Here is a 56,512-nt window from a genome sequence, read left to right as displayed (position 1 = left end):
GCTGGACGTATGTCGGAAATCGACGCCGTCAACATCGCGGACGAGTTGGGCGACGTGGGCAAGACAGAATACGACAGGCTGCAAAGCGCCATTCGAATTGTCCTACTTCATCTTTTGAAGTGGGACCATCAATCAGAGCGGCGATCTCGCAGCTGGGTGCTGTCAATTCGTGAGCATCGAAGGCGGATTGCTCGAGTGCTGCGGGATAACCCCAGTCTGCAACCGCGCATCTCTCAGGGTGTCGTTGAAGGTTATGAGGACGCCGTGGACGATGCCGTGAAGGAGACTGGACTGGCCGAAACGGACTTTCCCGCGACTTGTCCTTACGATTGGCAGGCAATCGTAGAACGCGTGATTGAGTACGACGAATTGCAGTCACCACGCCGGCGTTGATCAGCATGACCACATCCAACACCAAATTCCGCACCGGATCGAAGGAAGCGCCGACCGAGCCGTTCAAGCGGGCGGTGACGTCGTGCCTGCGCGCCATCGCCAAGACGCCGGAGCTGGAGGTCAGCTTCGCGGCCGAGCGTCCCGGCCTGTCGCCCGGCAAGGCGCGGCTGCCGGAGCCGGCGCGAAAAATGAGCAAGCGCGACGCCGCGATCGTGCGCGGCCACGCCGATTCGATCGCGCTGAAGCTCGCCTGCCATGATCCGAAAGTGCATCGCAAGCTGATGCCGGGCAATCCGCAAGCGCGCGGCGTGTTCGAGGCGGTCGAGCAGGCCCGCGTCGAGGCGCTCGGCGCGCGGCGGATGGCGGGCGTCGCCAGGAATCTCACCGCGATGCTCGACGATCACTTCCACCGCGGCAAGTTCGACGAGATCACCGACCGTGCCGACGCGCCGTTGTCGGACGCGCTGGCGATGCTGGTGCGCGAGCGCCTCACCGGCCTCGCGCCGCCGGCGGCGGCGAAGAAGCTGGTCGACCTGTGGCGTCCGGTGCTGGAGGACAAGATCGGGCCGAAGCTCGACGAGCTCGAACGCTTCGCCGAGAACCAGGCGAAGTTCGGCGACGCCATCCACGACCTGCTCGACGTGCTCGAACTCGGCGACGATCGCGACACCGATTCGGACGAGGAAGAGAACCAGGACGACAAGCAGGAAGGCGAGAACGATCAGTCCGGCGCCGAAGGCACGCCGGAGAGCGAAGCCGCCCAGGAGATGAGCGCCGACCAGGCCGAGGCGACCAGCGACGACGTCAGCGACAGCGCGATGGAGAGCGCGCAGGCGTCCGCCTCGGATGCGTTCGACGATTCCGAAACCGGCGAGGACGACACGCCGGGCGAGGCGACGCGGCCGAACAATCGCGGCGCCAACGAGCCGCGCGGGCCGGAATATCACGCCTTCGCGCCGAAATTCGACGAAGTCGTCGCCGCCGAGGATTTGTGCGATCACGACGAGCTGGAGCGGCTGCGCAGCTATCTCGACAAGCAGCTCGCGCATCTGCAGGGCATCGTCGCGCGCCTCGCCAACCGGCTGCAGCGGCGCCTGATGGCGCAGCAGAACCGCGCCTGGGATTTCGACCTCGAGGAAGGCATCCTCGATCCGGCCCGGCTGTCGCGCGTCGTCACCGACCCGTTCCATCCGCTGTCGTTCATGAGCGAGAAGGAAGCCACCTTCCGCGACACCGTGGTGACGCTGTTGCTGGACAATTCCGGCTCGATGCGCGGCCGCCCGATCACCGTGGCGGCGACCTGCGCGGACATTCTGGCGCGGACGCTGGAGCGCTGCGGCGTCAAGGTCGAGATTCTCGGCTTCACCACGCGGGCCTGGAAGGGCGGGCAGTCGCGCGAGGCGTGGCTCGCGGCCGGCAAGCCGGCGTCGCCCGGCCGGCTCAACGATCTGCGCCACATCATCTACAAATCCGCCGACGCGCCGTGGCGTCGGGCCCGCAAGAATCTCGGGCTGATGATGCGCGAGGGGCTGCTGAAGGAGAACATCGACGGCGAGGCGCTGGACTGGGCGCACAAGCGGCTGCTCGGCAGAAGCGAACAGCGCAAGATCCTGATGATGATTTCGGACGGCGCGCCGGTCGACGATTCGACGCTCTCGGTCAATCCCGGCAACTATCTCGAGCGGCACCTGCGCCATATCATCGAGGAGATCGAGACCCGCTCGCCGGTCGAACTGATCGCGATCGGCATCGGCCATGACGTCACGCGCTATTATCGCCGCGCGGTGACGATCGTCGACGCCGAAGAGCTCGGCGGCGCGATCACCGAGAAGCTCGCCGAACTGTTCAGCGAAACCGCGGACGCTCCCGCGCCGGGCCGCCGTCGCCGGCTGCATTCGTGACTGCGCGCGAAGCGCGATGAGGCGATCGAACGCTCGCTCGGCTGAGCCGGAAGAGCACAGCGCGAGCAACGCAGCCCCCACCCCTGCCCCCGGATCAAGTCCGGGGCAGGCTCCCTCCCCGCAAGCGGGAGGGGAGACGACACGTCGAGGTTTCATCGCTGGAAGCCTTGCCCTCGGCGGTTTGGCGTCGGTGCAGGTTTTCTCCCAGCGTCCCGCGCTGGCGCAGGCCGCCAGGGCTGAGCGCGACGCCGATGCCGTCCCCGCGCCGGAGCGCATCCAGGTGCGGGCGCGGCCGATCGAATCCTTCGACCTGCGCGACCGCGCCGGCCGGCGATTCGGCGCGCTGCAATTTCGCAGCGGGCTGATGCTGACCTCGCCGTTCCGCGGCTTCGGCGGCCTGTCGGCGCTGCGGCTCGATCCGCAGGGCGAGCGCTTCGTGGCGATCAGCGATCGCGGCGTCTGGTTCACGGGGCGCATCGTCTATAACGGCGCCGAGATGACCGGCGTCGCCGACGTCGAGGCGGCGCCGCTGCTCGGGCCCGACGGCCAGCCGCTGACGAAGCGCAAATGGTACGACAGTGAAGCGCTGGCTTTCGACGGGGCCACCGCCTATGTCGGCTACGAGCGCGTCAACCAGATCGTGAAATTCGATTTCGGCCGCGACGGCGTGCGCGCCATGGGGCAGCCGGTCGCGGTGCCGCCGGGCCTGCGCAAACTGCCGAACAACAAGGGAATCGAATCGCTGGTGGTGGTGCCGAAGGGCCTGCCGCTCGCCGGCACGCTGATCGCGATCTCAGAGCGCGGCCTCGACGCCGATCGCAACATCATCGGCTTTCTGATCGGCGGCAAGACGCCGGGGCAATTTGCAGTCCGCCGCACCGATGATTTCGACGTCAGTGACGCGGTGCTGCTGCCGTCCGGTCAATTGCTGATCCTCGAGCGCAAATTCTCCTGGATTCAGGGCGGGCACATCCGGATCCGGCGGATCGCGCTGTCGACGCTGACGCCGGGCGCGGTCGTCGACGGCCCCGTGCTGTTCAACGCCGATCTCGGCCAGGAGATCGACAATATGGAAGGCATCGACGCCCATCTCGACGCCGCAGGCGACACCGTGCTGACGATGGTGTCGGACGACAATTTCTCGATGCTGCAGCGGACGCTGCTGCTGCAGTTCACCCTCGTCGACGATTGATTTGCCGCGCCGGTCAGACCGTCGCCCGAACAACGTCGCCGGAGTCCGTCCCGGTCTCCGCGGCGGCCTTGCCGCCGGAGTCGGATTCGCCGGTCGAACTCAGCGCGAGGCGGATCATGCGCGCCAGATCGGCCCGCCGATACGGCTTCGACAGCAGCAGGATGTCGGAATCGATCCGGTCGTTGTGGATCAGCGCGTTCTCCGAATAGCCGGAGGTGAACAGCACTTTCAGCCCGGGCCGCCGCCGCGCCATTTCGGCGGCCAGCTGCACGCCGTTATAGGGGCCCGGCATCACCACGTCGGTGAACAGCAAATCGAATCGCGTGCCGCTGTCGCCGATCGACAGCGCCGCCGTGGCGTTGCCGACCGACAGGGTGGTGTAGCCGAGGCTCTTGAGCTGGGCGTTGACATAGCTGCGCACCATGGCGTCGTCCTCGACCACCAGGATGGTTTCGGTGCCGCCGATCGCGCCCTGCTCCGCGGCCGCCGGCGCCTCGCGTTCGACGTCGGCGGTGGCGCGCGGCAGGTACAGCCGGAACGTGGTGCCGAGGCCTTCCTCGCTGTACAGCGTGATGTGGCCGCCGGACTGCTTGATGAAGCCGTACACCATGCTCAGCCCGAGCCCGGTGCCCTTGCCGATGTCCTTGGTGGTGAAGAACGGATCGAACACCTTGCCGCGGATCGCCTCGGGAATGCCGCAGCCTGAATCGGTGATCGCGATCATCACATAGGAGCCGATCTCGACATTGCCGAGCCGCCTGGCGAACTCCTGGTCGACGACGATGTTGCAGGTCTCCAGCGTCAGCTTGCCGCCGTTCGGCATCGCGTCGCGGGCGTTGACGGCGAGATTGACCAGCGCGGATTCGAGCTGGCCGCGATCGACGTAGATCGGCCAGACGTTGTCGGCGAGCGCGGTCTCGACTTCGATCTGTTCGCCGAGCGTCGGCCGCAGCAGGCTCTGCAGCCCGGCGACCAGCGCGTTGACGTCGGTGTCGTCCGGCCGCAGCGGCTGCTTGCGGGCGAAAGCCAACAACAGCCGCGTCAGCTCCGCGCCGCGATCAGCCGCCTCGCTGATCAGCTTGGCGATGTTCGCCAGACGCGGTTGTCCGGCGACGCCGTCGCTGATGATGTCGATGGTGCCGGTGATCACCGTCAGCATGTTGTTGAAGTCGTGCGCGATGCCGCCGGTGAGCTGGCCGATCGACTCCATCTTCTGCGACTGCCGGAGCTGCTCCTCGAACGCGATCTTGGCGGTGAGGTCGCGCAGGAAGGCGTTGATGACGAAACTGCCGTCGCGATACAAAGCGGTCATCGCGACTTCGACCGGGATCGGCGTGCCGTCGTTGCGGATCGCCTCGATCGCGACGCGGAAGCCGGAACTGTCGCGCCCGAGCGTCGATGCGAACTGCCTGAACTCATTGGTCCGCTGCTCGAACTGGTCGGGCGGAATGATCAGTTCGAAGACGTCGCGGCCGATCGCCTCGCTGCGACGCCAGCCGAACATCTCCTCGGCGTGCGGGCTCCACTCGGTGATCGTGGCGAACGCGTCGATCTGCACGAAGGCGTCGAGCGCGGTGTCGATGATCGCCCGCGCCATCTGTTCGCTGCGACGCAGCGCCTCCTCGGCCTTCTTGGTCTGGGTGATGTCGTGATACACCATCACCGCGCCCTGGATGTCGCCGGTCTCGCTGCGCAAGGGCCGGCCGTTCGCGATCAGATGGTATCGGCGATCCGATCCGATCGGCTCCACGACGAACTCGAAATCGACGATGATATCGCCGCGATAGGCCCGCAGCAGCGGCGACTGATCCAGCGGCAGCGGCTTGCCGTCGGGGAAATAGCGTTCGAACGAGCGGGTGGTGTTGAGCAGCCCGACGCCGGACAGCGTCCCGAACATTTCGCGCGCCGCCGGATTGGTGAGGATCACCATGCCGCGCGCGTCCGCGACCAGCACCGGATCGACCATGTTGTCGATGGTGTTCTGCAGCACCCCGGCGAGGCGGCTGCGCTCTTCCGCCTCCTCCGCGAAGGCGATCGCCTTGCGCTTGGCTTCGTTGGTCATCTGGTCGAAGGCTTCGGCCAGCAGCTTGATTTCCAGGCCGCCGCCGGGCGCGAGTTCGAATTTCTCGCCGCGCGCGAACGCCTGAACCGAGCGGGTGATCCGGACCAGCGGCCGGGTCAGCGATCGCGCCAGTGGCACCGCCATCAGCATCGCCACCAGCACCGCGACCGCACCGCCCGCCAGCGTCGCATTGCGCACGGCGGAGCGCACCGCGGTCAGAGATTGATGCGGCCGCATCTCGATCACGCCGATCTTCGGACCGTCGGCGAGACGTACCCAGCCCCAGCCGGCACCGAAACGCTGCCCGGTGCGATCCTCGACCACGCGCGGGGTCGTATCCTGGCCGTCGAGCAATGCCGCGAACGCCGGGAAATCGTCCTGCACGCGGTTGGGCTTGCCGAGATCGAATCCGAATTCGCGCGACTGGTCGGGATGCAGCAGATAATCGCCGGCGTCGTTGACGATGTAGATCAGGTTGCCGTTGGTGACGCTGTTCCGGACCCGCTCGAACAGCGCGGTCAGATTGGTGTTGATCACCAGCACGCCGAGCCGCGTGCCGTCGGCCGCGTCGATCGGCGCCATCGTGCGCACGGTAGGAACATAGGGGATTTCCAGCCCCGTCGCCGTCCGGTTCAGTTCGATTCGGGAGATCGCCACCTCGCGCGGCGGCAGCGCCATGCCTTCCTTGAAATAGTGGCGGTCGCCGCGTCGGGTCAGCTGCGCAGCAGGCACCGCGCGAATCGCGCCGTTCGGTCCCAGCCGGTCGACCCGCACCAGCTCACGGCCGCCGTCATCGGTCCCGAGGATGCGCAGGATGTCGCAATTCGGCTTTCCGACCAGTTCTGCCGCGAAGCGATCCTCGATCCGTCGGCGCCAGTCCGATGGCGCCTCGCCGGAGCCGTCGCTGGTGCGGCCGCGATTGGCGAGCAAGTCGCGGAGGGCGGCAGAGGCCTGCGCACTGACGGCGTCCGCGCGCGTGCCGCGCAGATACGCATCCATCAGCAGCGCATGGAGCTGCGAGCGCGTCTGCAACTGCAGCAATGCGCGCGGCATGACCATCTCGACGATGCTGCGGTAGTTCAAGAAGCCCAGAACCGCCGTGGTCACCAGGACCAGCGCCACCATCGCCAGCGTCAAGCGGGTCGAGAGCTTCATCGCGACCTCTGCGATGCGGGGTCATCGCCGGCGCCGTCAAACCAGATCGGGCGCGGCCTCTGGGACATGATACGCGGTCTGACCGCTGGCGTAACAGCTTGTGCGGGTGTGCGGCTGATACGTCACCTCGGTAAACTACGTGATTCGTCGAAGGATCGACCCCGGGCGATTCACGGCGAAGCCGGACCAAGACGGAATAAGCAGATGGGTCGGCGGCCATCAGCCCGCCGCGCCCCCCGCCGCGACGACATGCGGACGTGCACGCATGCGAAAACAGCCGGGTCTTTTGAACCCGGCCGTCCGGAGATTTCGGAATGCTGAAACAGCGGCCGATCAGCTCGCGGCTGCAGCCGGCTCGCTCTGCTTCTTCTTGGCGATCGCGCGCTTCAGCTCGGCCGCCTTCGGCGAGAGCTCGGCGATGCTGGCCTTGAGCAGGAAGGCATCGAGGCCGCCGCGATGGTCGACGCTCTTCAGCGCATTGGTCGACACCCGCAGCCGCACCGGACGGCCGAGCGCATCCGACAGGAAGGTGACGTTGACCAGATTGGGCAGAAAGCGCCGCTTGGTCTTGATATTCGAGTGGCTGACCTTGTGGCCGGTCTGGACACCCTTGGCGGTCAGTTCGCAGCGCCGGGACATGGCGAAAATCCTCTGTCATCCCCGCCAGCCCACGGGCAGGCGCGGGGGGTCTATCGACGTCCATTTCAGGAACCGCGGACGTATAGGCGGACGCGGCTCCAGCGTCAAGCAGGCGGCAGCGCTGCGGCCCATTTTGGCGGTCGGATGGAACCGCCAAACGCTCTTCCCGGCATTGATTTGCCAAGCCTGGTAACGATCTACAACCATATAAACGACGCATTCGGTTCCGAAACGTTTGGTTCGGATCGGTCGCGGATTTATCAGATCGGTTGAACGGCGCGCGCCGCAGGCAGGACCACCCTTCGTGAACATTCGCGTCAGCTTCGCAGCCCGTCGGACCGCCATCACTTCGCTGCTGCGGTCCGGCCCGCTTGCTGGTCTGCTGGCGGTCGGGCTGGGCGTGATCGCGCAGCCGGCCCCCGCCGTGGCGCAGGGCAAACTCGACGCCCGTTATGAAGCCACGCTCGCCGGCATCGAGGTCGGCAAGGGCGCCTGGGTCATCGAGATCACCGACGATGGCTATGCCGCCGCCGCCAATGGCGCGACGTCGGGCGTGATGCAGGCGTTTTCGCGCGGCAACGGCAGTGGCGAAGCGCAGGGGCGCATCGTCAACGGCCAGTTCGTGCCGATGAATTACAAGGCGACCACCACCAGCGCCAAGAAGACCGAGACCATCCGGATCACGCTGGCAAACGGCAACGTCAAGGACTCCTCGATCGAGCCGGAGCAGCCCCCGGATGCCGATCGCATTCCGGTCACCGACGCGCATCGCCGCGGCGTGGTCGATCCGATGACCGGCTCCTTTCTCCGCGTGCCCGGCACGGGCGATCTGATGAGTCCGGATTCGTGCCGGCTCTCGACGCCGATCTTCGACGGCCGGATGCGCTACGATCTGCGGCTGGAATACAAGCGCACCGAAATGGTGAAGGCCGAGAAGGGCTATCAGGGGGCCGTGCTGGTCTGCGGGATCTACTTCACGCCCGTGTCCGGCTACATCCCGGATCGCGCAGCGATCAAATATCTGACCGGGCAGCGCAACATGGAAGTCTGGCTGGCGCCGATCGCGGGGACGCGGGTGCTGGTGCCGTTCCGCCTGAAGATTCCGACCCCGCTCGGCAATGCGGTGCTGCAGGCGACCCAGTTCGTCACCACCGCGACCCCGCCGAAATCCGCCTCGCGGACCCAATAGTGCCTCCGGCGGCTGTGGCGCGGTCGAGCGACTCCCGAGTCGAATCCTGTTGACTCGCCGCGGAATCACGGAACGCATGACAGCGGGGAATATGACCCTCGATCGGTACGTTGATCTTCCGGATTGCCCCTGATCTTGTGGCGGAGGTCCAGCCCAACGCGAGATGTTGCGACAGAACGTTGTCCAACCCGGCGAGTCTGCGATTCGGCCGCGTTTCGTTCCGGACTCGTTCCACACCTTAACCAGCGTGCGCCGCGGCGTCGCAATGTGACACACAACTGACCGCGGCGACGCAGAAATCCAGCCAATATGCCTCATTCGTTCTCCGCGCCGTTTACCAATGCGCCGTCTACCAATGATCGCGCGCCCGGCGCCGGCGTCACCGCGGTGCTCGGCCCGACCAATACCGGCAAGACGCATCTGGCGATCGAGCGGATGGTGGCGCATCCGTCGGGGTTGATCGGTCTGCCGCTGCGGCTGCTGGCGCGCGAGGTCTACAACAAGATCGTCGACCGGGTCGGCGCCGACGCGGTGGCGCTGGTCACCGGCGAGGAGAAGATCAAGCCGCCGAAGGCGCGGTTCTGGGTGTCGACCGTCGAGGCGATGCCGCGCGATCTCGACGTCTCGTTTCTCGCGGTGGACGAGGTGCAGATCGCCGCCGATCTGGAGCGCGGCCACGTCTTCACCGACCGCCTGCTGCGCCGGCGCGGCCGCGACGAGACGCTGCTGCTCGGCGCCGCGACGATGCGGCCGATCATCGAGCGGCTGCTGCCGGGCGCCAGCATCGTCACGCGGCCGCGGCTGTCGCAGCTCGAATTCGCCGGCGACCGCAAGCTGACGCGGCAGCCGCGGCGCACCGCGATCGTGGCGTTCTCGGCCGACGAGGTCTACGCCATCGCCGAGCTGATCAAGCGCCAGCACGGCGGCGCCGCGGTGGTGCTGGGGTCGCTGTCGCCGCGCACCCGCAACGCCCAGGTGGCGATGTTTCAGTCCGGCGACGTCGATTATCTGGTCGCCACCGACGCGATCGGGATGGGGCTCAATCTCGACGTCGACCACGTCGCCTTCGCGTCCGACCGCAAGTTCGACGGCTATCAGTTTCGCCGGCTCAACCCGTCGGAATTCGCCCAGATCGCCGGCCGCGCCGGCCGTGCCACCCGCGACGGCACCTTCGGCACCACCGGGCGCTGCGCGCCGTTCGAGCCCGAACTCGTCAACGCCTTGCAGAATCATGCCTTTGATCCGGTGAAGACGCTGCAATGGCGGAATTCGGCGCTGGATTTCGCCTCGGTCGCGGCGCTGCAGGTGTCGCTGGCCGAGACGCCGCGGCACGATGCGCTGACGCGCGCGCCGGTCGCCGAGGACGTCCGGGTGCTCGACCACGCCGCCCGGGACGCCGAGGTGCGCGAGATGGCGCATGGCGCGGCCGCCGTGGAGCGGCTATGGGACGTCTGTCAGGTCCCGGACTATCGCAAGATCGCACCGGCGGCCCATGCCGAACTGGTGACGACGCTGTATCGGTTCTTGATGCAGAAGGGCCGGATTCCGGATGACTGGTTCGCCGCGCAGGTCGAGCAGGCCGACCGGATCGACGGCGGCATCGACACATTGTCGGCACGGATCGCGCAGATCCGGACATGGACTTTCGTCGCCAACCGTGCCGACTGGCTGGCTGATCCTGAACACTGGCAAGGCATTTCGCGCGACATCGAAAATAAATTGTCGGATGCGTTGCACGAACGCCTCACGGAGCGTTTCGTAGATCGTCGGACCAGTGTATTGATGCGCCGCCTGCGGGAAAACACGATGTTGAATACGGAAATTGGGAAGACCGGCGAGGTGATCGTCGAAGGGCATGTGATCGGCCGTCTCGACGGCTTCACATTCGCGCCCGACGCCGCCGAAGCTGGATCCGACGCGAAGGCCTTGCAGGCGACAGCGCAGAAGGCTCTGGCCGGCGAGATCGAACAGCGCGCCGAGAAGCTCGCCGGCGCGCCCGACGAGCAGTTCGTGCTGACCTCGGACGGCACCATTCGCTGGACCGGCGACGCGGTGGCGCGGCTGGTCGGCGCCGACGACGTGCTGCGGCCGCGGCTGCGCATCATCGCCGACGACCGTCTGGCGGGTGCGCCGCGCGACGCGGTCCAGACCCGGCTCGACCTCTGGCTCAAGACCCACATCGAGAAGATCCTCGGACCGCTGTTCGAACTCGGCAAGGCCGAGGACATCACCGGCATCGGCCGCGGCATCGCCTTCCAGCTGATCGAGTCGCTGGGCGTGATCGAGCGCGCCAAGATCGCCGCCGAAATGAAGGATCTCGACCAGCCGTCGCGCGCCACGCTGCGCAAATACGGCGTGCGGTTCGGCGCCTATCACATTTACGTCCCGTCGCTGCTGAAGCCGGCGGCGCGCTCGCTCGCCTCGCTGCTGTGGGCGCAGAAGCTCGACAATGTCGACATGTCGGCGCTGTCAGGCGCGCAGCATCTCGCCAGCAGCGGCCGCACGTCCTTCCCGGTCGACAAGGCGCTCGATCGTGACGCCTATCGTGTGCTGGGCTACCGGCTGTGCGGCGAACGCGCGGTGCGGGTCGATATCCTCGAGCGTCTCGCCGATCTGATCCGCCCGGCGCTGGCCTGGCGCGAAGGCACCTCGGGCGAAAAGCCGGCGGGCGCGTTCGACGGCCGCAGCTTCGTGGTGACGCAGGCGATGACCTCGCTCACCGGCTCGGCCGGCGAAGATTTCGCCTCGATCCTGCGCGCGCTCGGCTACCGGATGGAGAAGCGGCCGGCCCCGCCGCCTCAGCCCAAGTCTGAAATGACGGCTGAAAAGACGGCTGCGGCGACGGCGCCCGAGGTTGCTGCGGCCGAAGGGGCCGCCGCGGCCAGCGACACCGGCCTGTCGGCCGAGGACCACGCCATTCTGGCCGGCGCGATTGCGTTCGAGCCGGCGGCGACGGCCGAGGCCGGCGACGTCGCCGAGGTCGCGGATCAGACCTCCGACCAGGAAGCAGCCAGCGAGCCGGCACCGGCGCCCGTCGCAGAGGCGGCCGAGTCCCCGGTGGCAGAGCAGTCGCCGGTGGCCGAGCCATCCGAGCCCGTTGCTGAATCGGCAGCCGAGTCGGCCGCGGCCGATACGCCGCAGGAAGCCGTCGCGCCCCAGGAATCGGCTGAGCAATCGGCTGAGGAACCCGCTGAGCCATCGGCCGAACAGTCGGCCGAACCGGCGACTGAGGAAGCGCCGCGCGAAGCCGCCGAATCGGACGCCCCCGCGACCGAATCCGCCGCGGTTGAGGAGGCGCCCGCCGGGAACGCTGCCGTCGCTGCCGAAGCGGCGGCGCCCGCCGAGCCCGAGATGGTCGAAGTCTGGCGCCCGGGTGGACGTTCGGACGAGCATCGGGCCCGTCCCGATCGTAATCGCCAGCGCCATCGTCCGCAGCAGGGCGGCCAGGCTGCCGCTCCGGCGGAAGGCGAGGCCGGCGAGGCGAAGCGCGACCGTCCCGGCGGTGGCCGCCGTGGCGACCGCAAGGGCGGCGGCGATTTCCGCCGCGACCGCCGCGACGGCGAGGGCGCGCCGGCTCAGGCGGCCGCAGGCGAAGGTGGTCGTCCGCCGCGTGAGCGTTTCAAGGGGCGTGGTGACAAGCAGGACAAATTCAAGGGTGGGCCGAAGGGCGGTCGCGACAATCAGGGCGGCGGCTCGCACCGGCAGGTGCATTCCAGCGCGCCGCCGCGCGAACGCGATCGGCCGATCGATCCGAACTCACCGTTCGCCAAGCTGGCGGCGCTGAAGGAGCAACTCTCCGCCGCCCGCAAGGAGTAACGTGGCTGCGCGGCCCCGCGCGGCTGATTCCATGGTGATGCGTGGAGCGTCAGCGTCTCGACAAATGGCTCTGGCATGCGCGGATCGTGCGCGCGCGCAGCACTGCGGCGACCTTGATTGAAAGCGGGCATGTCCGCATCAACGGGGCGCGGGAGAAATCGCCCGGGCACGCGATCAAGACCGGCGACGTCGTCACGATTGCGCTGGATCGTGGCGTGCGGGTTCTGAAGGTGATTGGATTTGCGGAACGTCGCGGCGATGCCGCCTCGGTTACTGGACTTTATGCCGATCTCGAGGTGCCCCGGGAATAGGCATCTTCACTTGCGGCTGTAGAACTCCTGCGGTACGCAAACACTCAAAATTAGAACCGTTCCGGAGCCTTCGGATGACTTATGTCGTCACTGAAAACTGCATCAAGTGCAAATACACCGATTGCGTTGAGGTTTGCCCCGTCGATTGCTTCTACGAGGGCGACAACATGCTGGTCATCCATCCGGACGAATGCATCGATTGCGGCGTGTGCGAACCCGAATGCCCGGCGGATGCGATCAAGCCGGATACCGAGCCGGGGCTCGAGAAGTGGCTCGAACTGAATTCGGAATACGCCAAAACCTGGCCCAATCTGACCCAGAAGAAAGACTCGCCGGAAGACGCCAAGCAGTTCGACGGCGTGGAAGGGAAGTTCGACAAGTTCTTCTCGCCGGAGCCGGGCACCGGCGACTGAGGACGAACGCGCGTCGTAAAATGATACCGGGACGCAGTTTTCCACACCCGGCTTAACCCTGTTGATGATGAGTCGAGCCGGTGCCCGCGAGGGCCCGGCCGGATTCGTCATAAATCATTGATTTTTGCGGGAAATGTGCTATATTTGGCACATTGTACACACTCGGCATGCGTTTTGCGGCCGGGAAGGGATCCCGTCAAGAACAACGAACAGGGGCGTGGCAGTTCCACGCGCAGGCTGTGTCACAGAAAACGCGTAAAATGAGTGTCTCGTCCAAGGGTGCCAAGCATGGCGCTGCGGGCCGCAGCGCGACCAACAGATCCAGTACGTCTGCCAAGGACACCCGGACCGTCAAGTCCCCTGTTTCCAAGGCCCCTGCGTCAAAGGCGGCTGCATCAAAGGCCACTGCGTCCAAGACCAAAGCCACGACCTCGAAGACCGCCGCTGCCTCGAAGACCGCCGCTTCCAGGGCCTCTTCTTCAAAGGCGACTTCTTCGAAGGCCCCTGTCTCCAGGGCCACCCCTGCAAAGGCGAGCGCCGGCAAGGCGACTGCGAAGACGATAACCGCAAAGGGTTCCGCCGCGAAGGCTTCGGCCTCCAAGACGGCAGCTCTCAAGTCCTCGAAAAACAAAAGAAGTGCAATGCCATCCAAGACTTCGAAAACAGCCGCCGCGGCGCCCGCTCCCAAGGCGGCTCCGGCCAAGTCGACCGCCAAGCCCGCCGCCAAGTCCCCGGTAGCGCCGCCGAAGGCTGCCGCGAAGCCCGAGGTCAAGCCGGTGGCCGCCAAGCCGGCCGCGCCGCCGAAGGTGGATGAGCCGAAGAAGGTCGTGACCCAGCGTCAGGGCTTCAAGGCCAGCGAGTTCGTGGTCTATCCGGCCCATGGCGTCGGCCAGATTCTGGCGATCGAGGAGCAGGAAATCGCGGGCGCCAAGCTCGAACTGTTCGTCATCAACTTCATCAAGGACAAGATGACGCTCCGGGTGCCGACCGCCAAGGTCGCCAATGTCGGGATGCGCAAGCTGTCCGACCCGGCGCTGGTGAAGAAGGCGCTGGAAACGCTGAAGGGCCGCGCCCGCGTCAAGCGCACGATGTGGTCGCGCCGCGCCCAGGAGTACGAAGCCAAGATCAATTCCGGCGACATCGTTGCGATCGCCGAAGTGGTCCGCGACCTGTTCCGCTCCGACTCGCAGCCCGAGCAGTCCTACAGCGAACGCCAGCTCTATGAAGCGGCGCTCGACCGGCTGTCGCGCGAAATCGCGGTGGTGCAGCAGGTCACCGAGACCGAAGCCGTCAAGGAAGTCGAAGGCCAGCTCGCCAAGAGCCCGCGCCGCGGCGCCAAGGCCGAGGCGGACGCCGAAGGCGAAGCCGATGGCGATGCCGACGCCGACACCGACGACGCGGTCACCGACGAAGCCGCCTGAGCCGCAACGTCTCCCGCAAACAGATCAGGCCCGGCGCAAGCCGGGCCTTTTTTGTCGAGCCGGGCTGTTGTCGAGCTAACGCGTTTATCTATTGAATTGAAGTGATCTGGCCCTCTCGCGTGCAGAGTCGTCATCCTGAGAGCCTGCCCCGGACTTGATCCGGGGTGCGCGCGTAGCGCGCCTCGAAGGATGCGGCACCGAGGTGCCTGCGGCCCATCCTTCGAGGCCCGCCGCGCCGCGCACAGCGCGGCCGAGCGGGCACCTCAGGATGACGGCTCTGCGCCCGAGAAGGCCGCATTGCTTCAATCAGTCTATGAAGCGCACTAACTTGCAGCTGCGCCCACCATTGATAGCTGGCGCTTTGCCTTGCGGAAGCGCGCCCTCGTCCACCCCGCGCGCGGGGAGAAGGAGCAGGCCTCGCTTGCGGCTGTCTCAATCCACCACGATCTTGACCAGCTCGCGCGGCTTCACCGTGGCGTTGGCGTCGAGACCGTTGAGCACCCGGAAGCGATCGAGCGGGCGATCGACGCCGGACATCCGGTTCGACAGCGATTCCACCGTATCGCCGGGTTGCACGGTGATCACCTTGATCCGCAGCGGCCGCGCCGCCTGGATCTCGTCGAGCGTGAGCCGCCGGAACGAATTCACGGTGTCGCGCGAATTCCGTTCGCTCTCGGCCGATTTCGTCCGCGTCGCGAAGATGAAGCGATAGACGTCGCTGCCGAACCGCAGCGCATAGACCTTGAACTGCCATTGATCGCCGCGGGCGGCGACCGAGGCGGCCGGAAACCCGTTGATGCTCAGCTCTTCGGTCGAGCTCTTGTCGACGTTCTCCATCCAGCCCGAATTGAGGTAGTCGCCGAGCGACTGCTCGGCCGGCACCCGCACCACGTCGAACCGCATCGCCTGGCTGCCGCCCTCGCGAACGCCGATCACCGCCTGCGCGGTGTTGTCGAGCGTGAAGCTCTCCGGCACCTGGAAGGTGAAGCCGAGCTTGGGATGCAGGAAGCGGCGGCCGCGGACGAAGCCTTCGCTCGGGTCCTCGCCATAGACGATGTTGTCGATCGCATTGAGATAGGTCTCGCGGTCGCGCTCGCCCTTGGCGGTCTGTTCCGGCGAGGCGTATTGCCGGGCGTTGTTCTGCGCATTGCGCACCCGCTCGGGCGTCGCCGGATGCGAGGCGAGGAAGTCCTGCGAGCGCGGATCGCCGCGGCTGGCCTTCAGCGCGGCGTTGCGCTCCATCGCGGTGAGGAAGCGCGAGGCCCCGAACGGATCGAACTGGGCACGCGCCGAAATGCCGACGCCGATGCCGTCGGCCTCGAGCTCCTGCTGCCGCGAGAAGCTCGCCATCGACAGCTTGGTCTTGGCGAGCGCCAGCGCGGTCATCTCCGGATCGGTGCCCATGTCGGTGACGACGCGGGTGACCAGCGCCGCCTGGCGCGCCTGATCCTCGCGGATCGCGGCGTGCTTGGCGAGCACATGCGCCATCTCGTGCGACAGCACCGACGACAGTTCCGAGGTGTCGCTGGCGAGCGCCACCAGCCCGCGGGTGACGTAGAGCTGCCCGGTCGGCAGCGCGAAGGCGTTGACGGCGCCGGAATTCAGGATCGTCACCTTGTAGGTCAGGTCGGGTCGATCGGACGCCGCCACCAGCCGATCGACCGTCGCGGTGATCAGCGCTTCCAGCCTCGGATCGTCATAGGCCCCGCCATAGGTGGCGAGGATGCGCTCGTGCTCGCGCTCGGCGGCCGGCGATTGCACCGGGGGCCGCGCCGGCTTCGCGGCCGGCGTGCTGGACGGAATCGACGCGGTTTCGAAGCGGCGAAAATCGCCGCAGCCGGCCAGCGCCAGCGCGCCGGCCAGGACAGGCGCGGCCAACCAGCGGCGGCTTGTCCAGATGCTGCGCCGTCCCTCGGATCCGATCACGTGCTGGCTCTCTCCGGGCGCTATCTCGCGCCGGGCATCTCGATCTGTCCCACCTCGCGAATTCGGATCTGTGGGCCGGAGCGCCGTTCGACCCAGCCCCGGACCCGGATTCGCTTTTTCTCCAAGGACTTGGGCGCGATGCCCGCCGCCTCGAACGACCCCAATATGCGCCTTGAAATAGTCACCGCAAAGTCCCGAGTCCAGCGCCGGCCGAAGTTCAGATAGATCGTGCCGCCGGTTCCCCGGACCGACAAAATCCTGCCTTCGATCACCGTGAATCGCCCGACCCGGGACATGATATCGCCGGGATTTCCGGCGTTTTTGAGGGCTGCCGGATCGGCCCAGAGCCCGCGCTGCGCGACTCGCGCCGTCGCCTCCGCGGCCAGCAGCTCGGCGCGGCAGTCGCCGTCCGCGATCCCGAGCCCGACCAGCGCCTCGCCGGCGTCGAGCAGCCGGAGCTGCAGCGACTGCGTCCCCGCCTCGGCGAACACAAAGGCCGGCTGCCGGCCGTAGCGATCCGGCGCATCGTCGTCGCCGCGCAGCGTGACGCGACGCTCGCGTGCGAGCGACGCGAGCGTGGCCTTCGCCGCGGCCTGCCGCGACGGATCGATCTCGATGCCGGCGAGCCGGATTTCGCGGCCGTCCTGCAGCCGGAGCGTGCGGCCATCCTCGATCGCCGCCACGACGGCTTCGCCCTGTTCGGGGAGAGTCAGGCAACCGGCCAGAGCAGCGCCATCGATGCCCGGCGTCGCGCCGGCGATCATCGCGATGCATCCGATCAGCACGATGCATCGTTTTCGCCGGTGCGCTGTCGTGGTCATCGCCGTCATTGCGTGCACTCGCAGGCAGCGTGGTCACGACCCTGCCGAAGCAGGCGTCGCGGACGAATTGCGGCCAACCGCTTACTAAGCGTGTTGCGATCGCGCAAGCGCATTCCATCGAGCGGAAATCGCGCGCGCTTGCCGCTGCGCAGTCGATGCGGCATGATCGCACCACGACCAGAAGCGCCGCGACGAAATCGGCGCCGGTCAGGGAGGACCACGTGAGACCCATCCGCACCACACTACTCGCATGTCTGTCGATCGCCGCGATTTCGGCCGCGCAGGCGCAATCGCAGCCGCCGCTGAAGCTCGGCGCGATCCTCGACATGTCCGGCCTCTATGCCGACATCACCGGGACCGGCAGCGAGACCGCGGCGAAGATGGCGGCGGAGGATTTCGGCGGCACCGTGCTCGGCCGCAAGATCGAGATCATCGCCGCCGACCATCTCAACAAGGCCGATCTTTCCGCCAGCATCGCGCGCGACATGCTGGACAATCAGGGCGTCGAGGCGATCATCGACGTCGCCGCCTCCGCCACCGCGCTGGCCGCCGGCGAGATCGCCAAGGCGCGCAACAAGATCATCATGTATTCCGGCCCGGGCTCGGTGCGGCTGTCCAACGAGGCGTGCGGTCCCTACACCATCCACTATTCCTACGACACCTTCGCGCAGGCCAACGTCGCCGGTCTCGCCTCGGTGAAGCAGGGGCTCGACACCTGGTTCTTCCTGTCGGCGGACTACGCGTTCGGGCAGGATCTCGAGCGCGACACCACCAACGTCGTCAAGGCGTCGGGCGGCAAGGTGCTGGGCAGCGTCAAGCATCCGATCAACACCTCGGACTTCTCGTCCTTCCTGCTGCAGGCGCAAAGCTCCAACGCCAAGGTGATCGGGCTCGCCAATGCCGGCGGCGACACCATCAACGCGATCAAGCAGGCGGCGGAATTCGGCATCACCCGCAAGGGCGGCCAGAAGATCCTGCCGCTGCTCGCCTTCATCACCGACGTCGACAGCATCGGGCTGGAGACCGCGCAGGGCCTGCTGATCGCCGGCGCATTCTACTGGGACATGAACGACGAGACCCGCGCGTTCTCCAAGCGCTTCATGGAACGCACCAAGCGGGTGCCGACCTCGGCGCAGGCGGGGCTGTATTCCGAGACGATGCACTATCTGCAGGCGGTCAAGGCCGCCGGCACCACCGACGCCGCGGCGGTGATGAAGAAGATGAAGGAAACCCCGGTCAACGATTTCTTCGCCCGGAACGGCAAGATCCGCGAGGACGGCCGCATGGTCCACGACATGTATCTGTTCGAGGTGAAGAAGCCGTCGGAATCCAAGGGCCGCTGGGATTACTACAAGCTGCTCGCCACCGTCCCCGGCGATCAGGCCTTCCAGCCGCTGGAGCAATCGCGCTGCCCGCTGGTGAAGAAGTAACAACCAGCACCCTCACCCTGAGGAGTCCGGCGTAGCCCGAAGGGCGAAGCCGGGCGTCTCGAAGGGCGAGGGCTGTTCTGCTCATGGTTCGAGACGGCGCCTGCGCGCCTCTTTGCCATGATGGTGGTGACCGGTTCGACCGCCGTAACGAGACAACGACAACAAGGACCATTCGCCCATGACCGACATCGTCCTGCAGCATCTCGACCAGGGCCTGCTCACTATCACTATGAACCGGCCCGAGCGGCGCAATGCGCTCAATCAGGACATGATCCGCGGGCTGGTCGAGGCGGCGCATCGCGCCAAGGACGATCCGCAGGTGCGGGCGGTGCTGCTGAAGGGCGCCGGCGGCAGTTTCTGCGTCGGCGGCGACGTCAAATCGATGGCCGCGGCCGACGACCCGCCGCCGCTGGAACAGAAGGTCGCCAATCTGCGCCGCGGCATGGAGGTGTCGCGCCTGCTGCATCAGATGCCCAAGCCGGTGGTGGCGCAGATCGACGGCGCGGCCGCCGGGGCCGGGCTGTCGATGGCGCTGGCCTGCGACCTGCGCGTCGCCGGCAGCTCCGCCAAGATCACCACCGCCTTCGCCAAGGTCGGGCTGTCCGGCGATTTCGGCGGCACTTACTTCCTGACGCATCTGATCGGCGCCGCCAGAGCGCGCGACCTGTATCTGACCTCGCCGGTGCTCACCGCACAGGAGGCACTCGCGCTCGGCATCGTCAGCCGCGTCGTGCCCGACGTCGAGGTCGAGAGCGCCGCGCGCGAACTGGCGCTGTCGCTGGCGCAGGGGCCGAGCGTGACGCTGGGCTACATCAAGACCAACATCACCAACGCCGAGACTCTCTCGCTCGAAGCCTGCTTCGACGCCGAGGCGCTGCATCATTCGCGCTGCGCCGAGACCGCCGACCACAAGGAAGCGGCCGCGGCTTTTGTGGAGAAGCGTGCAGCCGTATTTCAGGGACGATGACGATGACGCCGTTTCTCAGGCTGCGCCAGATCTGCCTCGTCGCCGACGCTATCGAACCCGCCGCGTCGCAGATCGCCGCGATTCTCGGATTGAACATCTGCTACCGCGATCCGCATGTCGGCAAATACGGGCTGGAGAACGTGCTGATCCCGGTCGACACCACGCTGCTGGAAATCGTCGCGCCGATCGAGGACGGTACTGCGGCCGGGCGCTTTCTCGAAAAGACCGGCGGCCGCGGCGGCTACATGGCGATCTTCTGCTGCGACGATCCGGACGCGCGCGGCCGTCACGCCGCGACGCTCGGCGTCCGCACCGCCAATGTGATCGATCACGCGCCGTATCACGGCGTGCAACTGCACCCGCGCGACTGCCGCGCCGCCTTCATCGAACTGAATCACACCGATGGCAGCGACAACATCAAGGGGCCGTATCCGCCCGCGGGCCCGGACTGGGACAAGGCGATCCGCACCGACACGACGCAGGCGCTGGTATCAGTCGAGCTGCAGAGCCCCGACCCCGCCGCCCTTGCGGCGCATTGGGGACGGATCCTCGAATTGCCCGTCCAAGCAGGCGCCGATGGCGTCGCCGAATTGCAGTTGCCTAACGCTACGCTGCGCTTCGTCCGCGGTGACAACGAGGCGATGGCGGCGCTGAGCTTCAAGGTCGCCGACGCGAACGAGATTCGCGAGGCCGCGAAGGCCCAAGGCGTCGCGACAACCAGCGACGGCTTCCATCTCGCCGGGGTAGAGTTCAGGCTCACAGACTAACCACTCGTCAAACGAATAGAGTCTGTCATTCCGGGGCGCTCACGCAGTGAGCGAACCCGGAATCCATACTCCCCGATGGTTGTTAGTTGCGCACGGCAGTCGTCCACTGGGCATCCCCGCGAGTCCAGGGGCTATGGATTCCGGGTTCGCCGCTGCGCGGCGCCCCGGAATGACGGGGTGAGGCGGCAGTGAGCGACGACCTCACCGCCCCTTGAAATGCGCGATGCGGCGTTCTTCGGTGGCTTTGACGCCTTCCTTGAAGTCTTCGGTGGAGCGCAGCCGCGTCTGTTCGGCGAGTTCGTGCCTGGTCGCTTGCATCACCCGGTCGGCCAGCGTGGCGCGCATCGTCGCGCGGGTCGAGAGCAGCCCGAGCGGGGCGCATTCGGCGATTTCGCGGGCGAGCTTCAGCGCGGCGCTGCGGACTTCATTCAGAGGCACCAGCTCGTTGGCCAGTCCCATCTTGACCGCGTCCTCGCCGGTGACGCGGCGCGAGGTGTAGAACATCAGCTCGGCATTGTTGCGGCCGATCAGTTCGGGCAGCGTCACCGTCAGGCCGAAGCCGGGATGAAAGCCGAGCTTGGTGAAGTTGGCCGAGAACCGCGCCTCCGGACAGGTGACGCGGAAATCCGCCGACACCGCGAGGCCGAGCCCGCCGCCGATCGCCGCACCATGGATCGCCGCGACGATCGGCTTCTTGGCACGAAAAATTCTGACCGCCTCGATGTAGAGATGGCCGATCTGGCCGAGGCTGTCGGCGGGGTCGCCCTTCGCGGCCGCGGGGTCGACCTCCTGCCGCGCCGGATCGCCGAAATTGGCGCCGGCGCAGAACGCCTTGCCCTGCGCGGCCAGCACGGTGGCGCGGATCTCCGGGTCGGCGTCGATGGCGTCGAGCGCGTCGGCGATCTGCCGGATCAGCGCAATGTCGAAGAAATTCAGCGGCGGCCGCCGGATCTCGATCAGCGCGACGTGGCCGTTGGTCTCGACCGCGATGTCGGTGTACTGGGTCATGATCTGTCCTCGATGAATGTCGGGTTGCGCGCGGCGTTGCCGCGGCTCAGCGCAGGCCGAGCCCGCGCGCGATGATGCCGCGCAGCACCTCGGTGGTACCACCCTGAATCGTGAGTTTGGGCGCGAGTTTGGTAGCGAAGGCGGTGAGTTCGTCGAGCGTGGCGTGGTTCGACGCCTCGCCGTCGACGAAGGCGGACAGCTCCCGCACCCGGTGCGGCAATTGCTGCTCCCACAGCGTGCCGATGTCTTTCACGATCGAGGCTTCCACCACCGGCTCCTTGCCGGCCTGCAGCATGCCGGCGACCGACACCGACATCCGCCGCATGGTGTGGAGCTGCGCCACCAGCCGGCCGATGCCCTCGGCGCCGCGCGTATCGGGGTCCGGCCCGAGCGCGCGCACCAGTTCGGTCAGCACGTAGTAGGTCTCGAGGAAGCGCTCCGGTCCGGATCGCTCATAGGCGAGTTCGGAGGTCGCCTGCTTCCAGGCGCCGTCGATCTCGCCGAGCAGATGATCGTCCGGCACGAAGGCGTCGGTGAACACCACCTCGTTGAATTCGTGCTGGCCGGTGATCTGCCCGATCGGGTTGACCTTGATGCCGGGCGATTTCATGTCGACCAGAAACTGCGTCAGGCCGTGGCGGCGATTCTCTTTCGTCGATGGCGAGGTGCGGAAGATCGCGATCATGTAGTCGGCCATGTGAGCCGAGGTGGTCCAGATCTTCGCCCCGTTGATCAGATAGCCGCCTTCGGTCCTGGTCGCCTTGGTTTTCGCCGCGAACAGGTCCGAGCCCGAATTCGGCTCGCTCATGCCGATCGCGAAGCACAGCTCGCCGCGGCAGATCCGCGGCAGGATATCCATCTTGATGTGCTCGGGCGCGTATTTCAGCAGCACCGGGCCGCTCTGCCGGTCGGCGACGAAGAACCGCCGCGTCGGCGCGTTCGCGACGCGCATCTCCTCGGTGACGACGTAGCGCTCGAGAAACGTGCGCTCGTGCCCGCCATATTGCTTGGGCCAGGTCATGCCGAGCCAGCCGCGCGCGCCGACGCGGCGGGAGAATTCCGGCGCGTCGGAATCCTCGCGCTGCGGCTTGTGCGGATCGAAGGTGCCGGCGGCGATTTCCTCGGCGAGGAAGGCGCGGACTTCGCGGCGCAGCTCCTCGCAGACGGGCGGCAGGCGGATCGGATCGAAACGGAGGGCTGCGGTCATGATGTGTCTCGTCGGGTTTCGGGGCGATCAGCGCGAGGCGACCAGCGGCCACAGATCGTCGGCGCCGCGCGCGGCGACCATGCGGCCGAGCGCGACCGCCCAATGGCTCTCATTGCCGAAATCGTCGCGCCAGCCGAGCGCGCGCAGCGAGTAGCGATGCAGGATGTGTTCGGAGGTGAAGCCGATCGCACCAAACACCTGATGGGCGATCGCCGCGCCCTTCTCGGCCGCCTCGGCGCAGCGGATCTTGGCGGCGGCCGCTTCGAGCATCACGGCGTCGTCGAACGTCGTCGCATTCGCCAGCGTATCGGCGGCGGAGGTCGCGGCCGCCAGCGCGGCCGAGGTTTCGCCGGCGAGCCTCGCCAGATTGTGCTGCACCGCCTGGAATTTCGCGATCTTCTTTTCGAAGGCGACGCGCTCGTTGGCGTAACCGACGCTGATCTCCAGCAGCGTCTCCAGCGCGCCGGCGATCTGCAGGCTGCGCGCCACCGCGCCCATCAGCAGCAGCGCGGTCTGATCGAAGCCCTGCGGCGCCACCGCGAAGGTCAGCGGCGTCACCCCGTCGAACGTCACCGCATCCGACGGATCGCCGCCGAGGCCGAGGCCATGCTCGATCCGGCACGCGGCCGCCTCGACCAGCGCGATGACGGCGATGTCCTTGCTGTGCGCCAGCACCGCGATATGCCGCGCGTCCTGCGCGAACGGTACGCCGCGCGCGCGCCCCGACAGCGTGCCGTCGGCGGCCAGCGCAATGCGGTCCTTCGGATGCGCCGGCGCGACCGTCATCGTGCCCTCCGGCGAGGCGATCCTGGCCTGCGCCAGCAGCCAGCCGGCGAGCATCGTCTCGGCCAGCGGCACCGCGAGCCCGGCGCGGCCGGCGGCGTTCAGCACGGCGAAACCTTCGGCGAGGCTGGCGCCCGCGCCGTCGCACTCTTCCGGCACCCAGGACAGCGGCAGTCCGGAATCGCCCAGCGCCCGCCACAGCGGCGCTTTCCAGTTTCCGGTTTTGTCGGCGTTGATGCTCTGCGCATCGGCGAGGTCGGCGAAGATCTTCTCCGCGGTCTCGACGACGATATGATCAGTGGTCTCCGTCACGGCGTTCCCCATTCGCGCAACATCATCGCAGCCCGCGCGAAGCGGACAGGGGAGCTGCAGCCTTGTTTGTTGCGCGGCATGATGCGGAAAAGCGAAAGCGATGACAAGCGTCGCCGCCGCGGAGCCGTCTGCGGCCGCGACATGGAGTTATTCCGCGATGCGGGTTGAGGCCGCTTGCCCAACGCCTCGCAGCCGATATGGTGCTGCCCGCCGCGCGGCGCGCAGGTCGAACACAGGGAGCGAAGATGGCGACGAACGGACTGAATGTGATCGTGACAGGCTCGGCCTCCGGCCTCGGCGCCGCCACCGCAAAAATCCTGGCGCGCGACGGCGCCCGGCTCGTGATCAACTATTCGTCCAGCCAGGCCGACGCCGAAACCACCGCGGAGGAATGCCGCAAGCTCGGCGCCGCCGAGGTCGTGGTGGTGCAGGGCGACGTGTCGAAGGACGACGACTGCAAGCGCATCGTCGAAGCCGCCGCAGCCTGGGGCGGGCTCGACGCGCTGATCAACAATGCCGGCATCACCAAGCACGTCTCGCATCATCTGCTCGATCAGTTGTCGGCGGAGGATTTCCAGCGGCTCTACGCGGTCAACACCATCGGCCCGTATCAGATGGTCCGCGCCGCGCGGTCGCTGCTATCGGCCGGCGCCAAGGCGGCGGGCCGCGCCGCGGCGGTGGTCAACGTGTCGTCGGTCGCGGGCATCAGCGGCATCGGCTCGTCGATCGCCTATGCGGCCAGCAAGGGCGCGCTCAACACCATGACGCTGTCGCTGTCCCGCGCGCTGGCGCCGAACATCCGCGTCAACGCGATCTGCCCGGGCTATATCGACACGCCGTGGTTCACCAAGGGTCGCGGCGCCGAAGAGGCCAAGCAGGTGCGCGACATGGTGGTGGCGAAGGTGCCGCTGAAGATCGCCTCGAGCCCGGAGGACATCGCCGAGCTGGTGTGCTTCCTGGCGACGCCGAAATCCGCCAGCATGACCGGCGAACTGGTGCGGATGGACGCCGGCATGCATCTCGGCTGATCGATCGCCGTACAAAAAGATACGGCCCGGTGATCAGCCGGGCCGTTTGCTTGTCAGCGATCGAGATAGCGGTTGCCGGGATCGGAGATCATCCGCCGCGCCACCAGCCGGTTCCAGATGAACAGCACCAGCACCGCGCCGATCGTGGCGGTGATGAAGCCGGCGCCCTGGTTGGGCCCGTAATGCCCGATCATCTGGCCGATCGCGGTGGCGAGAAACGCGCCGGCGATGCCCAGCACGGTCGTCAGCAGGAAGCCCTGCGGATTGTTCGGCCCGGGCGAGATCACACGCGCAATGATGCCGGCGATGAAGCCGACCAGGATGATCCAGAGAATACCAGTCATGGGCAATAGTCCTTTTCGAAACGCTCAGCGTTGGTCCACACGTCGAACCATCAGACCCAGCGCGAGGCTTCGTCCTCGGTCGGCAGCCGTCCGTCCGGCGTCAGTTGATCGACGAATTGCGGCAATTGCCGGCTGAGGCCGTCGAGCAGTTCGTCCCGCGACATCCCGGTCTGCTGCGTCAGCATCTCGAGCTGGTCCGCGCCGAGCGCATTGGCGAGATCGTTCGGGGCGATCTGCTTGTTCTCGCCGCGCCCGACCCACGATTCTGCCGCGTCGCCGAGGCCGCTGGTCTGGAACTGCTTCAGCAGGTCGCCGAGCCCGCCGGACAGGATGCTGCCCGCCGCGCCGCCGGCGAGCAATCCGCCGAGCCCGCCCTTGAGCAGATCGCCGAGCCCGCCGCCGCCGGGCATCCCGGCATTGACGGTGTTGGGTGGCAGGGTGGGGCGCGACGACGGCACCGAGGTCGGCCGCGCCTGGCCGGCCGGCTGATCATCGGGCGCCGTCACGTGCTTGTAGGCCTTGTAGGCAAGCAGCGCGAGGATCGCCATCGTGAACTTCGACATCCCGCCGCTCTTGTCGTCGGGATCGGCAGGGCCGCGCGGGCCGTTCTGCATGCCGTTGAGGATATCCATCAAACCCATCCTGGCCTCCCTTTGAACCGTCATGCTCGCTGAGCCGACGACAACGTCCAAGTGCGGCGTTTCGTTCGCCGTCCGGAACCAGATAGGAGTCGGCGACGGCGAGAACAAGGCGAGAGCGACTTGGCGCGGACTAGACGCTTCTTCGTTCGATTGTGGCGATATGGCCTTACCAGCTGCACCGACTCCTCCTGACTGGACATGCAGGCCGCCAGATCAATGCCCTCTCCCCGTCATTGCGAGCGAAGCGAAGCAATCCGGACCGCCGCGTATGGGGGCTTCTGGATTGCTTCGTCGCGGAGCCTGTGCCCGGACGGCGGAGCGCCGATCCGGGTGCTCCTCGCAATGCTGCGCCGGCTTCGAAGCGCAGGTCGACGCCGAAGTCCTCGCCGCCGCGCCCGACGGCAAGATGGCGGCCGAGTAACTTCGAACGCCTCGGTGGATCGAAACGACATCGCGAATCAAAAAAGGGCGGCCCATCATCGGGCCGCCCTTTCCTCAATCAGCTTGCGCACCGGGCGCCGGAGCGCCCGGTCCGATGCCTACTTCAGCGAAGCCATCTTGCCGGTCGCAACGTTCAGCACCGAACCATCCTCGAGGCTGATCCGATAGATTTCGCGCAGAACGTTGCCGGCGAAGCCCAGCTCGACGATCGAGACGCTCTTGAAGGAGGCGGGGATTCCGTCCGGGAGGATCTGGTTGAACTCCTTCGCCGCCTGATTCATCTGCGCCTGCACCTCCGGGGTGAACTTCGCCATGCTGTAGACCAGCGTGTTGTGCGGGTTGTGCGAGCGCAGTTCCTTGCCGTCCTTGACGACATTGACGCCGCTGACGCCGACGGTGCGGACCAGATCCTTGGCGGCATCGCTCATCACGGCATAGACCGGTCCGGTGCAACGCGGCAGCGGTCCGTCGCGGAGCGGAGCCAGCGCCGCCGTGGCGGCGGTGTTGAACGCCATCATTTCCTCGAAGCTCTTGCCTTCCTTGACGAGGCCGAGATCGAGCCACCACGGATGGCCGGCTCCCTTGGCGGCTTCGGTGGTGTAGAAGTTCTTCAGCGTGACTTCGAGGACCGGCGGCAGTTTGGGCAGCGCCGCGAGCATCTTCTCGGGCGTGGCGGGATCGGCATTGTGGATGTGGACCACCGTGACGTGCGGAATGTTGTGCATCTGCGCTTCGGTGTCGAGCTTCGCATTCAGGAGCTTTTCCTTCAGCGGGCCCTTGATGGTCGCATCGAGAACATCGTTGACGTTCTTGGGCAGCGTGTACACCAGTCCGAAGGTCCTGGCATGATCGCGGAATTCGGATTTCGCCAGCGCACCGTTGTCGATGGCGCCGTCAGCCGCAGCGGCGACGGTGACCGACGCCGCCACTGCGAGCAGAGCGGAAACGAACGAAGTCAGCATGGTGTTGCGCATGAAAGAGAGAGCCTTTGCTGGATTTCAGAGAATGCGGAGACGTGCAAACGCATTGCTGCGCCTGATCGACTGCGTCTGATCGAGTGCGGCGGCCGATCTGCGTCGACCGGCCGATCAGACATCGCGGATGTCCGAGACTAGCCGTGCAACATGACAGTGATGTTTAGCCCGGCAACCCGGCCTGAGGCGCTCTGTCGCAGCGCGCGTGGCCGCATCGCGTCGCAGTGGTCGCGGGGACGACAGTCGGGAGTGTTGCCGCGGCTTATTCCGCCGGTGTCTTCTTCTTGGCTTTCTTGGCGGCCTTCTTGGTGGCTTTCTTGGCCGTCTTCTTCGTCGCGGTCGTCTTCGCGCCGCCGGCGGCGCTCTCGCCGCTGTGCTCCCTGGCGAGCGACTTCAGGTAGACGTCGGCCTTGTCGACGTCGAACTCGGTCCACATGATCAGATGGTCCGACATCTGATAGGTGCGCCAGTCCTTGAACTTCGCTTTCGCCGGCATCACGTCTTTGTAGAGCTCGGGATCGTTGAAGACGTATTTGTAGAAGTCGAACACGCCGGCGCTCATCTCTTTGATGCCGCGGGTTTCCTTGAAGAACGCGATCTGGTCATAGAACTTGTCCTGGGCGACGTTGCTGCCCTTGGTCTGCCGCAGCAGCTGTTCGGGGATCACGAATTTGTTTCGGGTCAGCGCCTGGAACGTCGCATCCTCGCGGCCGAAGATGTTGAAGTCGCCGAGCAGCACCAGATTTTCCGGCGAGTAGTCGGCCGGGGAATCGAGATTGACGTAGCTCTTTGCCTTGGCGGCGAGCAGCCTCGCGGTCTGGTCGATCTCCTCGATCCGCTGCGGATCGTCCTTCTTGCCCTTGCCGTAATAGATGTGAACGGTACACAGATTGAACTTCGCCCAGCCCGACTGGAAGCCGCAGATGAACGGCGTCCGCGCGATCTGCGCCACCAGTTCGGTGGCGGCCTTGCTCGGCAGCACCAGTTCGCCGGCGAGGCCGCTGAAGTGGACGCGCGAGCGGTTGAACAGGAACGCGAGCCGCTCGCCATTGCCGGCGTCGGCGAACGACACGTCGGTGTAGATGTAGTCCCAGTCGCGGCCGAGCAGCCGCATCACCCGTTTCAGTGCGACCAGATCCTGCCGCACTTCCTGCACCGCGACCAGATCGAAGCGGCTGATGCATTCGGCGATGCAGTACAGCGCGTCGTCGGTCCGGCCGCTGCCGCCGAACTGGCGGATATTCCAGGTCGCGAGCAGGAAGTTGCCGGGGCCCTTCGGCGGAAGCTGCTTCAGGCCGGCGCGGAGGGCGATGAGGGCATCGACGGTCCGGGCGCGATCGGGGTTGGTCTGGCGACGCTCGGTGGCGCCGCTGCGCGGGCGCAAGCCGGTGTAGTCCATGAAATCCTCCCTGGTGCTGAAAGGAGGAAGTCTAGAGCGTTTTCGAGCGAAGTGGATACCGGTTCGCGTGAAGAAAACGCGACAAACCAAGAATCCAGAGCTCCGGTTCTGATTCTATCAGAACCGGAGCTCCAGATTCGCATCGATGACGCTCGCAAGACCGGCGCTCGGCCGGTCAGGACAGGAAGTGCATCACGCCGCGGGTGCAGACATACAGCCCGACGATCACCACGACGGCGGAGAACACCGCGCGCAGCGCCTTGTCGTGGGTGCCGATCAGCCTGCCGGCGCCGATGCCGATCAGTCCGCCGGCCAGCCCGCCGCCGATGAAGAGTCCGGCGAGCCACCAGTCGATCAGTCCGGACAGCGCGTAGCTCGCCGCCGTGGAGGCGCCGAACGCGAACACCGCGACCAGCGAGCTGCCGATCGCCGACGTCAGCGGCATGCCGGTGGCGAGGATCAGTCCCGGCACGATCAGGAAGCCGCCGCCGATGCCGAAGAAGCCGGCGAGCACGCCGACGCCGAAGCCGGTGCCGATCAGCTTCGGCAGCATCGTCTTCGCGGTCGCCCTCGTCAGCCGGATGGTCGGGTCGCCGCCGCCGGAGCGACCGCGCGACATCAGCACGCCGATCACGATCATCAGCAGGCCGAACAGCACCAGCAATTGCTGGCCGTCGATCTGCTTGGCGACGGTGGAGCCGGCGAACGCGCCGCCGATCCCCGCCGCCGAGAACACCAGCGCGCAGGCCCAGCGCACATTGCCGGCGGCCCAGTGGCTCAGCATGTTGGCGAGCGCCGAGATCGCCACCGCGATGGCGCTGGTACCGATCGCCACATGCGGCGAGCGGACGCCGACCACATAGACCAGCAGCGGCACCGCCAGCACCGAGCCGCCGCCGCCGATCAGCGCGAGGATGAACCCGACCAACCCGCCACTCGCGACGGTGACGATGTCGGCGGCGGTGACACCCATCAGCATGAAATTCTACAGATCCCGGCTTGCACGGGCCGAATATGCTAATAGATATCGGAGGGGCGCAACAGTCATTCTACCGGACCAGGGAAAATGCTCGTGACCAGCCCTTCTTCCCCGCACAAGTCGTCTTCCCCGCAGATGTCGTCGCAGCGAATCTCGCCGCAGATCCGCGCATTTTTCGACGAGCCGACCAACACCATCAGCTATCTGGTGTCGGACCCCGCCACCCGTCGCGCGGCGGTGATCGACCCGGTGCTTGACTACGATCATCGCGACGGTTCCGTCGACATCCGCTCGGCCGATGCGATCCTGCAGGCCGCCCGGGACGACGGGCTGACGATCGAGTGGGTGCTGGAGACCCACGCCCATGCCGACCATCTGTCCGGCGCGCCCTACATCAAGGGCAAGACCGGCGCGCGGATCGGCATCGGCGAGCACATCAAGGACGTGCAGCGGATCTTCCGGCCGATGTTCAACGCCGACGATCTGCGCACCGACGGCAGCGATTTCGATCATCTGTTCAAGGACGGCGAGCGCTTTTCGATCGGCGATCTGCCGGTCGAGGTGATGCACACGCCGGGGCACACCCCCGCCGACATCGCCTACCGGATCGGCGACGACGCGGTGTTCGTCGGCGACACGCTGTTCATGCCGGATTACGGCACCGCGCGGGCGGATTTCCCCGGCGGCGACGCGCACCAGCTCTATCGCTCGATCCAGAAACTGCTGGCGCTGCCGCCGCAGACCCGGCTGTTCATGTGCCACGACTACAAGGCGCCCGGCCGCGACGATTATGCCTGGGAGACCACCGTGCAGGCGCAGCGCGACGGCAATGTGCATCTGCGCGGCGGCGTCAGCGAACAGCAGTTCGTCGACATGCGCCAGGCGCGCGACGCGACGCTGAGCGCGCCGACGCTGCTGCTGCCGTCGATCCAGGTCAACATCCGCGCCGGCCGCTTCCCCAAGGCGCAGCAGAACGGCGTGCACTATCTGCTGCTGCCGGTGCATGCCCGCCCCGGCGCCGAGGCCGGGGTCAGCTGAAGCGACGCCCGGCTGTGCGCTGCCGGGCGGACAACCATTAACGCGGCATTAACCGCCCCCGGTGTGAAGTGTTGCTGAATATTTTCGCGCGGCAGGGAGCTGGCGATGGCTGACATCATGAGCGTTCTGGCCTCGGGCTATACGGCGGCGGGGCTGCTGAATCCGTCGCGGACGCCCTACGTCAATGTCGACGCCAAGCTCTATGAAGGCACCTGGAGCGGCACCTATTCGAATACCAAGAAGTTCGCCATCACGGTGTCCAATGTGCAGGGCTTTCGCGCCCAGGTGAAGTACCAGAGCGAAGGCACGATCAAGTATCAGACCGTGCTGATCAAGGACGGCTCGTTCCGGATCGGCGACAGCAAATTCACGCTCGGCAGCAACGGCAGCGCCTCGATCCGCACCGCGATCACCGATCCGGTCACCAGCCAGACCAGCCTCGTCACCGGCACCGCCAAGCGCGACTGAGCCGCGCGGCATTCCCGTTTCCTTCGTCATGGCCGGGCTCGACCCGCCTGCGCCGGAGCCCCTTCGGCGCGGCGAAGGCCCGGCCATCCACGCCTTGATCCGTTGCAGGGCCTCAAGACCGTGGATGCCCGCGACGAGCGCGGGCATGACGGGTTGCTTGAGCGTTTTCGAGCGAAGTGGAAACCGGTTCTGTGAGAACCGGAGCTCTGGTTCCGCCGCTGAACGCGCCGCGACGACGAAAGACTATCAGGCCAACAAAAACCCCGCCGGGATGCGGCGGGGTTCGTCGTTTCGGTGCGCTTGGCGCCGGCGTCAGTGGGCGGCTTCGAGCGCCGCCTGTTCCTGACGCGCGATCGTGCCCTTGACGGCGCTCTGCACCTTCTCGAAGGCGCGGACCTCGATCTGGCGGACCCGCTCGCGCGAGACGCCGAACTCGGCGGCGAGATCTTCCAGCGTCATCGGCTCGTCGGCGAGGCGGCGGGCCTCGAAGATCCGCCGTTCGCGCGGGTTGAGCACGCCGATCGCGCCGTTCAGCGCGGCGCGGCGATGATCGAGCTCTTCGTGCTCGGCCATCACGACTTCCTGGTTCGGCGACTGGTCGACCAGCCAGTCCTGCCATTCGCCGGGCTCGCCGTCGTCGCGGATCGGGGCGTTGAGCGACGCGTCGCCGCCGAGGCGGCGGTTCATGTCGATCACGTCCTGCTCGGTGACGCCGAGCCGCTTGGCGATCAGCTTGACCTGGTCGGGGTGCATATCACCCTCGTCCAGCGCCGAGATCTTGCTCTTCGCCTTGCGCAGATTGAAGAACAGCTTCTTCTGGTTCGCGGTGGTGCCCATCTTCACGAGCGACCACGAACGCAGGATGTACTCTTGAATCGACGCCTTGATCCACCACATCGCGTAGGTGGCGAGGCGGAAGCCCTTGTCGGGCTCGAACCGCTTCACCGCCTGCATCAGGCCGACATTGCCTTCCGAGACGACCTCGGAGATCGGCAGGCCGTAGCCGCGATAGCCCATGGCGATCTTGGCCACGAGCCGCAGATGGCTGGTGACGAGCTGGTGCGCCGCGTCGCGATCATCGTGTTCGCGCCAGCGCTTGGCGAACATGTATTCCTGTTGCGGCTCGAGCATCGGGAACTTGCGGATTTCCGCCAGATACCGAGCGAGTCCGGATTCACCGTTGAGAACGGGTAGCGTAGCTGCACGGGCCATCAGCGCCCTCCAGTGGTTTCAAGCCCCCGACATCGGGCGGCCTGGCAGACAGGTCGCTCTGCTAAAGCCGACCGGGCTGCGATGTTCCGCGTTGGCTCATCCAACGCACCTGCAATATACCGAGATTAGTCGCGCGAGTTTAGTTACAGTCTTGTCACTTGGCTGTGACGACCTAACAACGCGCTGAGATGATTTATGTTTTCTGACTAAACTGCGTCATTCCGTCGCCGAAAGCGCGGCTTTCAGGCGGGCCAGGTCGGCCGGCAGGCCGGATTCCCAGGCCATGACCTCTCCGGAGGAGGGGTGCTCCAATACCAGAAGATAGGCGTGCAGCGCCTGACGGCCGAGATCCGCCAGCGCGGCGCGGGCGTCCGGGCGGAGCTGGCTGGCCTTGGTCTTGAAGTGCGGGCCATAGACGTCGTCGCCGAGCAGCGGGTGGCCGAGATGGGCCAGATGCACGCGGATCTGGTGGGTCCGGCCGGTTTCCAGCTGGCAGGCGATCAGCGACACGATCTCGCCGCCGCTGCGCCCGGTGAAGGTTTCCAGCACCTCCCAATGGGTAATCGCCTCGCGGCCGCCGTCGCGCACCGCCATCTTCTCGCGGGCGTAAGGATGGCGGTCGATCGGCGCCTCGATGGTGCCGCGGGCGCGGTTCGGCACGCCCCAGACGAAGGCGTAATAGCCGCGGCGCAGCTCGCCGGTGCGGCCGTGGTCGGCGAATTGCGCGCTCAGCGACTGGTGCGCGCGATCGTTCTTGGCCGCCACCATCAGCCCGGTGGTGTCCTTGTCGAGCCGGTGCACGATTCCCGGCCGCCGCACCCCGCCGATCCCCGACAGCGAGGCGCCGCAATGCGCGATCAAGGCGTTGACCAGGGTTCCGGTCTCGTGGCCGGCGGCGGGATGCACCACCAGGCCGCGCGGCTTGTCGATCACGATCAGATCGTCGTCCTCGTGCACGATCGTCAGCGCGATCGCCTCGCCTTCCGGCTCCGGCGCCACCGGCGGCGGCACGTCGATTGTGATCGTCTCGCCGGGGCTCGCATGATAAGCGGGGTCGCGAACCGCGCTGCCGGCGATCGCGACGCGGCCGTCCAGGATCAGGACCTTCAGCCGCGACCGCGACAGTTCGGGGCAGCGCGTGGCCAGAACCCGGTCGAGCCGCGACGAGCCCTCGTCGCCGGCGACGACCACTTCCAGCAGATGTTGCGAATCGTTCACGACCGAGCCTTCCAGAAAACCGAGTATTGCATGACCGAAACCGCCCTGCCCGAACCGACCCCCGAACAGGCCGCGTTGTTTGCGCGGGTGCGGCGGATGATGATGATCGCGGGCCTGACCACGGCGCTGGCGCTCGCGGCGGTTCTCATCGCCATCGGCTATAAGCTTTTCCGCGCCGAGGGAAGCGCCCCGGTCGCCGCCGAGCAGACGCTGCGGCTGCCGAAGGGCGCCAAAGTCGTCTCCACCGGCACCGCCGGCGACCACATCGTGGTCACATTGGACGTCGGCGGCGCCACCGAAATCCGCACCTTCGACGCCCGGACGATGAAACCGGCCGGACGGCTGACGTTTGCGAGCGAGCCGTAGGGCCTCGCCGCCGCTGAACCGAGCCACAGGCGCCGACCTCGCCCCGAGGCAGGCAAGCCCGCTCCGCAAGCACAGACCTCGTCCTGAGGAGCCCCGGCGAAGCCGGGGCGTCTCGAAGGACGTGCGACGGGGCGCGCTTGCGGCCATCCTTCGAGACGCGCGCCATCGCCCTGCGGGCGGTGCCGCGCTCCTCAGGATGAGGTCGCGCCAGTGGCCGGACAAGCCTGCGGCAGTCGGAAAATGGGCCCGAGGCTCCCACTTCGTCATGGCCGGGCTCCGTCCCGGCCATCCACGGCCACCCGCACGGCCTGACGACGTGGATGCCCGGCACGAGGCCGGGCATGACGGCAGAAATGGCCGCCCCCGATCTTGCAGCCGAGCCGTTTCGCCGCTATTGCTCTGGCCCTCACGCTCCCTTCGTCTAGCGGTTAGGACGCGGCCCTCTCAAGGCTGAAACAGGGGTTCGATTCCCCTAGGGAGCGCCAGTTTTTAGTTTTGCCTCAGATCAATTCATTGCTTGTCCAAAACCGGCGACAAGCTGAAGCATCGTTCCGATCCCGCTGCAGGCGACTCCTCGCAAGATCAGTGACGTACGGCGTTCCAAGTGATCTTTCTGTGTTCGCAGGCCTTCGATAAGCTTACCGAGCTGGCCGCCCACAATTACCATATGTTTGCCGTCGCGATTTCCTTCGCCATCCCATAGTTCGATTCGGTCAAAATCCTCTTTCTCTCTCGCGATTGCAGTTGTGTCCACGACCGCGAGTTTGTTTGTCTGCACGAGTTCGTAGGCAAGGATACCAAAGCCAACAAACTCGATTAGTAATCCAAAAGCGGCTAGCCAATTCGCCCACATACACTTCTTTCTGTTCCGGTTGTGAGAATAACCGTCTTCGTAGATTGGATGGAAGATGAGGTTGGTAATAGTCCGCTGCATTTCGCATATACTGAAATGCATAGTGGTCCTATCCATTTCACTGCCGACCACCCTGTTTATCGCGGTGCTGGCGGCGACGTCCTCGGCACGCGCCGAATGGAAATTCGTCCAAATCACAGATCGGATGTCCGACAAGGTCTCACATTTTGCAGGAGTGTCAGCCAAGGAATCTTCTGCAGGTGTGGCGGGCAGGCTCGACATTGGGTGCGCCGAAGGCATTCGTGCAACAGAACCGGAATTTCTCTACGTGGCGATCCAATTATCAGAGGATATGCCCAATGGAGCTATCATATCCTGGCGAATCGACGATGGACCGATACAATATCAACCTATGCCAAACGTTCGTAGCGGTTCTCGCTCCGCGTTGCATCAACTTAGGCCAGAGGCACTAAAATCAGCCAAGCGCGTCCGGGTTCAGTGGGCTCAATGGTCCGGAAAGGGGCCAGCCGTGTTCTATGATTTCGATGTCGCGGGGGCTGCTGAAGCCATAGCCAAGATTCCCTGTTCAAAGGGACACAAGCGGTGACGCCACCCCTTGCTGATTGGCGGATTCGCAAACAGACAGCGTTGCGGCCGCCGCGAGCAGAGCTACCGCCGTCGATGAGTTAGCGCGGGAGAGAGTGTCGCGATCATCACGACACTCCCCCCAGCCCGCCCAGCAAATCCCCCCGTAAATCCTCGTAATCCTCCAGCCCCACCGAGATCCGGATCAGCCCGTCGGTGAATCCGTGCCGGGCGCGTTCGTCGGGGTCGTAGGTGGCGTGGGTCATGCTGGCGGGGTGCTGGACCAGGGTTTCGGCGTCGCCGAGGCTCACGGCGCGGGTGGCGATCTTCACGTTGTCCATCAGCGCGCGGCCCGCCGCCAGTCCACCTTTCAGTTCGAGCGCGATCATGCCGCCCATCTGGCGCATCTGCTGTTGCGCCAAGGCGTGCTGCGGATGGCTGGGGAGGCCCGGGTAGTACACCCGCGCCACCGCCGGATGGGCTTCGAGGTCGCGCGCGAGCTTTGCGGCGGTGGCGCTGTGGCGGTCCATCCGCAGCGTCAGCGTCTTCAGCCCGCGCAAAATCAGAAAGGCGTCGAAGGCGGAGATGCAGGCGCCGTTCAGCTCCTTGATGCCGGTGAAGCGCAGCCGGTCGATGATCTCCTGCGACGCCACCACGGCGCCGGCCAGCAGATCGCCATGGCCGCCGAGATACTTGGTCGCCGAATGCGTGACGATGTCGGCGCCGAGTTCGAGCGGGCGCTGCAGATACGGCGTGCAATAGGTGTTGTCGACGACGAACAGCGCGCCGGCGTGGCGGGCGATCGCCGCGATGGCGGCGATATCGACCACCCGCATGTTCGGGTTGGACGGCGTCTCGGTGAACACCATCCTGGTGTTCGCGCTCAGCGCCGCTTCGAGGCCGGCCGGATCGGTGAGGTCGGCGAACCGCACCCGGATGCCGAAGCGCGGCAGATGATGCTCGAACAGGCCGAAGGTGCAGCCATACAGCATCTGGTCGGCGACGATCTCGTCGCCGCCGTTGAGCAGCGTCCAGACCAACGCGGTCAGCGCGCCGACGCCCGAGGAGGTGGCGAGCGCGGCCTCGCCGCCTTCCAGCTCGGCCAGCCGCCGCTCCAGCACCGCGACGGTGGGGTTGCCGACCCGGCCATAGATGAAGCCCTCGGCCTCGCCGGCGAACCGCGCCGCGCCCTCGGCGGCGCTGTCGAACGCATAGGTCGAGGTCAGGAACACCGGCGGGTTGAGGCTGCCGAGATGCGCCTGCGGGTCGTAGCCATGGTGGATGGCGCGGGTGGCGAAGCCGAGGCTGTTCGGGAGATGGCGGGGCGGCGGAAGGGTCATGGGGCGCTCCTTTGCGCTTCAGTATGGCGCAGGTCCGGCCGCCGATCTTGCCAAAGATGCCACAGATGAGCTATGAATTGGCGATCTTCGGCAAATTGCTGCGCAGCATATGATCGATCCTGCCAAAACCGATCCCCCCAGAACCAATCCCGCCAAGGCCGACCTGGACGCGATCGACCTCAGGATCCTGGCCGAGCTGCAGGCCGACGCCCGGATTCCCAACATCACGCTGGCCGAGCGGGTCGGGCTGTCGCCGTCGCCGTGTTCGCGGCGGGTCAGGCTGCTCGAAGAGGCCGGCGTGGTGGCGGGCTATCGGGCGCTGATCGACCGCGCCGCGGTCGGGCTGTCGGTCACAGCCTTCGCGGGCATCCGGGTCGAGCGGCATTCGCGCGACAATGCCGAGGCGTTCATCGCCGCGGTGCGCGACATGCCGGAGGTGATCGCCTGCCATCTGGTGTCGGGCGACGCCGATTTCCTGCTCGAAGTGGTGGTGCCGGATATCGCCGCCTACGAGGCCACCGTACTGCGCGGCCTGCTGGCGCTGCCAACGGTGCGGGACATCCGCACCTCCTTCGTGATGCGCAGCGACAAGCTCGACGGCCCGCTGCCGCTGCCGAAGTGACGCCGCGGCTCAGCCCGGCAAATTCTCCCGCACCCAGCGCACGATCGCGCTGGCCGGCATCGCCCCGGAGGTGCGGGCGCGCTCGCGGCCGCCGTCGAACAGGATCATGGTCGGGATGCCGCTGATGCCGAGCCGGGCGGCGATCTGCTGCTCGTTGTCGGAATTCAGCTTGATCAGCCGCACCTGCGGCTCGAGCTCGCGCGCCGCGATCTCATAGGCCGGCGCCATCGCCCGGCACGGCCCGCACCACGGCGCCCAGACGTCGACCAGCACCGGCACCGTGCTGCGCGCGATCTGCTTGTCGAAGATTTCAGCGCCGACATCGGCGGGATGCCCGTCGAAAATCTTCGCGCCGCATTTGCCGCATTTGGCTTCGAGCGCGGAGCGCTGCTCCGGCAGCCGGTTGACCCCGCCGCAATGCGTGCACACCACCAGATGGTCGGACATGATCGAAGCCTCCTCGGTGAGTTATCTAGGCGCTCCCCTCGTCATTGCGAGCCGAAGGCGAAGCTGCAGTCGCCATGACGTGGCAAGGCCTTGCTACGGCACCAGCACCGCCGCACCGAGCAGCTCGCCGGCGCGAAGCTTGCCGAGCACCGCATCGGCGTCGCCGAGCGGAAACGCGTGGGTTTCGGTCCTGATCGCGGCACGCCGCGCCACATCGAGGAAATCGATGCCGTCCTGCCGGGTGAGGTTGGCCACCGAGACGAGTTGTCGCTCCTCCCACAACAGCGAATAGGGGAAGCCCGGAATGTCGCTCATGTGGATGCCGGCGCAGACGACGCGGCCGCCCTTGCGCACCGCCCGCAGCGCCGCCGGCACCAGGCTGCCGACCGGCGCGTAGATGATCGCGGCGTCGAGCGGCTCGGGCGGCGGCTCCTCCGAGGCGCCGGCCCAGACCGCTCCGAGGCTGCGGGCAAAATCCTGCGCGGCGACATCGCCGCCGCGGGTGAAGGCATGGACGCGGCGGCCCTGCCACCGCGCCACCTGCGCCACGATGTGGCCGGCGGCGCCGAAGCCGTAGATGCCGAGCCGTTCGGCCGACCCGGCGATGACCAGCGAGCGCCAGCCGATCAGCCCGGCGCACAACAGCGGCGCGATCGCGACATCGTCGCCGTCCTCGCCGAGCGGAAAGGCGTAGCGCGCATCGGCGATGGTGTGGGTGGCGAAGCCGCCGTCGCGGGTGTAGCCGGTGAACAGCGGCGCGTCGCAGAGATTTTCCATGCCGCTGCGGCAGTAGCGGCAGACGCCGCAGGTGTGTCCGAGCCATGGAATGCCGACGCGGTCGCCGACCCGGTGCGAGGTGACGTTACGGCCGACCGCCTCGACCCGTCCGACGATCTCGTGTCCGGGGATGATCGGATAGGCGATGTTCGGCAGTTCGCCGTCGACGACGTGGAGGTCGGTGCGGCAGACGCCGCAGGCGCTGATCCTGACGCGCAACTCGCCGTCGCCGGGCAGCGGCGTGTCGCGCTGCTGATACTGCAACCGGGTTCCCGGCGCCGTCAGCACCATTGCGTCCATCGGGTGCCCCCGCAGTTCGGCCGATCGCTGCCTCCGGCTTACATCCGCCGGCGATCACGGATCAACCGCCATCGCGGGATCTCACCCGGAATCGCGCGCGACCCAGCGCTCGTCCTGCTTCCGGTACTGTTTCTTCACCGCCGCCCAGGCGACACGATGCGCGGTGCTCTCCTGCTCCTCGGCGCCGCGGTCGGCATATTCGGCGAACGCGCTGTTGAAAGCGGCCAGATAGATCTCCTGCGCGTGCAGCGGCAGCCGCACCTGCAGCGACGGGGGAAGATCGTCGGTCGAGCTGTAAGGCATCCCGCTCTCCTCGCCGCGCGGCGCGCACCCGCGCGGGCAGCGACAATCGCCGAACCCGCGGCGGCCGGTACGTTGTGGCGGCGACGCTTGCATCCGAATACGGCGGCGGCGCGTCGCCGCGGAAGCGCGCGCGGTGCCGGCTTGATCCGGATCAATCGAGGCCCGGCCGGCCGCTCCTAACATCGCGGCCGGCTCGGATCGTCGCAGCGCAACAGCGCCGAGGCCGGCGGTCAGGGGAGGTTGCGATGGCGGCTTCGGGCTCCGTGCATCCACCGGTCGGCGACGATGCGACGGACTTCGCCGCGCAGCGCGAGCGGATGGTGGCGCTGCAGATCGTCGCGCGCGACGTGCGCGATCCGCTGGTGCTCGACGCGATGCGCCGGGTGCCGCGCGAGGCCTTCGTGCCGGAGCGGACGCGCGATCTCGCTTATGACGATTCGCCGCTGCCGATCGGCTGCGGCCAGACCATCTCGCAGCCCTATATCGTCGCCGCAATGATCGAGGCGCTGCAGCTGAAAGGCGGCGAGCGCGTGCTCGAAATCGGCGCCGGCTCCGGCTATGCGGCCGCGGTGCTGGCGCGGATCGCCGGCGAAGTCATCACCATCGAACGCTTCGGCGCGCTCGCCGACAAGGCCGCGGCGACGCTGGCCGCGCTCGGCATCGGCAATGTGCAGGTCCGGCAGGGCGACGGCTCGCGCGGCTGGCCGCAGGGCGCGCCGTATGATGCGATCGTGGTGGCGGCGGCCGGGCCGCATCCGCCGGAATCGCTCAAGGCGCAGCTTGCCATCGGCGGCCGGCTGGTGATGCCGGTCGGCGCCGATCAGCAGGCCCAGAAGCTGCTCCGGCTGACCCGCACGGGCGCCGACGACTTCCGCTGCGAGCAGCTCGCCGACGTCCGCTTCGTGCCGCTGGTCGGCGACGAGGGCTGGGCCGCGCCGGATCAGGCCGGGCCCGCCGGCAGCGCGAGCAAGTGAGCCATGCGTCGCCGCGACGCTGCAACCCGATCCCTTCGTTGCGCGGCAGTGCTATACAGCCGCACACGCGCGCCGCCGCGCGGCATCCCGATCACCAGCCGCCGCAACGACAACCGGCCAACACCAAGGGGGAGCACGACCATGATCAAGGATCTCATCGTCAATCTCGAACGCAGCCCGTCGCGCGGCGCCATCGACGGCGTCGCCATCGCGATCGCGCGGATGTTCGACGCCCATGTCTCGGGCGCCTGCTTCGCCTATGAGTCGCTGCCGAGCTTCACGATGCCGGACTTCCCCTCCGACGTGATGACCAAGATGCTGGCGGAGAGCGAGACCGCCGCCCGCGCCGCCGTCGAACGCTTCGAGGCCGCCTGCAAGCGCGAGGGCGTCTCGGCCGAGCATCATCTGCTGGAGACGCCCTACGGCACCTCGGGCCGGTTTCCGCGGATGGCGCGGCGGTTCGACCTGTCGGTGATCATGCAGTCCGATCCCGAAAACGCCGACAACGACATCCTGATCGAGCAGGTGCTGTTCGATTCCGGCCGGCCGGTGCTGATCGTGCCCTACATCCAGAAAGCCCCCGTCAAGCTCGACCGGGTGATCTGCGGCTGGGACGGCAGCCGCGCCGCCACCCGCGCGATCAACGACGCGCGGCCGTTCCTGCGCCGCGCCGGCGCGGTCGAGCTCCTGATCGTGCGCGACCACAAGGTCCGCGACCAGAACGAGCTGCGCGGCATCGAGATGGCCAACCATCTGGCGCGCCACGGCATCAAGCTCGACATCAAGATGATCACCTCGCCGGATATCGGCGTCGCCGGCACCATCCTGTCGCACGTCGCGGATTCATCCGCCGACCTCTTGGTGATGGGCGGCTACGGCCATTCGCGGCTGCGCGAATTCGTACTCGGCGGCGTCACCCGCGAGATGCTGGCGTCGATGACGGTGCCGGTGCTGATGTCGCATTGAGGGCGGCGGTTCGGTCTTCAGGCCGAACGCTCAACCGTCATTGCGAGCCGAAGGCGAAGCAATCCAGAGGCTCTGTGCACGGCGCTCTGGATTGCTTCGCTACGCTCGCAATGACGGAAGTGGGCGCGTCAGGGGCCGGGCTACACGCACGCCCGGATATACGGCCGGTTGATCTCCCACAGCTCGTCGAGAATCTGCTCGGCGGCAATGGCCGAGTTGACCACCGGGTCGATCAGCAGCGCCTGCAGCGCCAGCTGTTTGGACGCGTGCATCGCCGCCTCGACCGCGAGCTGCTGCACATGGGCCTGCATCGACATCAGCTTGGCGACCGGATCTGGCAGCGGGCCGAGCGACACCGGATGCACGCCGGCGGCGTCGACCGTCACCGGGACCTCGACGGCGAGTTCGGCCGGCAGATTCGGGATGACACCGCGGTTCATCACGATGCCGGATTCGACGAAGCGCTTCTGGTCGCGCAGCATCGCGGCGATCACCGCGGCGCCGCGCTCGCCCGACGGCTCGGTCCACCACGCCGGCATCGGCATCGTCCCGGCCAGCACGCCGTCGATCTGCGCGAGGGTTTCGGCGCGGCTGCGTTCGTCGCCTGCGAAATCATAGCCGCGCTCGCCGGCCTGCCAGCCGTAAGCCAGATACTCGCCGAGATGATCGTCGCTGCAGGTCAGCCAGTATCCGAACGCGCGATACAGCCGACGCGTGAAGCGCCACGCGTTCGAATCGAAGCGCTGCTCCGCCTCGCGCAGCCGCGGCGCGAGGTCTTCGCCGGTGAGGCGATCCCGGATCTGCAGCAGGCACTGGAAGTGATTGAGCCCGGCTCCCCACACCTCGACGCGCTCGCGCGGCAGTCCCATGATATCGGCGACCGCGTCGCGGCCCATGAAGATGCCGTGACACAGGCCGATGCAGCGCACCTTCGAATAGCGTCCGACCGCCAGCACGATCCGGCTCTCCGGATTCGAGTAGTTGAGGAACAGCGCGTCCGGGCACAGCTGCTCGATGTCGCGGATGAAATCGAACACCAGCGGCAGCGTCCGCAGCGTGAAGAACAGCCCGCCGGGGCCGCCATTCTCACCCAGCGTATGCCGGATGCCGTGCTTCTTCGGCACCTCGAAGTCCATCTTCCACAGCCGGTTGCGATCGATCGCGGTGGCGTTGACGACGAAGCCGGCGCCGTCCAGCGCGGCGCGGCGGTCGGTGCTGTGTTCGATCACGAAGCCGGCGCCGGTCCGCTCGTTCAGCAGCCTGGCCAGCTCGGCCGTGACGCCGAGCCTCGCCGCGTCGAGGCCGACCAGCACCAGCGTCGACCCGCGCAGCTCCGGCGCGCCGAACAGGTCGCGCAGCATACTGAGGCCGAATGACGCACTGCCGGCGCCGAGGAAGACGATCTTGGTCGCTTTCGCCATGGCCCGATCTATCCCCCGTGGCGATGAGCCGCCAATGGCGGGGCTCCCGTCGTCATCCGTCCAACGCGCTGCGCGTTTGAGTCGCGTGCAACCGCCCGCCGTGCAGCAGTAAGAGTGGAGCGCACATCGACGACGCGGCGTTGACGTGAGTCAACGGCGTTCGCTGTCAGCCGCGTGACATTGCGACGTCCGCCCGACGTCCCGTCGGGGCCGTCCGCTCGTCCGCCGATTCCCCGCAAGCCAGCACTGGAGACCTTCCGCGATGGTCGAACTCGTGACCCTCACGCCCAATCCCGCCATCGACCTGTCGACCTCGGTCGCCCGCATGGTGCCGAGCCGCAAGCTGCGCTGCGCGGCGCAGCAGCGCGATCCCGGCGGCGGCGGCATCAATGTCGCGCGGGTGGTGAAGCGGTTCGGCGGCGACGTCGAGGCGATCTATCCGGCCGGCGGCTTCACCGGCCGGCTGCTGCGCTCGCTGCTCGACCGCGAACAGATCCCGAGCCGCATCATCGAGGCGGTGGCCGAGACCCGCGAGGATTTCTCGGTTACCGAATCCGAAACCGGCCAGCAGTTCCGCTTCGTGCTGCCCGGCGAGGCGCTGGCCGAGGGCGAATGGCGCGGCCTGCTGGAAATTCTCGGCGGCACCCATCCGGCGCCGAAGATCGTGGTCGGCAGTGGCAGCCTGCCGCCCGGCGTGCCGCATGATTTCTACGCCCAGGCCGCCGCGGTGGCGAAGCGGATCGGCGCGCAGTTCTTTCTCGACACCTCGGGCGACCAGCTGATCGCCGCGCTCGCTCACGGCGTCACGCTGATCAAGCCGAATCTGCGCGAGATGCAGGAGCTGGCCGGCCGGCCGCTCGCCAATGATCAGGACTACGTCGCCGCCGCGCGGCAGCAGATCGACGCCGGCAAGGTCGAGATCGTCGCCTTGTCGCTCGGCCATCTCGGCGCGCTGCTGGTCACGAAGGACAAGGCGCTGCGCTCGCCGGCGCTGCCGGTCGCGCAGGTCTCCACCGTCGGCGCCGGCGACAGTTTCCTCGGCGCGATCGCCTTCAGCCTGGCGCAGGGGCGGCCGATCGAGGACGCCTTCCGGCTCGCGCTCGCCGCCGGCTCCGCCTCGCTCACCATGCACGGCACCGAATTATGCCGGCCGGCCGATGTCGAGCGGCTGAGCGCCGAGGTGGTGATCCAGCCGCTGTAGCACGCGCCCGGCGCTCACATTGCGCGGAGCGGCGAAGGCCGTTCCGGAACCGTTGCGGAAACGGCCGGTTGTGTTCCGCGACGCCGCATTGCGCGTCGCGAGGAGCGCGGCATGGCCCAGGACGATAATCAGCTCGATACTCAGGTCGACACCCGAATTCACGAAGCCGACCTCCCGGACTCCGGGCAGACCGTCGAATATGACGGTGCCGCCGGCGGCTGGGGCTCGCTGCAGGGCATCGCGCAGATCTTCGGCAAGGAATGGAATACGCCGACGGTGATCGAGACGCTGATGCGCCAGAACAAGCCGAAAGGCTTCATGTGCGTGTCGTGCTCCTGGGCCAAGCCCGCCGACCACCACACCTTCGAGTTCTGCGAGAACGGCGCCAAGGCGACGCTGTGGGAACTGACCAGCAAGCGCTGCACGCCCGACTTCTTCGCCGAGCACAGCGTCACCGAGCTGCGCGGCTGGGCCGACTACGATCTCGAAATGCAGGGCCGGCTCACCCATCCGATGCGCTACGATTCCGCCACCGATCACTACATGCCGTGTTCGTGGGACGAGGCGTTCCAGGGCATCGCCGAGCATCTGCGCTCGATCGATCCGAAATCGGCGGTGTTCTACGCCTCCGGCCGCGCCAGCCTCGAGACGTCCTACCTCTACGCGCTGTTCGCGCGGCTGTATGGCCACAACAACCTGCCCGACAGCTCCAACATGTGCCACGAGACCACCTCGGTGGCGCTGAAGAAGCTGATCGGCGTCGGCGTCGGCACCGTGGTGTTCGACGATCTGGCCAAATGCGACGCGATGTTCTTCTTCGGCCAGAACCCGGGCACCAACAGCCCGCGTTTTCTGCATCCGCTGCAGGAAGCCGCCAAGCGTGGCGTGCCGATCGTCACCTTCAATCCGGTGCGCGAGCGTGCGCTGGAGAGTTTCATCAATCCGCAGAGCCCGACCCAGATGCTGACCGGCAAGGAAACGCCGATCTCGAGCCAGTATCACCAGCTCAAGGTCGGCGGCGACATCGCCGCGCTGCTCGGGATCTGCAAGCACGTCTTCGCCGCTGACGATGCCGCCAAAGCGAGCGGCGGCAGGCGCGTGCTCGATGTCGATTTCATCGAAGCGCATACCCATGGCCTCGACGAATTCGAAGCCAAGGTGCGGGCGACGCCGTGGGAGCGGATCGAAGCCGAATCGGGTCTGAGCCGGGCCGAGATCGAACAGGCGGCCGAGGTCTATGTGAAGGCCGAGCGCGTCATCTGCGTCTACGGCATGGGCCTGACCCAGCACGTCCACGGCTTCGACAACATCGCGATGCTGCTCAATCTGCTGCTGCTGCGCGGCAATATCGGCCGCGAGGGCGCCGGCATCTCGCCGGTGCGCGGCCATTCTAACGTCCAGGGCCAGCGTACCGTGGGAATTTCGGAGAAACCTGAGCTGGTGCCGCTCGACAAGATGGCCGAACAATTCGGCTTCGAGCCGCCACGTGACAAGGGCATGAACACGGTCGAGGCCTGCCACGGCCTGCTCGACGGCAAGGTTCACGCCTTCATCGGCCTCGGCGGCAATTTCGTCCGCGCCATCCCGGATCAGGCCGCGCTGGAGAAGGCGTGGACGCGGATGCAGCTCACCGTCCAGATCGCCACCAAGCTCAACCGCAGCCATCTGGTCAACGGCCGCTCGGCCTATCTGCTGCCCTGCCTCGGCCGCACCGAGCAGGACGTGCAGTCTTCCGGCCCGCAGGCGGTGACGATGGAGGACACCTTCAGCTGCATCCAGGGTTCGATCGGGCTGCGGCAGCCGGCGAGCGAGCAGCTGATGTCGGAACTCGCGATCGTCGCCGGCATCGCCAGGGCGACGCTGCCGTCGAACCCTAAGGTCAAATGGGACGACTGGGTCGGCGATTACGGCCTGGTGCGCGACCTGATCGAGCACAGCTATCCGGAGATGTTCCACGATTTCAACGCCCGGATGTTCACGCCCGGCGGCTTCTACAAGGGCAACGACGCGCGCGAGCGGATCTGGAACACCGAAAGCGGCAAGGCCGAGTTCACCACCCCGGAGATCACGCGGTCGATCGGCTTCGACGATGCGCCGGGGCGCTACCGGCTGCTGACGATGCGCTCCAACGACCAGTTCAACACCACGATCTACGGCATGAACGACCGGCTGCGCGGCATCGAGGGGCGGCGCGACGTGCTGCTGATCAATCCCGACGACATCGCCCGTCAGGGGCTGCGCGATGGCCAGATGGTCTGGCTGGAGAGCGACGCCGACGACGGCATCCACCGCGAGGTCGGGCCGCTCAAGGTGACGCCGTTCAGGCTGCCGGACGGCTGCCTCGGCGGCTATTATCCGGAGATGAATCCGCTGATCGCGCTGACGCATCACGACAGGAAATCCAAGACGCCGGCGAACAAGTCGGTGCCGGTGCGGATCCGGGCCTGAGTGACACGCCTCCCGGGCGGCGGCTGACACTCACCGTCGCCCAATCCGCCGTCATTGAGCGATTCAAGCTTCGTCTTTGCGGCATCGCAAATCATGACATGCGAATTGCACTACTCGGCAATGCGACGTCATTTCGCCGCGCCAGCTCTTGCGCCGCACCATTGCAAGCCCTCGTCGCCTCCGCCACACTGCGGCGATGCAATACGGCATGCTGATACAGGCGATTCGGACGCGTCACATCGGCTGAACCGGAACGCCCGTCGTCGACGGCACATTGAGAGGCTTCATGAGTAACGGTGTTACCGCTCCGCTCGCCCGCCACGCCATGGCCTATGTACTGGCAGGAGGACGCGGCAGCCGGCTGATGGAGCTGACCGACCGCCGCGCCAAGCCGGCGGTGTATTTCGGCGGCAAGTCGCGCATCATCGATTTCGCGCTGTCGAATGCGCTGAATTCCGGCATCCGCCGCATCGCGGTGGCGACGCAATACAAGGCGCACAGCCTGATCCGGCATCTGCAGCGCGGCTGGAACTTCTTCCGGCCGGAGCGCAACGAGAGCTTCGACATCCTGCCGGCGAGCCAGCGCGTCTCCGACGACATGTGGTATCGAGGAACTGCTGACGCGGTCTATCAGAACATCGACATCATCGAGAGCTATGATCCGAAGTTCATCGTGCTCCTGGCGGGCGACCACGTCTACAAGATGGACTACGAGAAGATGCTGCAGCAGCACGTCGACGAGGGCGCCGACGTCACCGTCGGCTGCCTTCAGGTGCCGTGCGCCGAGGCGTCGGCGTTCGGCGTGATGCACGTCAATCCGGACGGGGTGATCCACACCTTCCTGGAAAAGCCCGCCGACCCGCCGTCGATTCCCGGCAAGCCCGGCATGTCGCTCGCCAGCATGGGCATCTATGTGTTCGACACCAAATTCCTGATCGAGGAATTGAAGCGCGACGCCGCCGACCCGCATTCGTCGCACGATTTCGGCAAGGACATCATCCCCTATCTGGTCAAGAACGCCAAAGCGGTGGCGCATAATTTCGACAAATCCTGCGTCCGCTCTCACGCCGAGGCCAACAGTTACTGGCGCGACGCCGGCACCGTCGATGCGTATTGGGCGGCGAATATCGACCTCACCGACATCGTGCCGCAGCTCGATCTGTACGACCGCGAATGGCCGATCTGGACCTATGGGGAGATCACGCCGCCGGCGAAATTCGTCCACGACAAGGACGGCCGTCGCGGCGAGGCGGTGTCCTCGCTGGTGTCGGGCGGCTGCATCATCTCGGGCGCGTCGCTGCGGCACACGCTGCTGTTCACCGGCGTCCGGGTTCACTCCTATTCGCAGGTCGAAGGCGCCGTGATCCTGCCCTATGTGGACATCGCACGCTCGTGCCGGCTGAAGAACGTGGTGGTCGACGCCGAAGTGCGGATTCCGCCCGGGCTGGTGGTCGGCGAGGACCCCGAACTGGACGCGAGGCGATTCAGGCGCACCGACAACGGCATCTGCCTGATCACCCAGCCGATGATCGACAGGCTCGACCAATGAGCGCGCTGACGGCGCTGTCGATCGCGTCGGAAATCTTCCCGCTGATCAAGACCGGCGGCCTCGCCGACGTCACCGGCGCATTGCCGACCGCGTTGAAGCCGCACGGCATTGCGATGCGCACGCTGGTGCCGGGCTATCCGGCGGTGCTGGGCGGCATCGAGGACCCGCAACAGGTCCACAGCTTCGCGGATTTCTTCGGCGGCAGCGCGCGGCTGCTGACGGCGCGCTGCGAGGAGCTGGAGCTGCTGGTGCTCGACGCACCGCATCTCTATGTCCGCCCCGGCAATCCTTATGTGGGCCCCGACGGCAAGGACTGGCCCGACAACGCGCTGCGCTTCGCCGCGCTGGCGCAGGCCGGCGCCTGGATCGGGCAGGGCCTGCTGCCGGGCTATGCGCCGGACATCCTGCACGCCCACGACTGGCAGACCGGACTGGTGCCGGCCTATCTGCGCTACAGCGGCCGGCCCGGGCCGAAATGCGTCTTCACCATCCACAATCTCGCTTATCAGGGGCAGTTTCCCGCCGATCTGCTCGAACGGCTCGGCCTGCCGGAGCGCGCTTTCAGCCTCGACGGCGTCGAATATTACGGCGGCATCGGTTATCTGAAAGCCGGGCTGCAGCTCGCCGACCGCATCACCACGGTGTCGCCGAGCTACGCGCTCGAGATCCAGGGCCCGGACGCCGGCATGGGCCTCGAAGGCCTGTTGCGGCTGCGCGCAGGCCGGCTCAGCGGCATCCTCAACGGCATCGATACCGGGGTGTGGGACCCCGCGAGCGACGAACTGATCCCCGCGACCTACGACGTCGAGACGATCGGGGCGCGCGCGCGCAACAAGCAGGCGCTGCAGGCCCGGTTCGGCCTGCGCAACGAACCGGATGCGCTGCTGTACGGCGTGATCAGCCGGCTGTCCTGGCAGAAGGGCCTCGACATGCTGCTCGAGGTGCTGCCGGGCATGCTGGCGGAAGGCGCGCAGCTGGCGCTGCTGGGCTCCGGCGACACGCCGCTGGAAGAGGGTTTCCGCACCGCCGCGCTGAAATATCCGGGGCAGGTCGGCGCGGTGATCGGCTATGACGAAGCGCTGGCGCATCAGATCCAGGCCGGCGCCGACGCGCTGCTGGTGCCGTCGCGGTTCGAGCCCTGCGGCCTGACCCAGCTGTGCGCGCTGCGCTACGGCGCGGTGCCGGTGGTGGCGCGGGTCGGCGGGCTCGCCGATACGGTGGTGGACGCCAACGAGATGGCGATCGCCACAGGCGTTGCGACCGGCGTGCAGTTCTCGCCGGTGACCGCCCAGATGCTGGCGAAAGCGCTGGCGAAGACCGCAACGCTCCACGCCGACCACGCCACCTGGCGCAACCTGCAGATCAACGGCATGACCACCGACGTGTCGTGGAAGAACCCGGCGCAGCATTACGCCCGGCTGTATCGCGAACTGGTCGACGCCTGAGCGCCGCGCGACGTCGCCAATCCGACGCAGTTCTGCGCTCAATTCCCCTGCCGAACAATCGACCGCCTGGCGTGCAGGCTGCGCGTGGCGGCGGTCGTGCCGAAGGAGATGGAATGCTGAGGTCGCCCTGGTCCGCCTGCCGCGTCGCGCTGGCGGCGCTGCTCGTCACAACCGCAACGCTCGCGCCGCTGCAGGCGCAGGACGCGTCGCCGCCGGCCGCCGCGCAAAGCAAACCCTCGCCCTCCGACGCCGACCAGCACAAGCTGCCCGCCGATTCGACGACCAGGCACACGCTGGCGCTGCCGGGCCGCAGCCTGTCCTTCACCGCCACCGCCGGCTCGATCCGGCTGTTCAACGACAAGGGCGAGCCGCAGGCCGATATCGCCACCACGGCCTATCAGCTCGACAACACCGAGGCGCGGACGCGGCCGGTGACCTTCGTGTTCAACGGCGGGCCGGGCGCCTCCTCGGCCTGGCTGCAGCTCGGCGCCGCGGGGCCGTGGCGGCTGCCGATGGCCGGCGACGCCGCGGTCGCCTCGGCGACGCCGGCGCTTCAGCCCAACGCCGAAACCTGGCTCGACGTCACCGATCTGGTCTTCATCGATCCGGTCGGCACCGGCTACAGCCGCTTCGTCGCCAGCGGCGACGACGTGCGCAAGCAGTTCTATTCGGTCGACGGCGACGTCGCCGCGGTCGCGCTGACGATCCGGCGCTGGCTGGAGAAGCACGACCGGCTGCTGTCGCCCAAATACGTCGCCGGCGAAAGCTATGGCGGCATCCGCGGGCCGCGCGTGGTACGCGATCTGCAGACCAGGCAGGGCGTCGGCGTCAAGGGGCTGATCCTGGTGTCGCCCTTGCTCGACTTCCGCGAATATTCCGGCTCGAGCCTGCTGCAATACGTAGCACGGCTGCCGACCATGGCGGCGGCGGCGCGGCAGCGAAAGGGTCCTGTCACCCGCGCCGACCTCGCCGAGGTCGAGAGCTACGCGCGCGGCGAGTTCATCACCGATCTGCTCAAGGGGCAGGCCGATCAGGCCGCGACCCGGCGCCTCGCCGATCGCGTCGCGGCGTTGAGCGGGATCGATTCCGCCGTCAGTCGAAGGCTCGCAGGCCGACTTGGTACCAGCGAATTCCAGCGCGAGTTCGACCGCGCCGATGGAAAAGTCACCGGCCGGTTCGACGCCTCGGTGCTCGGCCAGGATCCGTTCCCGGATTCCAGCGACGCGCAGTTCAGCGACCCGTCGTCGGAATCGCTGATCGCACCGCTCACCAGCGCCGCGATCGAGCTGACCCGCAACACGCTGCAATGGCGCCCGAGCGGCTCGTATCATCTGCTCAACGGCGCGGTGTCGCGGCAATGGGATTTCGGCCGCGGCCGCAGCCCGGTCGAATCGCTGACGCAGCTCCGCGAAATTCTGGCGGTCGACCCGACGCTGCAGGTGCTGGTGACGCACGGCCTGTTCGACCTCGCCACGCCGTATTTCGGCAGCGTCGTCGCGATCGATCAGTTGCCGCCATTCGCATCGAAGCGGATCAGGCTGGTCACCTGGCCCGGCGGCCACATGACCTACGCCCGCGACGACGCCCGCAAGGCGCTGCACGGCGAAGTCAGCGCGATGATGAAGTAACAGCGACGATTATGATCAGAGCCGTTACTCCGAGACGCTCGCCACTCACACAGCGCCGTCATCCCGAGGCGCGCACCAAGAACACGGAGCCGTCATCCTGAGGTGCTCGCCCATTTGGGCGAGCCTCGAAGGATGCGGACGCAGACACACGCGGCCCATCCTTCGAGGCGCGCAAGAAAGAGCGCGCACCTCAGGATGACGTTGCTACTCGTCGAGAGACGGAACTACACACTTTTCTCCGGCCACCTGCACAGGTCGTTGATCACGCAGACCTCGCAGCGCGGCTTGCGGGCCAGGCAGGTGTAGCGGCCGTGCAGGATCAGCCAATGGTGGGCGTGCTGCATGAACTCCGGCGGGATCGCCTTTTCCAGTTCGAGCTCGACCGCGAGCGGCGTGTCGCCGGGCGCCAGCCCGGTGCGGTTGCCGACGCGAAACACATGGGTATCGACCGCCATGGTCGGCTGCCCGAACGCCATGTTGAGCACCACATTGGCGGTCTTGCGGCCCGCACCCGGCAGCGTCTCCAGCTCGGCGCGTGTACTTGGGACCTCCCCACCAAAGTCGGTGATCAGTTTTTGCGACAGCGCAATCACGTTCTTCGCCTTGGTGCGAAAAAGGCCGATGGTCTTGATGTAGTCCCGCACCCGCTCTTCGCCGAGCGCCAGCATCTTCGCCGGCGTGTCGGCGATCGCGAACAGGCTTCGCGTCGCCTTGTTGACACCGGCGTCGGTCGCCTGCGCCGACAGCACCACCGCGACCAGCAGCGTGAACGGGTTGAGGTGCTCGAGCTCGCCCTTCGGCTCGGGGTTGGCCCGGGCGAAACGGGTGAAGGCCTCGCGAACCTCGGCGGAGGTCCAGCGGCGGGGGCGTTTTGGCGGCCTCGCGGGTTTGCCTCCGGTTTGCCCCGGGTTTGCCGCAAGGCTTTTCGGGGTGGTCTTGGCAGTTCTCGCGGCGGCGGGTGCCGCCACGCGGCGGGTGATTTTCGGCATGGTAAGGTATAATATTCCGCAATGACGACAGGAACCGATCTTGATCCGGAATGGGCCGAGCCGAAACTGTTTTCGGCGCTGCTGAAGCCGCATCGCGCCTTGAGTCACAAGGCTTTTCTGGTGCTGATGGGATTCCTCGGCACGATCAGCTTCGCCGCCGGCCTCGGCTTCTGGATGCTCGGCGCCTGGCCGGTGTTCGGCTTCTTCGGCCTCGATCTCTTGGCAATCTACATCGCCTTCAAGGTGGTGTTCGCCCGCGGCCGCGCCAGCGAAGAAATCTCGATGACGATCAGCGAGTTACGGGTCCGCCGCACGTCGCCGCGCGGCCAGGTGGTGGAATGGGTGCTGAACCCGCTATGGGTCCGGCTGGAGAAGATCGTCCATGCCGAGTTCGGCATCGAACATCTCTATCTGGTGTCCTCGGGCCGCCGCGTCAGTATCGCGAGCTACCTCGGCGCGGAGGAAAAGGCGAGCTTCGCCAATGCCTTGACGGCTGCCTTGGAGGCCGCCCGACGCGGCCCGGTGGTTCAAGCCTGATCCGGCGGGCACGCTGAAAACGGGTGGCCGATGCGGCCCCGGCAGGTAACATCGGCCTCATGATGAACCTCGCTATCGCCGACCATGTTCCCGCCAAGCCCGGCCCCCGCGACACCGCGCTCGCCGACTACGACGCGGTGCGCCGCGCCATCGCGTTCATCTCGCAGAAGTGGAAGGCGCAACCCACCGTCGAGGCGATCGCCGACGCCGCCGGGCTGACGCCCGACGAACTGCACCATCTGTTCCGCCGCTGGGCCGGCTTGACGCCGAAGGCCTTCATGCAGGCGCTGACGCTCGACCATGCCAAGTCGCTGCTGCGCGATTCCGCCAGCGTGCTCGATGCGGCATTGGACTCCGGGCTGTCCGGCCCCGGCCGGTTGCACGACCTGTTCGTGACCCATGAGGCGATGTCGCCGGGCGAATGGAAGAGCGGCGGCGCCGGGCTGACGCTGCGCTATGGCTATCACGCGTCGCCGTTCGGCACCGCCGTGGTGATCGCCTCCGAGCGCGGTCTCGCCGGCCTCGCCTTCGCCGATCCCGGCGGCGAGGAGGCCGCTTTCATGGACCTGCAGCGGCGCTGGCCGCGCGCGATGTGCATCGCCGATCAGGCGTTCACCGCGCCCTTCGCGCAACGCGTATTCGACCCGGCGCAATGGCGACCGGAGCAGCCGCTGCGGGTGGTGCTGATCGGCACCGATTTCGAGGTCCGGGTCTGGCAGACGCTGCTGAAAATCCCGATGGGCCGGGCGCTGTGCTACTCGGACATCGCCGGCCGGATCGCCGCGCCGAAGGCGTCGCGCGCGGTCGGCGCCGCGATCGGCAAGAACCCGATTTCGTTCGTGGTGCCGTGCCATCGCGCGCTCGGCAAAGGCGGCGCGCTCACCGGCTATCATTGGGGCCTGACCCGCAAACAGGCGATGATCGGCTGGGAAGCGGGGCAGCTCGGGGCGGGCTGACCCTCCGGCCGACCGATTGACGGGGGCGGGCCGCGACCATAGGTGTGAGGGGCGCCGCAACAGCCTCGAGGCGCGCGCCCACACCCAGGAAAGTCTTTGCCATGCAGTCCCGTCGTCCCGTCATGCTCGTGATCCTCGATGGCTGGGGATGGCGCGAGGACCCGGCAGACAATGCCGTGCTGCAGGCCAAAACCCCCACCTTCGACTCGCTGTGGGCGAACGGACCGCACGCCTTCCTGCGCACCTCCGGCAAATCGGTCGGGCTGCCAAATGGCCAGATGGGCAATTCCGAGGTCGGCCACCTCAATATCGGCGCCGGCCGGGTGGTGATGCAGGATCTGCCGCGGATCAGCGACGCCATCGCCAGCGGCGAGATCGAACGCGCTCCCGAGCTGCTGGCCTTTATCGAGAAATTGCGCGCCAGCGGCGGCACCTGCCATCTGATGGGCCTGGTGTCGCCCGGCGGCGTACATTCGCTGCAGGATCATGCCTGCGCGCTGGCCAAGATCCTGGACAAGGCCGGAATCCCGACCGTGCTGCACGCTTTCACTGACGGCCGCGATACGCCGCCGAAATCCGCGGTCGACGACATCGCCCGGCTCCGCGCCGACCTGCCGCCGAGCGTGCCGATCGCCACCGTCAGCGGCCGCTATTACGCGATGGACCGCGACAACCGCTGGGAGCGCGTCGGCAAGGCCTACGATGTGATCGCCGAGGCCGAAGGTCCGCGCTTCGCCGACGCCGATGCGGTGATCGCCGCCGGCTACGCCTCCGGCGTCAATGACGAGTTCATCATTCCCGCCGTGGTCGGCGACTATCAGGGCCTACGCGACGGCGACGGCGTGCTGTGTTTCAATTTCCGCGCCGATCGGGTGCGCGAGATCCTTGCGGCCCTGCTCGATCCGGCCTTCGCCGGATTCCCGCGCAAGCGCGTGCTGAAGATCGCCGCGGCCGCCGGCATGACGCAGTACTCGACCGCGCTGGATGGCTTGATGCGCACGATCTTTCCGCCGCAGAGTCTGGTGAACGGCCTCGGCCAGGTGGTCGCCGACACCGGCCGGCATCAGCTGAGAATGGCGGAGACCGAGAAATATCCGCATGTCACCTACTTCCTCAATGGCGGCGAGGAAGTGCCCTATCCCGGCGAAGACCGCATCATGGTGCCTTCTCCCAAGGTGGCGACCTACGATCTTCAGCCGGAAATGTCCGCGCCTGAGCTGGGCGACAAGGCCGTGCAGGCGATCGAGTCCGGCAAATACGACCTGATCGTCCTCAACTTCGCCAATCCCGACATGGTCGGCCACACCGGCAGCCTGCCGGCGGCGATCAAGGCGGTCGAGACGGTCGACACCCAGCTCGGCCGCATCGTCGCGGCGATCCGCGCGTCCGGCGGCGCGCTGCTGGTCACCGCCGACCACGGCAATTGCGAGATGATGCGCGATCCGTTCACCGGCGGCCCGCACACCGCGCACACCACCAATCCGGTGCCGGTGCTGCTGGTCGGCCACGACGGTCCGCTGGCCGACGGCCAGCTGTCCGATCTCGCGCCGACGCTGCTGAAGCTGATGGATCTGCCGCAACCCGCGGAGATGACCGGCACATCGCTGATCGGATAGCCGCGCGCGCTGCGGCAACCCGTTCGGCAGCTCAGAACTCCGCGAGCCCGAGCACGTCCATCATCGAATACAGCCCGGGCTTCTGGCCATGCGCCCATTGCGCCGCCTTCAGCGCGCCATGGGCGAAGATCATGCGGTCCTCGGCCTTGTGGGTGAGCTCGATCCGCTCGTAGGGTCCGGCGAAGATCACGCTGTGGTCGCCGGTGACGGTGCCGCCGCGCAAGGACGCGAAACCGATGTCGCCGGACTTGCGCGCGCCGGTGAGGCCGTCGCGGCCGCGCGCCGAATGGCTGTCGAGATCGACCTTGCGGCCGGCCGCGGCGGCTTCGCCGAGCAGCAGCGCGGTGCCGGACGGGGCGTCGATCTTGGCGCGGTGATGCATTTCGACGATCTCGATGTCGAAATTGTCGCCGAGCGACTGCGCCACGCGCCTGGTCAACGCCGCCAGCAGATTGACGCCGAGGCTCATATTGCCGGACTTCACCACGATCGCCTGCCGGGTGACGCTCTGGATCACCGCATTGTCGGAGGACGACAGGCCGGTGGTGCCGATGACGTGGACGATGCCGCGCTGCGCGGCGATCGCCACATTGGCGATGGTCGCGGCCGGCACGGTGAAATCGAGAATGCCGTCGGCGCCGGCGGACAGCTTCCACAGGTCGGCGGACAGCGCCACGCCATTGGCCGGCAGACCGGCGAGCACGCCCGCGTCCTGCCCCAGCAAGTCCGAGCCGGGCGCTTCGAGCGCGCCGGTGAGGACGACGCCTTTGGTCTCGGAAATGGCGCGCGTCAGCGCGCGGCCCATCCGGCCACCGGCCCCGGCAACGATCAGGCGCATATCTGACATCGGCTGGCGATCCTTTTGCAGGCCCGCGGTATAGCCGGGCGAACCGGGCCCGGCAACTGATCGAAAGCAGGCGAGGCGCCTCAGCCTTGTGGCTGCGGCCCGTCATAGCCCTCGACGATGACGATCTCGCCCTGCGAATACGGCGCGCGCGCCTTGATCAGCGCCTGATACTCCGGCGAGTGGTAGCAGGCGAGCGCTGTCGCATAGTCCGCGAACTCGATCACGACGTTGCGCGAGCGCGACGGGCCTTCATGCGCCTCGTAGGTGCCGCCGCGGGTCAGGAACTTCGCGCCGTATTTGGCGAACACCGCGCCGTTGTGGGCGACGTAGTCGCGCTTGTAGCCGTCGAGATCGTGCACGTCGATCCGTGCGACCCAGTAGCCTTTGGCCATCGTCTTCTCCCTGATCAGTTATTTCGCTTGCGCGATTTCGGCGACGATCGCCTCCGCCGCCTGCTTTGGATCGGGCGCCTCTATCACCGGCCGCCCGACCACGAGATGACTGGCGCCGGCGGCGATCGCCCGCGCCGGGGTCATGATCCGCTTCTGGTCTCCGGCGGCCGAACCGGCCGGACGAATGCCCGGCGTCACCAGCGCCATCGCCGGGCCGACGATGCCACGCAGATGGGCCACCTCTTCGGGCGAGCACACCAGCCCGTCGGCGCCGATCGCCAGCGCCTGCCGCGCGCGCGCCTCGACGAGGTCGCGCACGCCGAGCGCGTAGCCGGCATCGGTGAGGTCGGCATCGTCGTAGGAGGTCAGCACCGTGACGGCGAGGATCTTCAGCCCCGAGGTGCCGCGCGCCTCGACCGCGGCTCTCATCGTTTGCGGATAGGCGTGCACGGTGAGGAAGGTGGCGCCGAGCGAGCTCAGGCTCTCGACGCCGCG

51 protein-coding genes and 1 tRNA gene (2 of these 52 only partly in view) are annotated in these 56,512 nt (G+C 67.0%); 27 read left to right on the top strand and 25 right to left on the bottom strand.

Features of this window, described 5'->3' with window-relative positions:
- The 3 genes in view from ACTZWT_RS16635 to ACTZWT_RS16625 are tightly spaced (at most 16 nt apart) and all read left to right on the top strand, a layout consistent with a single transcriptional unit that may run on beyond the window.
- On the top strand, positions 1-393 hold the 3' portion of the coding sequence (locus ACTZWT_RS16635) for a DUF29 domain-containing protein (protein ID WP_444770789.1). The gene continues 120 nt to the left of window position 1, outside the view; only the last 393 of its 513 coding nucleotides appear in the window; its start codon lies beyond the left edge, outside the window; its stop codon occupies positions 391-393.
- A 5-nt stretch (positions 394-398) separates the two neighbouring features.
- Complete coding sequence (cobT, locus tag ACTZWT_RS16630) at positions 399-2,294, top strand: cobaltochelatase subunit CobT (protein ID WP_444770788.1); 1,896 nt, start codon at positions 399-401, stop codon at positions 2,292-2,294.
- A 16-nt stretch (positions 2,295-2,310) separates the two neighbouring features.
- The gene (locus tag ACTZWT_RS16625; RefSeq protein ID WP_444770787.1) at positions 2,311-3,486 is read left to right on the top strand and encodes an esterase-like activity of phytase family protein; all 1,176 of its coding nucleotides are present in this window, start codon (positions 2,311-2,313) and stop codon (positions 3,484-3,486) included.
- A 13-nt stretch (positions 3,487-3,499) separates the two neighbouring features.
- On the opposite strand, the gene ACTZWT_RS16620 is transcribed toward ACTZWT_RS16625, so the two are convergent.
- Positions 3,500-6,703, bottom strand: a complete 3,204-nt coding sequence (locus tag ACTZWT_RS16620) for a PAS domain S-box protein (protein WP_444770786.1) — start codon at positions 6,701-6,703, stop codon at positions 3,500-3,502.
- Positions 6,704-7,036: 333 nt separating this feature from the next.
- On the bottom strand, positions 7,037-7,342 hold the full coding sequence (rpmB, locus tag ACTZWT_RS16615) for a 50S ribosomal protein L28 (protein WP_444770785.1): 306 nt from the start codon (positions 7,340-7,342) through the stop codon (positions 7,037-7,039).
- A gap of 304 nt (positions 7,343-7,646) precedes the next feature.
- Here rpmB and ACTZWT_RS16610 point away from each other — a divergent pair, with 304 nt between their 5' ends.
- The 4 genes from ACTZWT_RS16610 (at position 7,647) to fdxA (ending at position 13,071) form a co-directional block, all read left to right on the top strand.
- Complete coding sequence (locus tag ACTZWT_RS16610) at positions 7,647-8,531, top strand: DUF3108 domain-containing protein (protein ID WP_444770784.1); 885 nt, start codon at positions 7,647-7,649, stop codon at positions 8,529-8,531.
- Positions 8,532-8,840: 309 nt separating this feature from the next.
- Complete coding sequence (locus ACTZWT_RS16605) at positions 8,841-12,347, top strand: helicase-related protein (protein WP_444770783.1); 3,507 nt, start codon at positions 8,841-8,843, stop codon at positions 12,345-12,347.
- Between the two features lie 41 nt (positions 12,348-12,388).
- A complete protein-coding gene (locus ACTZWT_RS16600; protein ID WP_444770782.1) occupies positions 12,389-12,658 on the top strand; it encodes an RNA-binding S4 domain-containing protein in 270 nt (89 codons plus the stop codon).
- Between the two features lie 74 nt (positions 12,659-12,732).
- Positions 12,733-13,071, top strand: coding sequence for a ferredoxin FdxA (fdxA, locus tag ACTZWT_RS16595; RefSeq protein WP_444770781.1), 339 nt, complete (start codon positions 12,733-12,735; stop codon positions 13,069-13,071).
- Between the two features lie 196 nt (positions 13,072-13,267).
- On the opposite strand, the gene ACTZWT_RS16590 is transcribed toward fdxA, so the two are convergent.
- Complete coding sequence (locus ACTZWT_RS16590; RefSeq protein ID WP_444770780.1) at positions 13,268-13,672, bottom strand: hypothetical protein; 405 nt, start codon at positions 13,670-13,672, stop codon at positions 13,268-13,270.
- 40 nt (positions 13,673-13,712) lie between these two features.
- Between ACTZWT_RS16590 and ACTZWT_RS16585 the strand changes: the two genes are divergently transcribed.
- On the top strand, positions 13,713-14,492 hold the full coding sequence (locus tag ACTZWT_RS16585; RefSeq protein ID WP_444770779.1) for a CarD family transcriptional regulator: 780 nt from the start codon (positions 13,713-13,715) through the stop codon (positions 14,490-14,492).
- A 432-nt stretch (positions 14,493-14,924) separates the two neighbouring features.
- Here ACTZWT_RS16585 and ACTZWT_RS16580 read toward each other — a convergent pair whose 3' ends face one another.
- Both ACTZWT_RS16580 and ACTZWT_RS16575 read right to left on the bottom strand, forming a co-directional pair.
- Complete coding sequence (locus ACTZWT_RS16580) at positions 14,925-16,418, bottom strand: M48 family metalloprotease (RefSeq protein WP_444770778.1); 1,494 nt, start codon at positions 16,416-16,418, stop codon at positions 14,925-14,927.
- A 20-nt stretch (positions 16,419-16,438) separates the two neighbouring features.
- The gene (locus ACTZWT_RS16575) at positions 16,439-17,248 is read right to left on the bottom strand and encodes a thermonuclease family protein (protein ID WP_444770777.1); all 810 of its coding nucleotides are present in this window, start codon (positions 17,246-17,248) and stop codon (positions 16,439-16,441) included.
- 212 nt (positions 17,249-17,460) lie between these two features.
- Between ACTZWT_RS16575 and ACTZWT_RS16570 the strand changes: the two genes are divergently transcribed.
- The 3 genes from ACTZWT_RS16570 (at position 17,461) to ACTZWT_RS16560 (ending at position 20,403) form a co-directional block, all read left to right on the top strand.
- Positions 17,461-18,669: an ABC transporter substrate-binding protein gene (locus tag ACTZWT_RS16570; protein ID WP_444770776.1), complete on the top strand. Its 1,209-nt coding sequence runs from the start codon at positions 17,461-17,463 to the stop codon at positions 18,667-18,669.
- A gap of 178 nt (positions 18,670-18,847) precedes the next feature.
- The gene (locus ACTZWT_RS16565) at positions 18,848-19,636 is read left to right on the top strand and encodes an enoyl-CoA hydratase (RefSeq protein ID WP_444770775.1); all 789 of its coding nucleotides are present in this window, start codon (positions 18,848-18,850) and stop codon (positions 19,634-19,636) included.
- A 2-nt stretch (positions 19,637-19,638) separates the two neighbouring features.
- On the top strand, positions 19,639-20,403 hold the full coding sequence (locus ACTZWT_RS16560) for a hypothetical protein (protein WP_444770774.1): 765 nt from the start codon (positions 19,639-19,641) through the stop codon (positions 20,401-20,403).
- Between the two features lie 201 nt (positions 20,404-20,604).
- On the opposite strand, the gene ACTZWT_RS16555 is transcribed toward ACTZWT_RS16560, so the two are convergent.
- The 3 genes from ACTZWT_RS16555 to ACTZWT_RS16545 are packed head-to-tail and all read right to left on the bottom strand — an operon-like array spanning position 20,605 to position 23,725.
- Positions 20,605-21,411: an enoyl-CoA hydratase/isomerase family protein gene (locus ACTZWT_RS16555; protein ID WP_444770773.1), complete on the bottom strand. Its 807-nt coding sequence runs from the start codon at positions 21,409-21,411 to the stop codon at positions 20,605-20,607.
- A 46-nt stretch (positions 21,412-21,457) separates the two neighbouring features.
- Entirely contained in the window at positions 21,458-22,618 is a 1,161-nt protein-coding gene (locus tag ACTZWT_RS16550; RefSeq protein WP_444770772.1) for an acyl-CoA dehydrogenase family protein, read from the bottom strand.
- A 27-nt stretch (positions 22,619-22,645) separates the two neighbouring features.
- The gene (locus ACTZWT_RS16545; protein WP_444770771.1) at positions 22,646-23,725 is read right to left on the bottom strand and encodes an acyl-CoA dehydrogenase family protein; all 1,080 of its coding nucleotides are present in this window, start codon (positions 23,723-23,725) and stop codon (positions 22,646-22,648) included.
- Between the two features lie 233 nt (positions 23,726-23,958).
- Here ACTZWT_RS16545 and ACTZWT_RS16540 point away from each other — a divergent pair, with 233 nt between their 5' ends.
- Positions 23,959-24,741: an SDR family NAD(P)-dependent oxidoreductase gene (locus ACTZWT_RS16540; RefSeq protein ID WP_444770770.1), complete on the top strand. Its 783-nt coding sequence runs from the start codon at positions 23,959-23,961 to the stop codon at positions 24,739-24,741.
- Positions 24,742-24,794: 53 nt separating this feature from the next.
- Here ACTZWT_RS16540 and ACTZWT_RS16535 read toward each other — a convergent pair whose 3' ends face one another.
- The 5 genes from ACTZWT_RS16535 to ACTZWT_RS16515 form a co-directional block, all read right to left on the bottom strand.
- Positions 24,795-25,085 (bottom strand): GlsB/YeaQ/YmgE family stress response membrane protein, encoded by a 291-nt coding sequence (locus ACTZWT_RS16535; RefSeq protein ID WP_444770769.1) that lies wholly within the window; start codon positions 25,083-25,085, stop codon positions 24,795-24,797.
- A gap of 50 nt (positions 25,086-25,135) precedes the next feature.
- The gene (locus ACTZWT_RS16530; RefSeq protein ID WP_444770768.1) at positions 25,136-25,726 is read right to left on the bottom strand and encodes a YidB family protein; all 591 of its coding nucleotides are present in this window, start codon (positions 25,724-25,726) and stop codon (positions 25,136-25,138) included.
- A gap of 539 nt (positions 25,727-26,265) precedes the next feature.
- The gene (locus ACTZWT_RS16525) at positions 26,266-27,141 is read right to left on the bottom strand and encodes a hypothetical protein (RefSeq protein ID WP_444770767.1); all 876 of its coding nucleotides are present in this window, start codon (positions 27,139-27,141) and stop codon (positions 26,266-26,268) included.
- Positions 27,142-27,403: 262 nt separating this feature from the next.
- Positions 27,404-28,540 carry an endonuclease/exonuclease/phosphatase family protein gene (locus ACTZWT_RS16520; protein ID WP_444770766.1) on the bottom strand — a complete coding sequence of 379 codons (1,137 nt, stop codon included), beginning with the start codon at positions 28,538-28,540 and terminating at the stop codon, positions 27,404-27,406.
- A 175-nt stretch (positions 28,541-28,715) separates the two neighbouring features.
- Positions 28,716-29,519, bottom strand: coding sequence for a sulfite exporter TauE/SafE family protein (locus ACTZWT_RS16515; protein ID WP_444770765.1), 804 nt, complete (start codon positions 29,517-29,519; stop codon positions 28,716-28,718).
- 135 nt (positions 29,520-29,654) lie between these two features.
- Here ACTZWT_RS16515 and ACTZWT_RS16510 point away from each other — a divergent pair, with 135 nt between their 5' ends.
- Together ACTZWT_RS16510 and ACTZWT_RS16505 are read left to right on the top strand one after the other, a co-directional pair.
- Positions 29,655-30,557 (top strand): MBL fold metallo-hydrolase, encoded by a 903-nt coding sequence (locus ACTZWT_RS16510; protein ID WP_444770967.1) that lies wholly within the window; start codon positions 29,655-29,657, stop codon positions 30,555-30,557.
- 105 nt (positions 30,558-30,662) lie between these two features.
- Entirely contained in the window at positions 30,663-31,025 is a 363-nt protein-coding gene (locus tag ACTZWT_RS16505; protein ID WP_444770764.1) for a hypothetical protein, read from the top strand.
- Positions 31,026-31,337: 312 nt separating this feature from the next.
- On the opposite strand, the gene rpoH is transcribed toward ACTZWT_RS16505, so the two are convergent.
- Together rpoH and ACTZWT_RS16495 are read right to left on the bottom strand one after the other, a co-directional pair.
- Entirely contained in the window at positions 31,338-32,237 is a 900-nt protein-coding gene (gene rpoH / locus ACTZWT_RS16500) for an RNA polymerase sigma factor RpoH (protein WP_444770763.1), read from the bottom strand.
- Between the two features lie 216 nt (positions 32,238-32,453).
- On the bottom strand, positions 32,454-33,428 hold the full coding sequence (locus ACTZWT_RS16495) for an RluA family pseudouridine synthase (protein ID WP_444770966.1): 975 nt from the start codon (positions 33,426-33,428) through the stop codon (positions 32,454-32,456).
- Between the two features lie 57 nt (positions 33,429-33,485).
- On the opposite strand from ACTZWT_RS16495, the gene ACTZWT_RS16490 reads away from it, so the two are divergent.
- Positions 33,486-33,821: a hypothetical protein gene (locus tag ACTZWT_RS16490; RefSeq protein WP_444770762.1), complete on the top strand. Its 336-nt coding sequence runs from the start codon at positions 33,486-33,488 to the stop codon at positions 33,819-33,821.
- A 410-nt stretch (positions 33,822-34,231) separates the two neighbouring features.
- Positions 34,232-34,306: transfer RNA gene (locus ACTZWT_RS16485), tRNA-Glu, on the top strand.
- 20 nt (positions 34,307-34,326) lie between these two features.
- On the opposite strand, the gene ACTZWT_RS16480 is transcribed toward ACTZWT_RS16485, so the two are convergent.
- Positions 34,327-34,956: a hypothetical protein gene (locus tag ACTZWT_RS16480; protein ID WP_444770761.1), complete on the bottom strand. Its 630-nt coding sequence runs from the start codon at positions 34,954-34,956 to the stop codon at positions 34,327-34,329.
- A 431-nt stretch (positions 34,957-35,387) separates the two neighbouring features.
- Positions 35,388-36,599 carry a methionine gamma-lyase gene (gene megL, locus ACTZWT_RS16475; protein WP_444770760.1) on the bottom strand — a complete coding sequence of 404 codons (1,212 nt, stop codon included), beginning with the start codon at positions 36,597-36,599 and terminating at the stop codon, positions 35,388-35,390.
- Positions 36,600-36,708: 109 nt separating this feature from the next.
- On the opposite strand from megL, the gene ACTZWT_RS16470 reads away from it, so the two are divergent.
- Positions 36,709-37,221 carry an Lrp/AsnC family transcriptional regulator gene (locus ACTZWT_RS16470; RefSeq protein ID WP_444770759.1) on the top strand — a complete coding sequence of 171 codons (513 nt, stop codon included), beginning with the start codon at positions 36,709-36,711 and terminating at the stop codon, positions 37,219-37,221.
- A gap of 9 nt (positions 37,222-37,230) precedes the next feature.
- On the opposite strand, the gene trxC is transcribed toward ACTZWT_RS16470, so the two are convergent.
- From trxC to ACTZWT_RS16455, 3 genes are all read right to left on the bottom strand, one after another.
- Positions 37,231-37,668 carry a thioredoxin TrxC gene (gene trxC / locus ACTZWT_RS16465; RefSeq protein ID WP_444770758.1) on the bottom strand — a complete coding sequence of 146 codons (438 nt, stop codon included), beginning with the start codon at positions 37,666-37,668 and terminating at the stop codon, positions 37,231-37,233.
- Positions 37,669-37,761: 93 nt separating this feature from the next.
- Complete coding sequence (locus tag ACTZWT_RS16460) at positions 37,762-38,745, bottom strand: zinc-dependent alcohol dehydrogenase family protein (protein ID WP_444770757.1); 984 nt, start codon at positions 38,743-38,745, stop codon at positions 37,762-37,764.
- Between the two features lie 81 nt (positions 38,746-38,826).
- Complete coding sequence (locus ACTZWT_RS16455; protein WP_444770756.1) at positions 38,827-39,048, bottom strand: ChaB family protein; 222 nt, start codon at positions 39,046-39,048, stop codon at positions 38,827-38,829.
- A 245-nt stretch (positions 39,049-39,293) separates the two neighbouring features.
- Here ACTZWT_RS16455 and ACTZWT_RS16450 point away from each other — a divergent pair, with 245 nt between their 5' ends.
- Entirely contained in the window at positions 39,294-40,022 is a 729-nt protein-coding gene (locus ACTZWT_RS16450) for a protein-L-isoaspartate(D-aspartate) O-methyltransferase (RefSeq protein ID WP_444770755.1), read from the top strand.
- Between the two features lie 141 nt (positions 40,023-40,163).
- Positions 40,164-40,988: a universal stress protein gene (locus ACTZWT_RS16445; protein ID WP_444770754.1), complete on the top strand. Its 825-nt coding sequence runs from the start codon at positions 40,164-40,166 to the stop codon at positions 40,986-40,988.
- Positions 40,989-41,128: 140 nt separating this feature from the next.
- On the opposite strand, the gene ACTZWT_RS16440 is transcribed toward ACTZWT_RS16445, so the two are convergent.
- Entirely contained in the window at positions 41,129-42,409 is a 1,281-nt protein-coding gene (locus ACTZWT_RS16440) for a family 4 glycosyl hydrolase (protein WP_444770753.1), read from the bottom strand.
- A 262-nt stretch (positions 42,410-42,671) separates the two neighbouring features.
- Here ACTZWT_RS16440 and ACTZWT_RS16435 point away from each other — a divergent pair, with 262 nt between their 5' ends.
- The 5 genes from ACTZWT_RS16435 to ACTZWT_RS16415 all read left to right on the top strand — a co-directional run bounded on the left by ACTZWT_RS16435 (position 42,672) and on the right by ACTZWT_RS16415 (position 50,680).
- Positions 42,672-43,610 carry a 1-phosphofructokinase family hexose kinase gene (locus ACTZWT_RS16435; RefSeq protein WP_444770752.1) on the top strand — a complete coding sequence of 313 codons (939 nt, stop codon included), beginning with the start codon at positions 42,672-42,674 and terminating at the stop codon, positions 43,608-43,610.
- 111 nt (positions 43,611-43,721) lie between these two features.
- Positions 43,722-46,058 (top strand): FdhF/YdeP family oxidoreductase, encoded by a 2,337-nt coding sequence (locus ACTZWT_RS16430; protein ID WP_444770751.1) that lies wholly within the window; start codon positions 43,722-43,724, stop codon positions 46,056-46,058.
- A 286-nt stretch (positions 46,059-46,344) separates the two neighbouring features.
- Positions 46,345-47,607: a glucose-1-phosphate adenylyltransferase gene (glgC, locus tag ACTZWT_RS16425; protein WP_444770750.1), complete on the top strand. Its 1,263-nt coding sequence runs from the start codon at positions 46,345-46,347 to the stop codon at positions 47,605-47,607.
- Positions 47,604-49,052 carry a glycogen synthase GlgA gene (gene glgA / locus ACTZWT_RS16420; protein ID WP_444770749.1) on the top strand — a complete coding sequence of 483 codons (1,449 nt, stop codon included), beginning with the start codon at positions 47,604-47,606 and terminating at the stop codon, positions 49,050-49,052. Before glgC ends, glgA begins: the two co-directional genes overlap by 4 nt.
- 113 nt (positions 49,053-49,165) lie before the next feature.
- Positions 49,166-50,680 (top strand): S10 family peptidase, encoded by a 1,515-nt coding sequence (locus ACTZWT_RS16415; protein WP_444770748.1) that lies wholly within the window; start codon positions 49,166-49,168, stop codon positions 50,678-50,680.
- 224 nt (positions 50,681-50,904) lie between these two features.
- Here the strand turns inward: ACTZWT_RS16415 and nth are convergent, their stop codons facing one another.
- On the bottom strand, positions 50,905-51,669 hold the full coding sequence (gene nth / locus ACTZWT_RS16410) for an endonuclease III (protein ID WP_444770747.1): 765 nt from the start codon (positions 51,667-51,669) through the stop codon (positions 50,905-50,907).
- 21 nt (positions 51,670-51,690) lie between these two features.
- On the opposite strand from nth, the gene ACTZWT_RS16405 reads away from it, so the two are divergent.
- From ACTZWT_RS16405 to gpmI, 3 genes are all read left to right on the top strand, one after another.
- The gene (locus ACTZWT_RS16405) at positions 51,691-52,206 is read left to right on the top strand and encodes a DUF2244 domain-containing protein (RefSeq protein WP_444770746.1); all 516 of its coding nucleotides are present in this window, start codon (positions 51,691-51,693) and stop codon (positions 52,204-52,206) included.
- A 59-nt stretch (positions 52,207-52,265) separates the two neighbouring features.
- Positions 52,266-53,162: a methylated-DNA--[protein]-cysteine S-methyltransferase gene (locus ACTZWT_RS16400; protein ID WP_444770745.1), complete on the top strand. Its 897-nt coding sequence runs from the start codon at positions 52,266-52,268 to the stop codon at positions 53,160-53,162.
- A 101-nt stretch (positions 53,163-53,263) separates the two neighbouring features.
- Complete coding sequence (gene gpmI / locus ACTZWT_RS16395) at positions 53,264-54,778, top strand: 2,3-bisphosphoglycerate-independent phosphoglycerate mutase (protein ID WP_444770744.1); 1,515 nt, start codon at positions 53,264-53,266, stop codon at positions 54,776-54,778.
- 31 nt (positions 54,779-54,809) lie between these two features.
- Here gpmI and dapB read toward each other — a convergent pair whose 3' ends face one another.
- From dapB to pyrF, 3 genes are all read right to left on the bottom strand, one after another.
- Positions 54,810-55,625, bottom strand: coding sequence for a 4-hydroxy-tetrahydrodipicolinate reductase (gene dapB / locus ACTZWT_RS16390; RefSeq protein WP_444770743.1), 816 nt, complete (start codon positions 55,623-55,625; stop codon positions 54,810-54,812).
- Between the two features lie 80 nt (positions 55,626-55,705).
- The gene (locus ACTZWT_RS16385) at positions 55,706-56,017 is read right to left on the bottom strand and encodes a DUF1330 domain-containing protein (RefSeq protein WP_444770742.1); all 312 of its coding nucleotides are present in this window, start codon (positions 56,015-56,017) and stop codon (positions 55,706-55,708) included.
- 18 nt (positions 56,018-56,035) lie between these two features.
- A protein-coding gene (gene pyrF, locus ACTZWT_RS16380; protein ID WP_444770741.1) for an orotidine-5'-phosphate decarboxylase crosses the window boundary here: on the bottom strand, positions 56,036-56,512 show its 3' portion. 231 nt of this gene lie beyond the right edge of the window; 477 of the gene's 708 nt are visible here — the last part of the coding sequence; the start codon falls outside the window, past its right edge; it ends in the stop codon at positions 56,036-56,038.

Source organism: Rhodopseudomonas sp. NSM, assembly GCF_052445935.1.
Lineage (GTDB): Bacteria > Pseudomonadota > Alphaproteobacteria > Rhizobiales > Xanthobacteraceae > Rhodopseudomonas.
The sequence above is the reverse complement of the archived record's forward strand: the minus strand, read 5'-3'. Positions and strand labels throughout refer to the sequence as shown.

Bases quoted from the DNA above. Each gene is read 5' to 3' on its own strand.
- trxC (WP_444770758.1), bottom strand. From the start codon at position 37,668: ATGTCCGACCATCTGGTGGTGTGCACGCATTGCGGCGGGGTCAACCGG.
- nth (WP_444770747.1), bottom strand. From the start codon at position 51,669: ATGCCGAAAATCACCCGCCGCGTGGCGGCACCCGCCGCCGCGAGAACT.
- ACTZWT_RS16550 (WP_444770772.1), bottom strand. From the start codon at position 22,618: ATGACCGCAGCCCTCCGTTTCGATCCGATCCGCCTGCCGCCCGTCTGC.
- ACTZWT_RS16565 (WP_444770775.1), top strand. From the start codon at position 18,848: ATGACCGACATCGTCCTGCAGCATCTCGACCAGGGCCTGCTCACTATC.
- ACTZWT_RS16540 (WP_444770770.1), top strand. From the start codon at position 23,959: ATGGCGACGAACGGACTGAATGTGATCGTGACAGGCTCGGCCTCCGGC.
- ACTZWT_RS16490 (WP_444770762.1), top strand. From the start codon at position 33,486: ATGACCGAAACCGCCCTGCCCGAACCGACCCCCGAACAGGCCGCGTTG.
- cobT (WP_444770788.1), top strand. From the start codon at position 399: ATGACCACATCCAACACCAAATTCCGCACCGGATCGAAGGAAGCGCCG.
- ACTZWT_RS16435 (WP_444770752.1), top strand. From the start codon at position 42,672: ATGGTCGAACTCGTGACCCTCACGCCCAATCCCGCCATCGACCTGTCG.
- ACTZWT_RS16510 (WP_444770967.1), top strand. From the start codon at position 29,655: ATGTCGTCGCAGCGAATCTCGCCGCAGATCCGCGCATTTTTCGACGAG.
- ACTZWT_RS16480 (WP_444770761.1), bottom strand. From the start codon at position 34,956: ATGTCGAGCCTGCCCGCCACACCTGCAGAAGATTCCTTGGCTGACACT.
- ACTZWT_RS16525 (WP_444770767.1), bottom strand. From the start codon at position 27,141: ATGCGCAACACCATGCTGACTTCGTTCGTTTCCGCTCTGCTCGCAGTG.
- dapB (WP_444770743.1), bottom strand. From the start codon at position 55,625: ATGTCAGATATGCGCCTGATCGTTGCCGGGGCCGGTGGCCGGATGGGC.
- megL (WP_444770760.1), bottom strand. From the start codon at position 36,599: ATGACCCTTCCGCCGCCCCGCCATCTCCCGAACAGCCTCGGCTTCGCC.
- glgC (WP_444770750.1), top strand. From the start codon at position 46,345: ATGAGTAACGGTGTTACCGCTCCGCTCGCCCGCCACGCCATGGCCTAT.
- ACTZWT_RS16585 (WP_444770779.1), top strand. From the start codon at position 13,713: ATGCCATCCAAGACTTCGAAAACAGCCGCCGCGGCGCCCGCTCCCAAG.
- ACTZWT_RS16520 (WP_444770766.1), bottom strand. From the start codon at position 28,540: ATGGACTACACCGGCTTGCGCCCGCGCAGCGGCGCCACCGAGCGTCGC.
- ACTZWT_RS16620 (WP_444770786.1), bottom strand. From the start codon at position 6,703: ATGAAGCTCTCGACCCGCTTGACGCTGGCGATGGTGGCGCTGGTCCTG.
- ACTZWT_RS16460 (WP_444770757.1), bottom strand. From the start codon at position 38,745: ATGGACGCAATGGTGCTGACGGCGCCGGGAACCCGGTTGCAGTATCAG.
- rpmB (WP_444770785.1), bottom strand. From the start codon at position 7,342: ATGTCCCGGCGCTGCGAACTGACCGCCAAGGGTGTCCAGACCGGCCAC.
- fdxA (WP_444770781.1), top strand. From the start codon at position 12,733: ATGACTTATGTCGTCACTGAAAACTGCATCAAGTGCAAATACACCGAT.
- ACTZWT_RS16535 (WP_444770769.1), bottom strand. From the start codon at position 25,085: ATGACTGGTATTCTCTGGATCATCCTGGTCGGCTTCATCGCCGGCATC.
- gpmI (WP_444770744.1), top strand. From the start codon at position 53,264: ATGCAGTCCCGTCGTCCCGTCATGCTCGTGATCCTCGATGGCTGGGGA.
- ACTZWT_RS16505 (WP_444770764.1), top strand. From the start codon at position 30,663: ATGGCTGACATCATGAGCGTTCTGGCCTCGGGCTATACGGCGGCGGGG.
- ACTZWT_RS16405 (WP_444770746.1), top strand. From the start codon at position 51,691: ATGACGACAGGAACCGATCTTGATCCGGAATGGGCCGAGCCGAAACTG.
- ACTZWT_RS16555 (WP_444770773.1), bottom strand. From the start codon at position 21,411: ATGACCCAGTACACCGACATCGCGGTCGAGACCAACGGCCACGTCGCG.
- ACTZWT_RS16445 (WP_444770754.1), top strand. From the start codon at position 40,164: ATGATCAAGGATCTCATCGTCAATCTCGAACGCAGCCCGTCGCGCGGC.
- ACTZWT_RS16545 (WP_444770771.1), bottom strand. From the start codon at position 23,725: ATGGGGAACGCCGTGACGGAGACCACTGATCATATCGTCGTCGAGACC.
- ACTZWT_RS16400 (WP_444770745.1), top strand. From the start codon at position 52,266: ATGATGAACCTCGCTATCGCCGACCATGTTCCCGCCAAGCCCGGCCCC.
- ACTZWT_RS16440 (WP_444770753.1), bottom strand. From the start codon at position 42,409: ATGGCGAAAGCGACCAAGATCGTCTTCCTCGGCGCCGGCAGTGCGTCA.
- rpoH (WP_444770763.1), bottom strand. From the start codon at position 32,237: ATGGCCCGTGCAGCTACGCTACCCGTTCTCAACGGTGAATCCGGACTC.
- ACTZWT_RS16575 (WP_444770777.1), bottom strand. From the start codon at position 17,248: ATGACGGCGATGACCACGACAGCGCACCGGCGAAAACGATGCATCGTG.
- glgA (WP_444770749.1), top strand. From the start codon at position 47,604: ATGAGCGCGCTGACGGCGCTGTCGATCGCGTCGGAAATCTTCCCGCTG.
- ACTZWT_RS16430 (WP_444770751.1), top strand. From the start codon at position 43,722: ATGGCCCAGGACGATAATCAGCTCGATACTCAGGTCGACACCCGAATT.
- ACTZWT_RS16385 (WP_444770742.1), bottom strand. From the start codon at position 56,017: ATGGCCAAAGGCTACTGGGTCGCACGGATCGACGTGCACGATCTCGAC.
- ACTZWT_RS16415 (WP_444770748.1), top strand. From the start codon at position 49,166: ATGCTGAGGTCGCCCTGGTCCGCCTGCCGCGTCGCGCTGGCGGCGCTG.
- ACTZWT_RS16530 (WP_444770768.1), bottom strand. From the start codon at position 25,726: ATGGGTTTGATGGATATCCTCAACGGCATGCAGAACGGCCCGCGCGGC.
- ACTZWT_RS16455 (WP_444770756.1), bottom strand. From the start codon at position 39,048: ATGCCTTACAGCTCGACCGACGATCTTCCCCCGTCGCTGCAGGTGCGG.
- ACTZWT_RS16470 (WP_444770759.1), top strand. From the start codon at position 36,709: ATGATCGATCCTGCCAAAACCGATCCCCCCAGAACCAATCCCGCCAAG.
- ACTZWT_RS16450 (WP_444770755.1), top strand. From the start codon at position 39,294: ATGGCGGCTTCGGGCTCCGTGCATCCACCGGTCGGCGACGATGCGACG.
- ACTZWT_RS16625 (WP_444770787.1), top strand. From the start codon at position 2,311: ATGAGGCGATCGAACGCTCGCTCGGCTGAGCCGGAAGAGCACAGCGCG.
- ACTZWT_RS16515 (WP_444770765.1), bottom strand. From the start codon at position 29,519: ATGCTGATGGGTGTCACCGCCGCCGACATCGTCACCGTCGCGAGTGGC.
- ACTZWT_RS16605 (WP_444770783.1), top strand. From the start codon at position 8,841: ATGCCTCATTCGTTCTCCGCGCCGTTTACCAATGCGCCGTCTACCAAT.
- ACTZWT_RS16560 (WP_444770774.1), top strand. From the start codon at position 19,639: ATGACGCCGTTTCTCAGGCTGCGCCAGATCTGCCTCGTCGCCGACGCT.